The organism is Paenibacillus chitinolyticus (assembly GCF_045038035.1).
Taxonomy (GTDB): Bacteria; Bacillota; Bacilli; order Paenibacillales; family NBRC-103111; genus Paenibacillus_F; species Paenibacillus_F chitinolyticus_A.
The window spans coordinates 576,716-633,561 of sequence record NZ_CP173427.1; the positions used below are offsets into that span (position 1 = coordinate 576,716).

At 55.6% G+C, this 56,846-nt stretch carries 55 protein-coding genes and 1 pseudogene (1 of these 56 cut by a window edge); 37 read left to right on the forward strand and 19 right to left on the reverse strand.

Annotated features, from left to right (window positions below):
* Window positions 1–31 precede the first annotated feature (31 nt).
* Window positions 32–433 carry a hypothetical protein gene (locus ACI48J_RS02675; RefSeq protein ID WP_405081534.1) on the reverse strand — a complete coding sequence of 134 codons (402 nt, stop codon included), beginning with the start codon at window positions 431–433 and terminating at the stop codon, window positions 32–34.
* A 211-nt stretch (window positions 434–644) separates the two neighbouring features.
* On the opposite strand from ACI48J_RS02675, the gene ACI48J_RS02680 reads away from it, so the two are divergent.
* From ACI48J_RS02680 to thrC, 8 genes are all read left to right on the forward strand, one after another.
* Window positions 645–1,418: a hypothetical protein gene (locus tag ACI48J_RS02680; RefSeq protein WP_405081535.1), complete on the forward strand. Its 774-nt coding sequence runs from the start codon at window positions 645–647 to the stop codon at window positions 1,416–1,418.
* 4 nt (window positions 1,419–1,422) lie between these two features.
* Window positions 1,423–1,788, forward strand: a complete 366-nt coding sequence (locus ACI48J_RS02685) for a GntR family transcriptional regulator (RefSeq protein ID WP_405081536.1) — start codon at window positions 1,423–1,425, stop codon at window positions 1,786–1,788.
* A gap of 27 nt (window positions 1,789–1,815) precedes the next feature.
* Window positions 1,816–2,535, forward strand: coding sequence for an ABC transporter ATP-binding protein (locus tag ACI48J_RS02690; RefSeq protein WP_405081538.1), 720 nt, complete (start codon window positions 1,816–1,818; stop codon window positions 2,533–2,535).
* A 70-nt stretch (window positions 2,536–2,605) separates the two neighbouring features.
* Window positions 2,606–3,280 carry a GntR family transcriptional regulator gene (locus tag ACI48J_RS02695; RefSeq protein ID WP_326053133.1) on the forward strand — a complete coding sequence of 225 codons (675 nt, stop codon included), beginning with the start codon at window positions 2,606–2,608 and terminating at the stop codon, window positions 3,278–3,280.
* Between the two features lie 6 nt (window positions 3,281–3,286).
* Window positions 3,287–4,264 (forward strand): multidrug resistance efflux transporter family protein, encoded by a 978-nt coding sequence (locus ACI48J_RS02700; protein ID WP_405081539.1) that lies wholly within the window; start codon window positions 3,287–3,289, stop codon window positions 4,262–4,264.
* A 322-nt stretch (window positions 4,265–4,586) separates the two neighbouring features.
* Window positions 4,587–5,063, forward strand: a complete 477-nt coding sequence (locus tag ACI48J_RS02705) for a GNAT family N-acetyltransferase (RefSeq protein WP_405081541.1) — start codon at window positions 4,587–4,589, stop codon at window positions 5,061–5,063.
* Between the two features lies 1 nt (window position 5,064).
* Complete coding sequence (locus tag ACI48J_RS02710) at window positions 5,065–5,700, forward strand: histidine phosphatase family protein (protein WP_326053129.1); 636 nt, start codon at window positions 5,065–5,067, stop codon at window positions 5,698–5,700.
* 187 nt (window positions 5,701–5,887) lie between these two features.
* Complete coding sequence (thrC, locus tag ACI48J_RS02715) at window positions 5,888–7,141, forward strand: threonine synthase (protein ID WP_405081543.1); 1,254 nt, start codon at window positions 5,888–5,890, stop codon at window positions 7,139–7,141.
* A gap of 129 nt (window positions 7,142–7,270) precedes the next feature.
* Here thrC and ACI48J_RS02720 read toward each other — a convergent pair whose 3' ends face one another.
* The 5 genes from ACI48J_RS02720 to ACI48J_RS02740 all read right to left on the reverse strand — a co-directional run bounded on the left by ACI48J_RS02720 (window position 7,271) and on the right by ACI48J_RS02740 (window position 12,329).
* On the reverse strand, window positions 7,271–7,594 hold the full coding sequence (locus ACI48J_RS02720) for a potassium channel family protein (RefSeq protein ID WP_326053125.1): 324 nt from the start codon (window positions 7,592–7,594) through the stop codon (window positions 7,271–7,273).
* Between the two features lie 162 nt (window positions 7,595–7,756).
* Complete coding sequence (locus tag ACI48J_RS02725) at window positions 7,757–8,377, reverse strand: GTP pyrophosphokinase family protein (RefSeq protein WP_326053179.1); 621 nt, start codon at window positions 8,375–8,377, stop codon at window positions 7,757–7,759.
* A 249-nt stretch (window positions 8,378–8,626) separates the two neighbouring features.
* On the reverse strand, window positions 8,627–9,244 hold the full coding sequence (locus ACI48J_RS02730; protein ID WP_405081545.1) for a nucleotidyltransferase domain-containing protein: 618 nt from the start codon (window positions 9,242–9,244) through the stop codon (window positions 8,627–8,629).
* A 226-nt stretch (window positions 9,245–9,470) separates the two neighbouring features.
* Window positions 9,471–11,213 carry an ATP-binding protein gene (locus ACI48J_RS02735; protein ID WP_405081547.1) on the reverse strand — a complete coding sequence of 581 codons (1,743 nt, stop codon included), beginning with the start codon at window positions 11,211–11,213 and terminating at the stop codon, window positions 9,471–9,473.
* 33 nt (window positions 11,214–11,246) lie between these two features.
* Window positions 11,247–12,329 carry a B12-binding domain-containing protein gene (locus ACI48J_RS02740; protein WP_405081549.1) on the reverse strand — a complete coding sequence of 361 codons (1,083 nt, stop codon included), beginning with the start codon at window positions 12,327–12,329 and terminating at the stop codon, window positions 11,247–11,249.
* 219 nt (window positions 12,330–12,548) lie between these two features.
* Here ACI48J_RS02740 and ACI48J_RS02745 point away from each other — a divergent pair, with 219 nt between their 5' ends.
* The 5 genes from ACI48J_RS02745 (at window position 12,549) to ACI48J_RS02765 (ending at window position 19,745) form a co-directional block, all read left to right on the forward strand.
* Window positions 12,549–14,309, forward strand: a complete 1,761-nt coding sequence (locus ACI48J_RS02745) for a sensor histidine kinase (RefSeq protein ID WP_405081550.1) — start codon at window positions 12,549–12,551, stop codon at window positions 14,307–14,309.
* Entirely contained in the window at window positions 14,306–15,916 is a 1,611-nt protein-coding gene (locus ACI48J_RS02750) for a response regulator (RefSeq protein WP_405081551.1), read from the forward strand. Before ACI48J_RS02745 ends, ACI48J_RS02750 begins: the two co-directional genes overlap by 4 nt.
* Window positions 15,917–16,262: 346 nt before the next feature.
* Window positions 16,263–17,585, forward strand: coding sequence for an extracellular solute-binding protein (locus ACI48J_RS02755; RefSeq protein ID WP_405083170.1), 1,323 nt, complete (start codon window positions 16,263–16,265; stop codon window positions 17,583–17,585).
* A 368-nt stretch (window positions 17,586–17,953) separates the two neighbouring features.
* Window positions 17,954–18,832, forward strand: a complete 879-nt coding sequence (locus ACI48J_RS02760) for a carbohydrate ABC transporter permease (RefSeq protein WP_217561232.1) — start codon at window positions 17,954–17,956, stop codon at window positions 18,830–18,832.
* Window positions 18,833–18,851: 19 nt separating this feature from the next.
* Window positions 18,852–19,745: a carbohydrate ABC transporter permease gene (locus ACI48J_RS02765; RefSeq protein ID WP_405081552.1), complete on the forward strand. Its 894-nt coding sequence runs from the start codon at window positions 18,852–18,854 to the stop codon at window positions 19,743–19,745.
* Between the two features lie 71 nt (window positions 19,746–19,816).
* On the opposite strand, the gene ACI48J_RS02770 is transcribed toward ACI48J_RS02765, so the two are convergent.
* Entirely contained in the window at window positions 19,817–20,260 is a 444-nt protein-coding gene (locus tag ACI48J_RS02770) for a hypothetical protein (protein ID WP_405081553.1), read from the reverse strand.
* 972 nt (window positions 20,261–21,232) lie between these two features.
* Between ACI48J_RS02770 and ACI48J_RS02775 the strand changes: the two genes are divergently transcribed.
* The 10 genes from ACI48J_RS02775 to ACI48J_RS02820 all read left to right on the forward strand — a co-directional run bounded on the left by ACI48J_RS02775 (window position 21,233) and on the right by ACI48J_RS02820 (window position 31,936).
* Window positions 21,233–21,508 carry an acyl carrier protein gene (locus tag ACI48J_RS02775; protein ID WP_009671724.1) on the forward strand — a complete coding sequence of 92 codons (276 nt, stop codon included), beginning with the start codon at window positions 21,233–21,235 and terminating at the stop codon, window positions 21,506–21,508.
* On the forward strand, window positions 21,495–23,009 hold the full coding sequence (locus ACI48J_RS02780) for a hypothetical protein (RefSeq protein ID WP_405081554.1): 1,515 nt from the start codon (window positions 21,495–21,497) through the stop codon (window positions 23,007–23,009). The genes ACI48J_RS02775 and ACI48J_RS02780 overlap by 14 nt, the downstream gene beginning before the upstream one ends.
* 22 nt (window positions 23,010–23,031) lie before the next feature.
* Complete coding sequence (locus ACI48J_RS02785; protein WP_405081555.1) at window positions 23,032–24,138, forward strand: hypothetical protein; 1,107 nt, start codon at window positions 23,032–23,034, stop codon at window positions 24,136–24,138.
* Complete coding sequence (locus ACI48J_RS02790) at window positions 24,110–25,285, forward strand: radical SAM protein (RefSeq protein WP_326053109.1); 1,176 nt, start codon at window positions 24,110–24,112, stop codon at window positions 25,283–25,285. The genes ACI48J_RS02785 and ACI48J_RS02790 overlap by 29 nt, the downstream gene beginning before the upstream one ends.
* A 60-nt stretch (window positions 25,286–25,345) precedes the next feature.
* Window positions 25,346–26,329 carry an ATP-binding cassette domain-containing protein gene (locus ACI48J_RS02795; RefSeq protein ID WP_009671675.1) on the forward strand — a complete coding sequence of 328 codons (984 nt, stop codon included), beginning with the start codon at window positions 25,346–25,348 and terminating at the stop codon, window positions 26,327–26,329.
* A complete protein-coding gene (locus ACI48J_RS02800) occupies window positions 26,326–27,135 on the forward strand; it encodes an ABC transporter permease (RefSeq protein ID WP_405081557.1) in 810 nt (269 codons plus the stop codon). The genes ACI48J_RS02795 and ACI48J_RS02800 overlap by 4 nt, the downstream gene beginning before the upstream one ends.
* Before the next feature lie 12 nt (window positions 27,136–27,147).
* Window positions 27,148–27,951: an ABC-2 family transporter protein gene (locus tag ACI48J_RS02805; RefSeq protein WP_326053106.1), complete on the forward strand. Its 804-nt coding sequence runs from the start codon at window positions 27,148–27,150 to the stop codon at window positions 27,949–27,951.
* A 278-nt stretch (window positions 27,952–28,229) separates the two neighbouring features.
* Window positions 28,230–29,255: a zinc-binding alcohol dehydrogenase gene (locus tag ACI48J_RS02810; protein ID WP_405081559.1), complete on the forward strand. Its 1,026-nt coding sequence runs from the start codon at window positions 28,230–28,232 to the stop codon at window positions 29,253–29,255.
* Window positions 29,256–29,274: 19 nt separating this feature from the next.
* Window positions 29,275–30,933, forward strand: a complete 1,659-nt coding sequence (locus tag ACI48J_RS02815) for a glycoside hydrolase family 3 N-terminal domain-containing protein (RefSeq protein WP_405081561.1) — start codon at window positions 29,275–29,277, stop codon at window positions 30,931–30,933.
* The gene (locus ACI48J_RS02820) at window positions 30,893–31,936 is read left to right on the forward strand and encodes a hypothetical protein (RefSeq protein WP_405081562.1); all 1,044 of its coding nucleotides are present in this window, start codon (window positions 30,893–30,895) and stop codon (window positions 31,934–31,936) included. Before ACI48J_RS02815 ends, ACI48J_RS02820 begins: the two co-directional genes overlap by 41 nt.
* Window positions 31,937–32,104: 168 nt before the next feature.
* Here ACI48J_RS02820 and ACI48J_RS02825 read toward each other — a convergent pair whose 3' ends face one another.
* The 4 genes from ACI48J_RS02825 to ACI48J_RS02840 form a co-directional block, all read right to left on the reverse strand.
* A complete protein-coding gene (locus tag ACI48J_RS02825; protein WP_405081564.1) occupies window positions 32,105–32,662 on the reverse strand; it encodes a hypothetical protein in 558 nt (185 codons plus the stop codon).
* A gap of 375 nt (window positions 32,663–33,037) precedes the next feature.
* A complete protein-coding gene (locus ACI48J_RS02830) occupies window positions 33,038–34,075 on the reverse strand; it encodes a YwmB family TATA-box binding protein (protein WP_405081565.1) in 1,038 nt (345 codons plus the stop codon).
* A gap of 88 nt (window positions 34,076–34,163) precedes the next feature.
* Window positions 34,164–34,763 carry a general stress protein gene (locus tag ACI48J_RS02835; RefSeq protein WP_326056879.1) on the reverse strand — a complete coding sequence of 200 codons (600 nt, stop codon included), beginning with the start codon at window positions 34,761–34,763 and terminating at the stop codon, window positions 34,164–34,166.
* 84 nt (window positions 34,764–34,847) lie between these two features.
* Entirely contained in the window at window positions 34,848–37,577 is a 2,730-nt protein-coding gene (locus ACI48J_RS02840; protein WP_405081566.1) for a PAS domain S-box protein, read from the reverse strand.
* 205 nt (window positions 37,578–37,782) lie between these two features.
* On the opposite strand from ACI48J_RS02840, the gene ACI48J_RS02845 reads away from it, so the two are divergent.
* The 7 genes from ACI48J_RS02845 (at window position 37,783) to ACI48J_RS02875 (ending at window position 44,752) form a co-directional block, all read left to right on the forward strand.
* Entirely contained in the window at window positions 37,783–38,559 is a 777-nt protein-coding gene (locus tag ACI48J_RS02845; protein ID WP_405081567.1) for an ABC transporter permease, read from the forward strand.
* A complete protein-coding gene (locus ACI48J_RS02850) occupies window positions 38,556–39,350 on the forward strand; it encodes an ABC transporter permease (protein WP_405081569.1) in 795 nt (264 codons plus the stop codon). The genes ACI48J_RS02845 and ACI48J_RS02850 overlap by 4 nt, the downstream gene beginning before the upstream one ends.
* Before the next feature lie 215 nt (window positions 39,351–39,565).
* Window positions 39,566–40,486, forward strand: coding sequence for a D-alanyl-D-alanine carboxypeptidase family protein (locus tag ACI48J_RS02855; RefSeq protein WP_405081571.1), 921 nt, complete (start codon window positions 39,566–39,568; stop codon window positions 40,484–40,486).
* Window positions 40,487–40,517: 31 nt separating this feature from the next.
* The gene (locus ACI48J_RS02860; protein ID WP_326056869.1) at window positions 40,518–41,495 is read left to right on the forward strand and encodes an ATP-binding cassette domain-containing protein; all 978 of its coding nucleotides are present in this window, start codon (window positions 40,518–40,520) and stop codon (window positions 41,493–41,495) included.
* A gap of 119 nt (window positions 41,496–41,614) precedes the next feature.
* Window positions 41,615–42,355 (forward strand): VOC family protein, encoded by a 741-nt coding sequence (locus ACI48J_RS02865; protein WP_405081573.1) that lies wholly within the window; start codon window positions 41,615–41,617, stop codon window positions 42,353–42,355.
* Window positions 42,356–42,578: 223 nt separating this feature from the next.
* Window positions 42,579–44,057 (forward strand): HAMP domain-containing sensor histidine kinase, encoded by a 1,479-nt coding sequence (locus ACI48J_RS02870; protein WP_326056865.1) that lies wholly within the window; start codon window positions 42,579–42,581, stop codon window positions 44,055–44,057.
* A complete protein-coding gene (locus ACI48J_RS02875) occupies window positions 44,054–44,752 on the forward strand; it encodes a response regulator transcription factor (protein WP_326056863.1) in 699 nt (232 codons plus the stop codon). The genes ACI48J_RS02870 and ACI48J_RS02875 overlap by 4 nt, the downstream gene beginning before the upstream one ends.
* Here the strand turns inward: ACI48J_RS02875 and ACI48J_RS02880 are convergent.
* The 5 genes and pseudogenes from ACI48J_RS02880 to ACI48J_RS02900 form a co-directional block, all read right to left on the reverse strand.
* Window positions 44,734–45,219, reverse strand: a complete 486-nt coding sequence (locus ACI48J_RS02880) for a spore germination protein GerPE (RefSeq protein ID WP_405081575.1) — start codon at window positions 45,217–45,219, stop codon at window positions 44,734–44,736. The two genes, ACI48J_RS02875 and ACI48J_RS02880, sit on opposite strands and share 19 nt — an antisense overlap.
* A 3-nt stretch (window positions 45,220–45,222) precedes the next feature.
* A complete protein-coding gene (locus tag ACI48J_RS02885) occupies window positions 45,223–45,405 on the reverse strand; it encodes a spore gernimation protein GerPD (protein ID WP_405081577.1) in 183 nt (60 codons plus the stop codon).
* Window positions 45,402–46,100, reverse strand: coding sequence for a spore germination protein GerPC (gene gerPC, locus ACI48J_RS02890; protein ID WP_326056856.1), 699 nt, complete (start codon window positions 46,098–46,100; stop codon window positions 45,402–45,404). The genes ACI48J_RS02885 and gerPC overlap by 4 nt, the downstream gene beginning before the upstream one ends.
* 378 nt (window positions 46,101–46,478) lie before the next feature.
* Window positions 46,479–46,631: pseudogene (locus ACI48J_RS02895) on the reverse strand (spore germination protein GerPB); the annotation flags it as partial.
* Window positions 46,628–46,855 carry a spore germination protein gene (locus tag ACI48J_RS02900; RefSeq protein ID WP_326053744.1) on the reverse strand — a complete coding sequence of 76 codons (228 nt, stop codon included), beginning with the start codon at window positions 46,853–46,855 and terminating at the stop codon, window positions 46,628–46,630. The pseudogene ACI48J_RS02895 and the gene ACI48J_RS02900, both read right to left, overlap by 4 nt.
* A 156-nt stretch (window positions 46,856–47,011) precedes the next feature.
* Between ACI48J_RS02900 and ACI48J_RS02905 the strand changes: the two genes are divergently transcribed.
* Entirely contained in the window at window positions 47,012–47,515 is a 504-nt protein-coding gene (locus tag ACI48J_RS02905; RefSeq protein ID WP_326053747.1) for an Hsp20/alpha crystallin family protein, read from the forward strand.
* A gap of 230 nt (window positions 47,516–47,745) precedes the next feature.
* Here the strand turns inward: ACI48J_RS02905 and ACI48J_RS02910 are convergent, their stop codons facing one another.
* Window positions 47,746–49,113, reverse strand: coding sequence for a sensor histidine kinase (locus ACI48J_RS02910; RefSeq protein WP_405081579.1), 1,368 nt, complete (start codon window positions 49,111–49,113; stop codon window positions 47,746–47,748).
* The gene (locus ACI48J_RS02915) at window positions 49,103–49,804 is read right to left on the reverse strand and encodes a response regulator transcription factor (RefSeq protein ID WP_218231494.1); all 702 of its coding nucleotides are present in this window, start codon (window positions 49,802–49,804) and stop codon (window positions 49,103–49,105) included. Before ACI48J_RS02915 ends, ACI48J_RS02910 begins: the two co-directional genes overlap by 11 nt.
* A 232-nt stretch (window positions 49,805–50,036) precedes the next feature.
* On the opposite strand from ACI48J_RS02915, the gene ACI48J_RS02920 reads away from it, so the two are divergent.
* The 6 genes from ACI48J_RS02920 to ACI48J_RS02945 all read left to right on the forward strand — a co-directional run bounded on the left by ACI48J_RS02920 (window position 50,037) and on the right by ACI48J_RS02945 (window position 55,996).
* Window positions 50,037–50,606, forward strand: coding sequence for a TetR/AcrR family transcriptional regulator (locus tag ACI48J_RS02920; RefSeq protein ID WP_326053752.1), 570 nt, complete (start codon window positions 50,037–50,039; stop codon window positions 50,604–50,606).
* Window positions 50,607–50,672: 66 nt separating this feature from the next.
* Window positions 50,673–51,962 (forward strand): HlyD family efflux transporter periplasmic adaptor subunit, encoded by a 1,290-nt coding sequence (locus ACI48J_RS02925; protein WP_326053754.1) that lies wholly within the window; start codon window positions 50,673–50,675, stop codon window positions 51,960–51,962.
* Window positions 51,943–53,169, forward strand: coding sequence for an ABC transporter permease (locus ACI48J_RS02930; protein WP_405081580.1), 1,227 nt, complete (start codon window positions 51,943–51,945; stop codon window positions 53,167–53,169). The genes ACI48J_RS02925 and ACI48J_RS02930 overlap by 20 nt, the downstream gene beginning before the upstream one ends.
* Before the next feature lie 172 nt (window positions 53,170–53,341).
* The gene (locus ACI48J_RS02935) at window positions 53,342–54,715 is read left to right on the forward strand and encodes a TolC family protein (RefSeq protein WP_405081581.1); all 1,374 of its coding nucleotides are present in this window, start codon (window positions 53,342–53,344) and stop codon (window positions 54,713–54,715) included.
* 314 nt (window positions 54,716–55,029) lie between these two features.
* The gene (locus ACI48J_RS02940; RefSeq protein ID WP_326053758.1) at window positions 55,030–55,437 is read left to right on the forward strand and encodes a GNAT family N-acetyltransferase; all 408 of its coding nucleotides are present in this window, start codon (window positions 55,030–55,032) and stop codon (window positions 55,435–55,437) included.
* Window positions 55,438–55,540: 103 nt separating this feature from the next.
* Window positions 55,541–55,996 carry a hypothetical protein gene (locus ACI48J_RS02945; protein ID WP_405081583.1) on the forward strand — a complete coding sequence of 152 codons (456 nt, stop codon included), beginning with the start codon at window positions 55,541–55,543 and terminating at the stop codon, window positions 55,994–55,996.
* Here ACI48J_RS02945 and nrdF read toward each other — a convergent pair.
* A protein-coding gene (gene nrdF / locus ACI48J_RS02950) for a class 1b ribonucleoside-diphosphate reductase subunit beta (protein ID WP_016423626.1) crosses the window boundary here: on the reverse strand, window positions 55,933–56,846 show its 3' portion. It continues 46 nt past the right edge of the window; 914 of the gene's 960 nt are visible here — the last part of the coding sequence; the start codon falls outside the window, past its right edge; the stop codon is at window positions 55,933–55,935. The genes ACI48J_RS02945 and nrdF overlap by 64 nt on opposite strands.

Here is a 56,846-nt window from a genome sequence, read left to right on the forward strand (position 1 = left end):
CCTAAAAGCAGCCCGTTGCGGCTGCTTTTTGTTATTTCTTTTGACCCGAGAAACGGGCTGCCAGAACTATATCCACAACAAAAAACAAAGCGGCCGCCGCCAGACTGGCAGGGAAAAGAATCAGCCCGAACACTCCGTGCATGATTCCCGAAACGATAAGCCGCAGCTTACTGTAAGGCAGGACGCAAAAGCCAATAAAATCGCTCAGCAGAGACGTAACGGTGCCGTATGCATAAATAACGGGAGCGGAGTAGAGAAGGTAGATAAACCCCACGGACATAAACCGGGAAAAAGCTCCCGGGTCGGCTCCCGCAGGGTGATAAAAGAAAGGTTCGTACCGTGTGTACCAAGCGAAAAAAAAGGCAAACAAGAATGAAGAAATGGTTGCGCTCAACAGCTTTCTCTTCACAATTCTCGTCAGGTGGAGTGTCATTTCCGGGTAGTCTCCCCTCTGCTTAAAAAAATCCATTCATCCTACGGTTTATCGTAGCGGATCGGGCGTTCCGGTGTAAGTTCTATCTTTTATAGGTCCTTAAACAAGCCACAACTGCGAAAGGAAAAATACGGGTTGACACTTCTTCATGTACCAGTGTACTATTTAATTAATACAGTAATACAAGAAACTGACCGAGGAGGAATACACTTTGAACGCATGGTGGAATTTATTCAAGAAAGAAATCGGCCTCCGGACAGCCGTGACCGGCTCCCAAAAGACCTGGGCAGCTTTTTCCGTCGGTATGATCGCTTTGATGACGTTTATGGCATACCGTTACCAGTCGGGGGTTGTCACTCCCTTGTGGCTGGGCATCATTTATCTGCATGTTTTTCTTCCGTCCGTTTACCTGCTGATCAGTTTCGGTAAAGAACGGGAGCGGGCACCGCTCTGGTTCCAGCTGCCGCAGCCGGGCTGGAAGCTGATCGGGGCCAAGTATGCGGCCGCGCTTACGGAGATGATCGGCGGTCTGCTCGTCTCGATTACGATGTTCCTGTGGATGTACCAGGTGGAGAAAACGACGCTGATCGAACGTGCGGGAGACGATCCGTTTTATTTATCGGGACACGTCCGTTATTTCACGGGACTGTTTCACGGCTCGGGGCTTAAAGAAGCTTTTATCTTTTTCTTCATCGCATTGTCCCTCGCCGCCTTGGCGGTTCTGGTGTACTTCACGGCTTTGGCTCTAAGCAACCGGGTCGGCCGGCTGCGCTGGATGGCGGCGATTATCCTGATCGGGGCGGCCATGCTCGTGGAATATACGTTTGAAATGAGCCCGGTGTATCAATTTTTGTTCAAGTGGGGGTACGCCTTTGATTGGGACGGCGATCCTTTTTATTCGGGGGAAATGATTTGGACACTGGCCAATCTGGCCGTCATCGTGTATATACCGGCCTGGCTTTTGGATCGCAAAGTGGAGGTGTAAGTTCATGCCTGAACAGTTTTCGGGCTCGCAGCCGATTTACCTGCAGCTGGTCCAGCGGGTATGCCGGCAAATTATCCGCAAGGAATTTCCGGCGGGAGGCAAGCTGCCCTCGGTCCGGGAACTTGCCGTACAGTTCGGGGTTAATCCCAATACGGTCCAGAGAGTGAATATGGAGCTGGAGAGAATGGGCGTAGTCGAAAGCCGGAGGGGACAGGGCATGTTTGTTACGGAAGACGAGTCGTTGTTAACGCGGCTCCGGGATGAGCTGAAAGAAGGAGAGTTAAAAAGATTCGCGGAGGAAATGCGTGATTTGGGCTACTCCAACGAGCAGATTATAAAGAATGTACAGAAATTTCTCAAACTGAATTAAGGGTCTTTCAGAGGAGAGGAAATGAAAATGGCAGAAACCGGGTACGGTACGGAGCCTATCGTCGCGTTCGATGGGGTAAGCAAGAGCTTTATCGGCAAAAGAGTGCTGAAGGACGTCAGCTTCCGCATACCGAGGGGTCAGATCATCGGCATCATCGGCACGAACGGAAGCGGGAAATCGACGGTGCTGAAGCTGATGGCAGGTCTGCTGCAGCCTTCCAAAGGAAGGGTGGAGCTTGAAGGACAGCGGGTATCGCGGATCAGTTCGCGGCGGATCGCGTTCCTGCCGGAGCAGGACGTGTTCTATCCGGCTCATACCGTGGAGCGTACGCTGCGTTTTTACACCGCGATGTACCAAGACTTTGACATTGCAAAGGCGCTGGAGCTGGCCGAATCTTTCGGGCTGGATTTGAAGGAAAAGGTCGGCCGGTTGTCCAAAGGCAACCGCGCGCGTCTGAAAATCGTGCTCGTGCTGGCGAGACAAGTTCCGCTGATCGTGATGGACGAACCGCTGTCCGGTCTGGACCCGCTGGTGAGGGAGTCGATCATCCGGACCGTGATTTCGTTCGTGGACATGGAGGAACAGACGCTCGTCCTGTCCACCCACGAAGTCGACGAGATCGAGCCTCTGCTGGACCGCGTTATTCTGATCCGGGACGGTGAGGTCGCCGGCGACGAATCGGTCGAACAGATTCAAAGCCAACACGGAATCGGACTTGTGAACTGGATGAAGCAGGCGGGCGGATAACGCCCGGCTGCTTTTTTTGTGCCCGGAAAAGTGGTTGACAAACCCATCTATAAACCAATATATTGGTTTTATGAAAACGAAACCAACCATTCAACGAATTAAGCGCCAATCGTTCCGCGACGAGATTTACGAGGCGCTGCGGCAAGCGATCGTTTCGCTGGAGCTCGAGCCGGGCGCCAAGCTCAGCGACCAGGAGCTGGCCGAGCAATTCGGCGTAAGCCGCACGCCTGTCCGGGAGGCGCTCAAGCGCCTGGAGGACGAGGGGCTCGTCGAAGCGGTTCCCGGCTCCGCGACACGCGTCACGCCGCTGAAGCCCGAGGAAGGCAGGCACGCCTTCACCGTTGTGGCGGCGCTCCATGCCTTGGCCGCCCGTCTGGCCGTGCCCTCGTTAGGCCCGGAAGAGTACGAAGCGCTGGAACAGTCCAACCGGGCGCTGGAGGAGGCTCTCGGCCGGAACGACGTTCCGGCGGCGATCGAGGCGGACAGCGCTTTCCACGCCGTGTTTCTCCGGGCGGCAGGCAACCCGGAAATCTTGTCCGCGCTGAAAGGCATCCTGCCTAAAGTGCAGCGGCTGGAGATTTCCCGGTTCGCTTCCGTTCACGGGCTTCAATCCGTCGAGCAGCACCGCAGAATTGCGGATGCGTGCCGGAAGCGCGATGCGGCAGACGCCGCCCGTCTGGTCGAAGAGAACTGGCTCACCCTGGGGGAACGACTGGCCGGGAGCAATCAAGCGGAGAAAGGCTGAACCTTCATGAAACCGATACTGCTGGGCATTTTATCCGCCTTTTTCTTTGCCATTACGTTCGTGCTCAACCGTAAAATGGAGCTGGGAGGAGGAAGCTGGCTCTGGAGCGGCTCTCTGCGCTACCTGTTCATGGTTCCGTTCCTGCTCCTGATCGTTGCGGGCCGCCGCAACCTGCGGCCTCTCTTCCGGGCGATGCGGCTGCACCCGTGGAGATGGCTCCTGTGGAGCACGATAGGCTTCGGGCTGTTCTACGCGCCCATGTGCTTCGCCGCGGCCTATTCCCCCGGCTGGCTCACCGCCGGGACGTGGCAGCTCACCATCGTCTCGGGCTCCCTGCTCGCCCCGCTCTTCTGGGAGACAATCGCGACTCCGGCCGGTCCCGCGAAAGTCCGAAGCCGGATACCGCTGCGCGGGCTCGCGATGTCGCTCGTCATTCTCGCCGGCATCTTCCTGCTCCAGCTTGAGCAGGCCGGCTCGCTGACGGCGAAGGATCTGCTGCTCGGCGTCCTGCCGATCGTGGCCGCCTCCTTCGCTTACCCGCTCGGCAACCGCAAGATGATGGAGCTGTGCGGCGGCGGATTGGACGTATTCCAGCGCGTGCTCGGCATGACGCTGGCCAGCCTGCCGTTCTGGCTGCTCCTGGCGGGCTGGGCGTACGCAAGCGCCGGGCTGCCGAGCACGGAGCAGACGTTCCAGTCGCTTATCGTCGCGCTGTCTTCCGGCGTCATCGCCACGATACTCTTCTTCCGGGCCACGGACATGGTGCGGGAAGACGTGTCCAAGCTGGCCGCCGTGGAAGCTACGCAGTCGGGCGAGGTGCTTTTTGCTCTGGCGGGCGAGGTGCTGCTGCTGTCCGCCGATCTTCCTTCGGCGTTATCCTGGCTCGGCATCGGGATCATTGTGGCCGGAATGGTGCTTCACAGCCATGTGTCCCACCGGCGGTCCGTACCGCGGTCCAAGCCAGAACTTTCTATGGAAAAGTAACCGCGAATTTCCGGTTATCCCCAGAAACCGTACTCCCCCAAGCAAAGAATTCTTTTGCCAAGGAGGCGGTTTTTTTCGGTTATATCATAGTTATCAACAGAGTTATCCCCATAATCTACACCTTTAAAACCTCATTTGTGCATAGATCACACTTCTCTTGTTAACATATCCACAAGCTGGTTTATCCACAAGATTAATCTTTTTTAATGGACCGGGAAAAGGACTTCCAAAAGAAAAAAACGAATGTATGTAAAGAGATTCAATCGCTTATTAAGTTAAATCTTGCAGGGAACCCGGCGGAGAAGAAAAAGGAGTGCGCGAGATGGAGGACCTTACTTTAAATCACGTGGATGCCAAGCATCCGGATCTATGGTTGCTGATCGAAAAACTGGACGAGGAGCTGCTCCAACGTTATCCGGCCGAAGACATTTTCGGTCTTGACCGGGACGATCCCCGTCTGGATCAATCTGTTTTTGTGGTCGCCTACGAGGGGGAGCGGCCAGTCGGATGCGGGGGCATCCGTCCGCTGGATGCGGAAAGCACGGAACTAAAGCGTTTTTTTGTGGACCAGAATTATCGCAAAAGGGGTGTCGCGGGCCGCATGCTCGCGTTTCTGGAGGAACGGGCAAGGGAGCGGAATTTCGCATCGGTCAAACTGGAGACAGGTCCGGAACAGCCGGAATCTCTTTCTTTCTATAAGAAGCACGGCTATGTGGAAATCGAAAAATATGGCGAATATATCGGCAGTGAAGCGAGTATCTGTTTTGAGAAGCCTTTAGCGGCCAAGGGGAGGGAATAACATGGCGGTAACGACTTTATATTTGACCCGGCACGGGCAGACCGAATGGAACGTGGCCAAGAAAATGCAGGGCCATCAGGATTCTCCGCTGACCTCTCTGGGCGAAACGCAAGCGGCCTGGCTGGGCGAAGCGCTGGCGGACGTGCCCCTGGACGGCATCTGCTCCAGTTCGAGCCCGCGGGCCGTCCGGACAGCCGAGATTATACGGGGCGCGCGTAAGCTGGACATTGCGGAGCGGGACAGCCTCAGAGAGATGAATCTCGGGGAGTGGGAAGGGCAGCGCTTGGCGGATATCGAGCAGCGTGAGCCTGAACGGCATCATGCTTTCTGGAAAGCGCCCCATCAGTTCCGTGCGGGTACGGGCGAATCTTATGAGGAAGTGAAGGAGAGAGCGGTCGGAGAGGTTTTGAGAATGGTCGAAGAGAACCCGGGCAAAAGCATGCTGATCGTGACTCACACGGTTGCGCTCAAACTGATTATGGCGCACTTCGAAAACCGCGATCTCCGCGATCTGTGGGAGCTCCCTTATATCCATCCGACTTGTCTGTGCAAGGTGGAGCTGACGGACGGCGTTCCGCGGATCGTTCTGCACGCCGATATCTCTCATTACAAAAATGAAATCGAAGGCGCGTTCTGAGCGGAAGTTATTGATTTTTTTCATAGAGTATGCAAAAATACCACAAAAGATCGCATTGGTTAATTATTCCGGTCTAGATCTGACGCAGAAATAAAAGCTGACCCGTTCTGGTACGTCCCGCCACTCTTATGAGGCGATAAATCTGATCTTGTGAGGAGGAAGATAGGCGTTAGTCTATCGAACCGCGATGAAATTTGTTTGCGTTGAGTGCAGCAAGGTGTTTGCCGAATTCCGCTATACCTGTACGTGTAACGGAATGCTCGATATTTCCCAGGACTTTAAAGGTCTGGACGCCGAGGAACTGAAACAGCTTTTCCAGAGCCGGCTTTCGGACAGGCTTTCCCCTTATGCGAGCGGGGTGTGGCGCTACAAAGAACTGATTTTTCCGGACGTGGAAGATTCGGCGATTGTGACCAAATACGAAGGAAACACGGGGCTGTACCGGAGCGATGCGGTTGCCTCTTATGCGGGGACGAGAAGCGTTTGGCTTAAGGCTCAGAGCGAGAATCCGAGCGGCTCTTTCAAGGACAACGGCATGACCGTTGCGGTTACGCACGGCCGTTCGCTGGGTTACGACCGGTTTACCTGCACCTCTACCGGCAACACGTCTTCCTCTCTTGCGATGTACGCCTCTCTGGCGGGACGCAAATCGTACGTATTCGTGCCAAACAAAAATATCTCCTTGAACAAAGTGCTGCAGACACTAGCTTACGGAGCTAATATTTTCTCCATCGAAGGAACTTACGACCATGGAATCAAGTTTCTGGAGGAGAACAGCGAGAAGCTTGGTTTATATATTTGCAACTCTATCAACCCGTTCCGGATCGAAGGCCAGAAAAGCATTGTGTACGAGCTGGCTCAAGTGATGAGCTGGAAGCTGCCGGATTGGATCTTCGTACCCGGAGGCGCTTTGAGCAACGTGTCCGCGCTCGGCAAAGGGCTTTCCGATCTATATGCGCTCGGTCTGATCGACAAGCTGCCGCGCGTGGCGCTCGTACAGGCGGAGGGAGCGAGTCCCTTCTACAAGATGGTCGCAGAGGGCAGAACGGAGCTCGAAGCGGAGCCGAATCCGTACACGAGAGCGTCGGCTCTCAACATCGGCGATCCGCCGAGCTGGCGCAAAGCGCAGCGCACCCTCCAGGAGACGAACGGCGTTGCCGTTTCCGTCACGGACGAGGAGATTCTGAATGCGAAGGCCGTAATCGACGCGTCCGGCATCGGCTGCGAGCCGGCTTCCGCGGCTACGGTGGCGGGTCTGCGCAAGCTCGTATCCCAGCAGATTGTGGACAAGGACGAGACCGTGGCCTGCATTCTGACGGGGAATATGCTGAAAGACACCGATGCGCTCCGCGAGTACCATCTGGAGGACAACAAACCGTTCTCCAACAAGATCATTCCGTCCAGCCTGACTTACGACGATATCTTTGCCGTGATTAAATAAATGACAGGTTCCGCCCCGTTTTTCCCGGAAGGGAGGACGGGGTTTTGCTTACGTCCGTACGCCGAAAAGCCGCCTTCTCCCGAAAGCGGCTTTTCGTTAACAGGATTCCTCCGGAAGAAGGAATCCTGTTTATTTTTTGCTCGTCATGATACCGTAGGCGACCCGCAGGATCAGCCCCAGGAAAAGTCCGGTACCGGCTATGATGTAAATGATCGTGAAAATTTTGCCCAGCTCGGTGTGGGGAACAAAATCCGGGTGTCCGACCGTGCTCAGCGTCGCCACGCAGAAGTACAGCGAATCCAGGACGGAGAGTCCCTCCACCTGCGTGTAGAATATCGTGCCCGACAGAAGAATCAGGAGAATCAGGACGAACAGCACCTGAAAATCCTTTTCTTTAAAAGCGTGCCAGAGGCCGCCGACGAGTCTTTTAAGTGTGAGTATAAACGATACCATGGTTCACTCCTGCTTCAGATGAGGGTACGGGGCTGTCGTTACAGGCAAAGTGTCCGGTGTTCGCGCTCTGGGTTCCGCGTTCCGAAAGCGGCGGCCGCCGTATACAGGTCCCGGATCGCCCTAAGGCGCCGGCTTAGACAAACCAGAAAACGGGACCGGCGGTCAGGCTTCCGGTTTGACGAGGGCTTTCTGGTTCTGCACCTCGTTGTTCAGCGCGAGCATCCGGGCGTCCAGCGAGGCAATCAGATCGGCGGTATCCTTAAGCTCCTGACGGATCTCGACCGGAACGCCTTCGTTGTATTTGTAGTAGATTTTGTGCTCCAGGCTTGCCCAGAAATCCATGGCTACCGTGCGGATTTGAATTTCCACGGGCACATGCTCGATCCGGTTGGTCAGAAAGACCGGAATTTCGATAATGAGATGAAGGCTCTGATAGCCGTTCGGCTTTGGATGCTTGATATAATCCTTAGTCTGGACGACGCGCACATCGTCATGGCTGCAGATCATATCGTGAATCCGGTAAATGTCGGTCGAGAACGAGCAGATAATGCGGATTCCGGCAATGTCCCGGATATAGGCGCGGGTGTTGTCCATCGTGATCTCGAGATTTTTACGTTTGAGCTTGGCGGCGATACTCTCGGCCGATTTGATTCTCGTTTTCATATGCTCGATGGGGTTGTAGTCGTGAATAAACTGGAACTCTTCGTTCAGGATTTGCAGCTTCGTGCCGACTTCATCCAGGGCAAATTTGTAGGTGAGCAGAAAATGCGCCCAGCTTTTCATATTTTTTATATCCAAAATCAAAATGAATCCTCCTAACCGGCCGGCCAGCCGGCCGGATTTTCGAAAGGTACGTTATAAATTTTACAGGCTGCGGACCGGGAACACAAATTCCTCCATATTCCGGTTTAAACGCAGCCGTTTCCGAATGCTTATCCTTGCCCTGAAAAGCGGAGACCTATCCCCGCTTCTTACGCCGGCCGGACGTCCGAAAAAAGGGCGCTCTTTCGAACGCCCTTACCGGACCGGAGGTCAGCTCTTGGTAATATGCCCGATCAACTCCGAGACATCCTCCTGTCCGGCGAGCGGGGAGAAGGCTTTTCTGAACAGCCGGTAAGTTCCGGGCTCATGCTGTTCCAGCCATCTCAAAGATTTTTTCGGTCCCTCATACCAGCGGCCTTTAAGCCTGAAGTAAATCTCCAGACTGTCCTTAAGCAGCCAGTGATACCTGAAATCGCCCTCGGCGTCACCTTTTCCTGCCCGTTTCAGCATTTTTTGAAGCCATGCCTTCTGAAAATCGGCCTCTTCCGGACCTGATTTTTCCGGCCCTTCCGCGAATATGGATTGAATCTTCTTCAGAAAAGGAGCGGCCAGTCCGCGGCTGTCGGTCACAATTACACCGTCATGAATATGCAGAAAACGGACCGGATCGTCCATGGACGATGTGGGATGAATCCAGGCATCGAGCAGCAGGCCGTCTATGCGGGAGGTGTCGTTTCTCTTGAAATTCCGATCCGAGAAGATCATCAGATCCAGATCGCTTTCGTCTGTATAATCCCCGTTCGCATAGGAGCCGTAGAGGATAACCGAATGGCCTTCATACTTGTCTGCCAAATCGTCGGCCGCTTTTTTGATTATCTCGTTCTTCATTGATATCCCCCGCTATCTATAATGTGGAGTGATTCCTGTACCTGTTAATGAAGCGGGGAGAGAATCAAATCGGTGTTATTCCGTGTACCATGGACAATCCTCCTTCGGCCAAATGAAAATGACGTTCAAACTTGAGGAAGTTTAAACGTCATTCAGGGTAAGTCCATTCGTTTTCGACTTTTCATATCGTTCTCCGCCAGCCTTTAGATAGCTATTTTAGGAAATGTTACAGAAATGCTTTGAGTTCCCGGCAAGCTTTATCGTATGCCTGCCACAGCTCTTTAAAGATGGTGCCCGATAGATGAACGGTTCCGTTCTTGGCCTGATTTTCGATTTTCTCGATCAGCTTCGAAAATTGATCGATCCCCAGGCTAAGACTTGTCGATTTAAGGTCATGGGCGATATATTGGACGGCGGTCAAATCACCAGCCCGCATTTTCTCTTCCAGCTGATTCAGCTTGGAAGGCGTCTGTTCCTGGTACATGCCGAGCAGCATGGCCAGTACGCCGGGTGAGCCGGGTTCATCCAGCCCGATGAGCTCCTGGATAACCTCCGGTATGAGCACATGCTCGTTCACGGGCTCGGGCGGACCGGCGGGAAGCCATCTGCGGATGACGGACTGGAGCTTCGAGAGCTGGATCGGCTTCGTCAAGAAGTCGTCCATCCCGGCTTCCAGGCAGCGTAAGCGGTCGCTTTGCATGGCGCTTGCCGTCAGCGCGACGATGGCGCTCCGCGGATGCCGGCGGGCATTCTCCCATTCGCGGATAAGCTGAGTCGCCTGAAGTCCGTCCATGACGGGCATCTGCGAATCCATCAGCACGAGCGAATAATCTTTGCGGGAGCGCGCTTCCAGAGCTTCCTCGCCATTGCTGGCCGTGTCGATATGCATGAAGCCCAGCTTCTGGAGCTGGAGGAGGGCGACCTGGCGGTTGATGGCGTTGTCTTCGACGAGGAGGAGAGGCTGACTCCGCTCTTCGTCCGTGAAGGCGGGGCCGATGCCGCTTCCGGTAGTCTGCAGCGCGGCCGCGGCCTCCTGACGGTACTCGGCTTCCGACGGAATCGCGAGCTGCAGCTCGAACCAGAAGGAGGAGCCTATGCCGACCTTGCTCGTCACGTCGATGCGGCCTTCCATCCACTCGACAAGCCGTTTGCAGATCGATAAACCGAGGCCGGTACTCTTCTGGGCGTCTTCCCGCTGGGTATGAGCCTGGTAAAACGGCTCGAACACCCGATTGACATGTTCTTCCGGGATGCCCACTCCCGTATCCGTCACTTCAAAGCGCAGAGTCTGGAAGGTGGCCGAGCTTTGCAGCAGGCGGATCCGGATATGAACCTCGCCGTCGTCGGTAAATTTGATGGCATTTCCCGCTAAATTAATCAGAATTTGTCGGATTCTTCCTGCATCTCCGGTCAAAAATTGGCCGACGGATTCGTCAACGGTCCCCCTCAGCTTATTTCTCTTGCGGGAAGCGTTCGGTTCCAGGAGTCTCAGGGCGTGATGAAGGAGTTTCCGGACCTCGAAGGTTTCCGGTTCCGGCTGCATGTGGCCGGCTTCGATTTTGGAAAGATCGAGAATATCGTTGATGATCGTCAGGAGAAGCGAAGCGGATTCTTCTATAATGGCGATGGACTGTTTCTGTTCTTCGGTCTGCAGCGTGTCGGCGAGGAGCTCGGCCATACCGAGAATGCCGTTCATAGGCGTGCGGATTTCATGGCTCATGGTGGCAAGAAACATGCTTTTCGCCTCGTTGGCTCTTTCGGCCTCCGCCTTGGACTGTACCAGTTCTACATTTGTTTTGGAAAGCTGCCTCTGCAGCGTGATCAGCTCGTTGTTCAGGGAACTGAACTGGGTAAGGACTTGCTCTTCGCGCTGTCTCGCCTGAATGATCTGCTGGGAAAGCTTCTCGATCGTTTGGCGGTAATGAGTGATTTCCAGGCGTTCGTCCTCTGTTTTCATATTGGGATCCACGTAGAATCCTCCTTCCTCGGTAAACGAGCGGTCTCAATTGGACCGGGCTAATTCGTTTCCGATACGGTGGTGTTTCCAGTGGTCCGCCAGCCGAATGGCCTCCTGCGCGTCGTTCGCGTAACCGTCGGCTCCGACTTTGCGCCAGAGGTCGCGGTCAATATTGAACGGCAGTCCGCCCACCAGAATGTGCACATACTGTCCTGCTTCACTGCTGCGGATTTCGGCAATTAGCTCTTCCACCAGATGCACGTGAAACGTCATCGTCGCCGAGATGGCGACTAACTGTGCTTTCTTCTCGACAAGGGTGCGGATCAAACTGCGCGTCGGGACATTGGCGCCCAGATAGTAGGTGTCCCATCCGTTCAGTTCAAAGAGATCGGCGACCATCCGTAATCCGATTTCATGCAGCTCCTGTCCCACGCAGGCCGCCACCATCGTGTTGCCGCTGCGCTCGGCTGCAAACAAGTGCGGATACAAGTGCGACATAATCATCTGGGTGGCAGCCGTGCACAAATGCTCCTGCGCGACGGTAATCTGATTGGTCTGCCACAGCCGGCCTATTTCACGTTGAGACGGTTGAAAAACATGGAGGTACAGGTCGGCTATCGCCATGCCTTCCTCCAGCTTCGTTAAAATGAGCTTTAACGCCTCGCGGCGGTCCGCCCGCAGGATAGCCTCGGTATATGCGATTGCCGTTTCCGAGAAAGGCCGTTCTTCGGATAAGAATGTCTCCGAATTCTGGGCGGATTGGATCTGATGAAGTCCGATTTCGAGGTACTCGCCGATCAATGCGCGATCCGCTTCCCCGAAATGAGCGTTAATCGCTTGTTCGATCATCTGGAAGTTCAGCGCCAAATCTTCCCTGGATACTTGGTAGCCGGAAAGCAGCTCCGTCATCCAGGATGTATAGTGATTGAACAAGTCGGGACTTTGCATATATACGCTCTCGGCAAGATATTTAATGCTGTATCCGGAGTCCTGAATCGTCAGCAAACGTCCGCGTTCGCCGAACCGTTCCGCCAGATCCGGCTGATGCTTATATTGAAGCTGAGTCACATACTCCGCTAAATTCTCCGCCATCTGAAAAAGGCGTCTGCCCGTTTCCTCATGATTCATGATTGGGTGACCTCCTTTGATAGGCATCGTTGATGCCACATTTTAGTAGACGGGAAACTCGGACGTTTCTACTATTATACCCTTTTTCGGCATAATTGGAAATTGTCTGGCTCGGGTAAAGACTTAAAAAGTTCGGATAACGGACCGAAATGTATGTTAGGATGGTGCTATCTACCTATTTCGACATGATCTGAACAATTATCAAGCGGGGGATAGAAAATGAGGCGCTGGCTGGATCGTTCGCTGAAGCGGAAACTATCATTTCTGATGCTGGTATCCATAGGGATTCCGTTGTTGTCTTTCGGAATATTTTCCTATCAAATCGCTTCGTCGGTTACGGAAGAAAAGGCGAAGCAGTCCGGTTTCGGGCTTCTGACCCAGATGAGAACCAACATGGAGCTTATGGTCCAGGACGTAGAGAATATGTCGATTTTCCTGATCGGGCAGAGGGATGTGCAGCAGTATTTGTCCGATACCCAGTGGGATGCGCTAAAGCCTACTATTATTATAGGGTTTCTGACCAACCTGGCGTTCTCGAAACCTTATATTGCCGAAATCACTATAGATTCGGCGAGAGATCTTCCCTCCTTATCCAATACCAGCATTGTCAGCTCGGGCATGCCCGCCTGGCCGGGTCCCAAAGAGACCGAGCCCGGAAACCGTCCGAAATGGTGGACGCCGCTCTATAAGAATCAGACCACTATAGGCGAGAAAAATGTGATTTCCCTGCTGCGGCCCATCCGCAGCGTGAACACATTCGCCCATCTGGGCAGCTTGACGATCAGTCTGGACCAGAAAGTGATTGCCGATACCTTGCGGAAATCGAATATCAGCGAAGGCGGCAGCGTCCTGCTCGTGAACGAACAGGGCAACATCATCGCCGGTCCCGGAGTGGAATGGCTGAACCGTCCTCTGTCCGAATGGATGCCGGGTATGCCCGGTATAACGGGGACCTCGGGGTCTTTTAACGTAGGGCAGGGCGCCGACAGAAATACGGTTTTGTACGATACGGTGCCCGGCGTGGACTGGAAGCTGGTCGGCATTATGCCGTACAAAAACTTCCGCGAGCAGAACCGTTACGTGCTGCTCTTAACCGCCGCGGCGGTCGCTATTGCGGTGGTTTTGGTCGCCTCGCTCGTGATTTTCTTCGTCCAGCGCGTGACGAAGCCGCTGCTCATGCTGACCCGGTTCCTCAAGGACACCGATCCGGAGGAACCTATGAAAGCCCTTCCGGTCACATCGGCCGACGAGGTCGGGCAGCTAATGCGCAGCTACAACCGGTTAAGCGACCGGATAGAACGGCTGACCGAGCAGGTGAAGCTGAATGAAGCGCGGAAGAAGGAGACCGACATGCTCGCTCTTCAAGCGCAGATTCATCCGCATTTTCTGTACAATACGCTCTCTTCCGTCCACTGGATGGCTCTGATGAGCCAGGATATGAAGATCGCCGAGATGGTCGGCCATCTCAGTGATTTTCTGCGGTTCAGCCTGAACAAGGGGGCGGAGTACTGCGAGGTGCAGCAGGAAGTCGCTCACGCGGAGCACTATGCCGCCATCCAGGCCGTCCGCTATCCCGACAAATTCGATATCGAGTTCGTCGTGGACCCGGATATCCGGCAGAAGCCTGTTTTGAAGCTTCTTCTTCAGCCCCTCATCGAGAATGCGCTCATTCACGGTATCCAGAAGCAGCGCGAAAAAGGCAGCATCCGCGTCTACGCGCAGCGGATGGGTACGGAGCTGACTTTCATGGTGGAAGATACCGGGATAGGAATCGAACCCGATAAATTGAATGAAATCCGGGCGGCCTTGTCGGCGGCGGACGAGCCTGTCGTGCCGGGCAGCTACGGCTTGCGCAACGTCCACCGGAGGCTGCAGCTTCATTACGGCAGCGAGGCGGGGCTGCATATCCGCAGCATCGTCGGAGAAGGCACGGTGGTTACATTTATGATACCGATTGTAGAGGGGGCGGGGACAGCGTGAATATTCTGATTGTCGATGACGAAGTCATTATTCGCACCGGCTTAAGCACGGTTATTCAGTGGGAGGAGCTGGGCTTCCGCCTTCTTCCGGCCGCGGAGTCGGCGGAAGAAGCGCTGGAACGCGCCTCCGCCGAGCATCCCCATATCGTGCTGACGGACATTCGCATGGGCGGAATGGACGGAATCACGATGGCCGAGAAGGTGAAGCAGATGCTTCCGGACAGCGAAATTATCGTGCTGACGGGCTACGATGATTTTGCTTACGTCCAGCAGGCTATCCGCGGCGGCATCGGCGATTATTTGCTGAAATCGAGCCGGCCGGAAGAAATTATCCGGGCCGTGATGAAAGCGAAGCAGCGCATTGTGAGCAAGTGGGATGCCCGCAAAGCGGACAATATGCAACGCCGCGCCTTCCGCAGCGGACTGCTGGAGCGTCTTGTGACCGAAGGCATCGACGACGCCGACTCGCTGGAGCAGGTGCCCCAGGTGCTGACCAAGCTCGGCCTGCCTCACCTACCGGAAGCGGCCGCGGGCGTGTGCCTGCAGGTGCTTCTGATCAGCGTGCAGGGCTGGGGCGACAGTCGCGCCGCGGGAAACCTGCTCCAGTTCGCCGTCGATAACATGCTCGGCGAGCTGCTGCCCTGCGAGACCCTGCGGCGCAGAGACGACATCGTCGTCCTGCTCCGGGTGGAAGGCAGGGACGCGGATGCACTGCGCAGCAGGCTCGGCCGCGTCTCGGACAAGCTTAAGTGCGTACTGTTCACCGCGGCAGGCTCGCGGGTAAGCGGGCTGGGGCAGGTGCCGCGCTCCTACCGGGAGGCGGTCTATGCCGCCTCGTTCCGCGGCTTCGCGGGGGCGCAGACGCTGCTTGTCTACGAAGCGGTGGAGGGCCGCAAGGGCGGGCGCACGGTCTGCTCGAAGGAGGAAGAATCGGAACTGGCGATTCTGCTCAAGAACGGCAACCCGATCGAACTGCGCCACTTCGTGCAGAAGGCGCTGGACGGCGAGATCGCCGATGCCGAAGCGACGCCCGCTTCGCTGAAGGCCTACTCGGATTCGCTCGTCGTTGCGGCCCACCGATGGCTGGAACGGACCGCGGCGGCGCTCGGCATGCCCCAGCTTCCCCGTCTGCCCGAACCGGACCCGGCCAAACTTGCTCAGGGAGACAAGCTTCCGGGAGACGGCAAGGGCGCCGAAGGGCAGGGCGATCTCCAGGAGAACCTGTATCTGCGGCTGCGCGTCATTATGGAAACCTACTATCAATACGTGTCGGAAGACGGCGTTCTCTATATCAAGCGGGCGATAGCCTACATTCAGGATAATCTCGACCGGACCTTGACTCTCCAGCAGGTGGCGGGACACGTGCATGTTCATCCGAATCATTTCAGTGAAGTTTTCAAACGGGAAACGGGCGTAAACTACATTGAATTCGTTATGAGGGAGCGAATCCGCCGGGCCGCCGAAATTTTAAGCGAAACCCCCGTCAAGGTCAGCGAGGTGGCCAAGAAGGTCGGCTACGAGGATATTAAATATTTCAGCCAGCTGTTCAAAAAATACACGGGACAGACGCCGACGGAATTCCGTGCGGGACGTGAGGGCAAGCAGTAAAAGATTGAATCCGGAGCCCGGCCGGTTGGCCGGATACGTGCTTTTGAACGCGGATAGCGTCTTAAAGCCCGAGGATTCCCGTCTCCCTAAATTCAGTAGATTCAGGGCTCACGGAGTCCGGCGGACAGCGGGGGACCCGGATGCAGCGTCCCTATGGGTGTTTAAAATAAAGGCTCCGCGATGCTTGCCGGCATCGCCGGGGCTTTCTTATTTTCCACGTATTGGAGGTGGAGACGTATAAAAGGACTGAATTTACCCCACCCTATCCCCGAAATCACTCCCCTTTTGACAATGGCAGTCCCCTTTTATACTAAAAAAGAATAGAGATAAGGAGGGGTTACACATGATGAAAAAAACGGCAAAAACAGGTATTGCGTTGATTCTGTCACTCTCATTGTTATCCGCATGCAGCAAAGAGCCGGCAACAACGGGCACGGGCGACGCCGGTAAAGGGACCGAGAAAGTCAAGCTTTCCCTGTGGCACAACTTTACGGGTGAAGACGCGCGCGCCAAAACGATGCGGGCTATCATCGAAGAATACAAAAAAGCAAACCCGAATGTAGAGCTAGAAGTACAAGCGATTCCGCCGGACGGTTACAAAACACGTTTGAAAACGGTTGCAGCGGCAAACGAAATGCCGGACCTGTTCCAGATGTGGCCGGGCGCTATGACCAAAGAATTTGTAAGCGGTAACTTGCTTCAGCCTGTGGGCGAACTGCTCGACAAAAATGCGGAGTGGAAGAACGGTTTCCTCCCGAACTCCTTCGACGATTTTACGGTAGACGGCAAAGTGTACAGCATTCCGATGTCGTTGTCCCCGACCTCTATCCTTTACTACAACAAGAAAATTTTTGACGATAACGGCGTAACGGTACCAAAAACTTGGGATGAAATGATGAAAGCGATTGAAACGTTCAAATCCAAGAAAATTACCCCGATCGCCCTCGGCAATAAAGCGGCATGGCTTGCGCAGTCCAGTATCCTCAGCTCTCTGGCCGACCGTTTCACCGGTACGGAATGGTTTATGAAAGCGGCGGCGCAAGACGGCGCGAAGTTCACGGATCCCGAATTCGTATCCGCTCTGAAAGCGCTGCAGGATCTCGGCAAGGCGGGAGCTTTCCAGGAAGGCTTCAACTCCATCGACAACACGCAAATGGAGCAAATGTTTGCACAAGGCAAAGCGGCTATGATGATCGACGGCGGATGGGCGCTGACCAACCTGACCAACGGCGCGCAGCCGGAAGCGTTGAACAACATCGAAGTCACGGTGCTGCCTTCCGTTCCTAACGGCAAAGGCGATCCGAAATCCCTCTCCGGCGTTGTAGGCATAGGCCTGGGCCTCAACAAGAAAGTGGAGGGCGCGAAGAAAGAAGCGGCTCACAAGCTGATTCAGGCGTTGGCCGGACCGGAAGCGCAGAAGCGCACGCTGGAGTCCAACCAGTTGGTCTCCTATAAAGTCGAGCTCGATAAGAGCAAGGTTTCCACTCTGTTCGCGAAAGTGAACGACCTGGTCGGTCAAGTAAAACGTACGCCGGTTTATGATTCCCAGCTTTCCTCGGCGGCTTCCGAAGTGATCAACAACGGCATTCAGGAGCTTCTGATGGGCGGCAAACCGGAAGATGTAGCGAAGAAACTGCAGGACGCACAAGCGAAATCCCTCGGCAAATAACAAGATTCCGATTGTAGAAGAAGCGGGGCGCTGGTCGCCCCGTTTTTAACAAAGACAGACGGAGAGAACCGGAACGGCGGAGAAGACCTGCCGGAACAACGGACGGCCGGACATCGGCGCGGCCGGGAAGCCGGAACATTTTCGCGATTGAACTCATAAAAAGAACGATCCCGGTAAGAAGCCGGGCACAACGGAATTCCCGGTAGGAAAGCACGGCGGAAATACGCCCCGCAGTCTGCTCGCGTTATGCAGTCTGAAGCTGTTTTCGCACGCTGCTTCGCCGGCGAATAACCATGCTTCCTGATAGGTTTAGTAGATATTTTATGAACTGCCTTGAAGGTATACACCAACAGGAGGGGAGAGACGCCATGACTTCCTCGTCAAGAAGGACCAACTTTATCGTGCTTGGTCTCCTGCCTGCGCTGCTTATTTACAGCGTATTTGTCATTATCCCGATTTTCTGGTCGGCGTATTACGGGTTTTTCGACTGGAAAGGGATTGGAGAAGCCAAGTTCAACGGATTTGATAACTATGTCGAAGCCCTGAAGGATCCGATCTTCTGGCTCGCGTTAAAAAATAACCTGATCGTGGTAGCGGCTTCGGTCTTCGGACAGGTGCCGATCGCCCTCGTGCTGGCCCTGGTGCTGCGCAAGAGCAACTTCTTCCAGCGTTTCATCCGTTCGGCGGTATTTATGCCGATGGTGCTTTCGTCGGTCGTCGTCGGGATTATCTGGAGCTACATTTATCACCCGCAAATCGGGATTCTGAACTTCCTGCTGGATGCGGTGGGGCTGGAATCGTGGAAGAAAGCATGGCTTTCCGACAAATCGGTCTCCATGCTCGCGCTGACCGTTCCGATTATCTGGAACTATATCGGGCCTTATCTCATCATGTTTATCGCGGCGCTTCAAAATATACCTTCGGATATTGACGATGCCGCCATGATCGACGGGGCGACGGGAAGCCGCAAGCTGTTCTCCGTTACGCTGCCGATGATCTGGGATACCGTGAAGGTCACGATCGTGCTTTGTATTTCGGGAAGTTTGAAAGCTTTCGACCTGATCTATGTCATGACCGGGGGCGGTCCTGCGCATTCAACGGAACTGCTCGCCTCCTATATGTACAACAACACGTTCTCCGTCTACCGCTTCGGTTACGGCAGCGCCATTTCCACGCTGATCATTATTATCAGCCTGGTGCTGATCGCCGGAAGCCAGCGTCTCATGAGACGGAATCAGGCTGTATGACGAAAGGAGGAGGGCTAGTATGCCACAGATGACCGGAACCGCCGTTCCTCCCGTGAAAGGGACGGAACCCGCCCGCAGAGAGAGCGCTTTTGGCAGGCTCGCCAAAAGCTCGATTTTAAATATTTTGCTCGCCGTGTACGCGCTCGTTACGCTGTACCCGCTGATCTGGCTGTTTATCAGCGCATTCAAGACCAACGACGAATTTTTCGGCAAGCCGTTCGGCCTTCCGGCGGAATGGAAATGGGACAACTTCGTGCAGGCCTGGAAAGTGGCCGACATCGAGACGGCCGTTGTCAACTCGGCGATCGTTACGCTGGTTGCGCTGGTGCTTACTCTGGCCATCGGCGCGCTGACCGCGTTTGTGCTCTCCCGCTTCTCGTTCCGCATGCGCGGACCGCTGATGGGCTACTTCCTGCTCGGCATGCTCATTCCCGTGCACAGTACGCTCGTGCCGCTGTTCATCATGCTGAAAAAAATCGGCATGCTCGACACGTACGGCGCGCTGATTCTGCCGTACGTCGCCTTTGAGCTGCCGGTAGCCATCTTCATCATCGCGGCCTACATGACGTCGGTGCCGAAGGAAATCGAGGAAGCCGCGCTGATCGACGGTACGGGTTACTGGGGCATTTTCACCAAAATGCTGCTGCCCCTGTCCGTTCCCGCGCTGTCTACCGTCGGAATTCTCGCGTTCCTGCGTTACTGGAACGATTTCGCGTTCGCGCTCGTGTTTATCAACAAGCCGTCCCTCAAGACGCTTCCGCTCAGCTTGTCGCAGTTCGCTACCGGCTTCGGCACGGACTACAGGCTGACGATGGCGGCCATGGCCATCTCGGTCATCCCGACCATTCTGATCTACCTGGCGTTCCAGGAGCAGATCATGAAGGGCATGGTTGCCGGCGCGGTTAAAGGGTAAGGAAAGGGCACATTAAAAACAAGGTCAAGAGCTGTACTCCAGCTCTTGACCTTGTTTTTTTCAAATTCTGCTTATTCTAAATCGGAAAACTCACGGGCACTCTTTAGATCCGGCTCATGGATTTTTCCCAGTATGACCTTTCCATCCTTACTGTCTATCCACAAATCGGTGATCGCGCCCTTAGGATCTGAATGATTCCAATATACGATGTGATAAAAATAACGATGGCGTTTATTAACTTTTTCAAAAAAATAAGACTCCCTTTCAGTAGGATCAAATTGAGTTGTTTTTCTGTCAATTAGTGTATTTTCCACAAGCTGTGATTCAGTCCACTGTAGCTTTCCTTTTGCAATAGATACAGCTTCGTCTTTAGTCAGAACAGGTTTTTCAAGAGAATTATTGACGTACCAGGCAACAAATAATCCGACACAAATTAAAATAAGGATTATTATAATTATTCGTCGAAGTTTAACTTTAATCAACTCCTGAAAAAAGAAATGAAATAGAAAGAGCAACTGGTAAGGGCCTCACAGACTCGTCGCTATGTACGCGAAAATCACGATAAAAATCAAGTAGGTTATGCTGACGTTTTTCATGTAAGAGTTAAAGCCTTTGTTTCTTTTGTAATCCAGGTACGCACATACAAAGGCGGCTGCGATAAGTAAGCACGCCGTAGTAAGTGTAATCGCGGGCCTGATGTTCAGGAATTTTACGGCCAATAATGCGGCAATGCTTAAAAAAGAATAGAGAAGAGCAATCAAACCATCGCCTCCGGGTGAAGAAAATACACCAAAATTACGATCATATTTGTATATTTTACCATATTTTTATGCTGGGACAGTACTTCATCCGCACTTGGGAAAACATCGAAAAATCCCTTCCAAGCAAACCATTGTTTACTCGATAAGGGATTTTTCCACTTCATTCTATGAAAACGTTCCGGCCTTGTGCAGCGCGCCTGACAGGCATGAACGGTGTGAGGGAATCAGCTGCCCGGAGGCAGTCGGGGCCGTTGTCCGTTTTACTGGACGCGGCTCTGTTTTTTGCTTCTCATTTTTTCGAAGGCCATGTCAACGAGTTTCGGGAGCACCGCCACTAAAACTCCTGTCGCAACCTTTTGCATCAAGGAAGATTTCATGACTCATTCTCCTCTCTTGTTCTGTTGTATTTCTTCTTAACCGGAGGGGAAAAGGATGAAACGGGAACGGGCCCGGACAGCACGATTTTCCAACCGTGACGATTCCTCTGCTCTTTTAAAAAAGGGTGGGAAAAGCCTGAATAAGCGCCTTATTTTAGATTTTTGTAAACAAAACTTAATATTTATACAGGATTGTAAACATTGACAGCTTTTAACAGCAGGAGGATAATAATTGTAACTTATGGAAAAAGGAGGGGAGACAGCGAGCAGGTTATCGTTTGTACTGGAGTTTGTGAACGCAAGAACTCGGTTGCACCCTCACACATTAACCCTTTAAAGGAGTGTAGTCATGTACGATAAAATCGTAGACATTTTGTGCGCTATCAAAGAAGATCAACCGGAACTCCGGCAATCCCTGTCCCCCGCAACGGACCTTAACAACGATATAGGCCTCGATTCACTGCAAATGATCCAGTTTATGCTGAAAGTCGAGGATCAGTTGAACGTCGCCATCGACTACGACCAGTTCGATTACGAACATCTCGAGTCGATCGAAACGTTTATTTCTTTTTTGAAAAGCTGCCAGTCCCAAGCGCAGCCGCTGTACGAAGATGTCAAACAGTGAAGCCGGCATGATTCCGAAAACCGTTATGGGAACCTTCGATCCCGAAACGCGCTGGAGGGATCCGGATCTGGCCAAGCTGCCGGCTATGCCCGATAAGGACCGAGAGTCAATTGTTCTCTGTATGGACGACCTGTTGTTTCCGTTCTGCGGGCCGGAAGATATCCTTTACAGCCGCTGCAAAATCGATCCGGTGCTGCACGAGTACCTGGAGGGGTTAGGGTTTTCCTTTCGGAACCGTTATCTCTATGATTTGAACGACGAACGGGCCGCCTTGCCCGGACCGGACGATTTCAAGCGGTGTGTGTTCCGGCTTGCGGCCGACAAGGCCAAGCTTGCCGATCCGGAACACAGGGTGCTGCAGGCCGCCGGTTCCGGTTATTCCGCCGGTGCGGGGCGGCCGCAATCCATCGCTCCGGTGAAGGCCGACGGAGCCTTACGGCAGGCGCAATCGGCGGAAGAAGCCGCAATCGCCGGTGCAGCCGGCATTTTGTCTCCGTACGCCATTACGGCGGAGACGGGAGCGTACCTGCAGGCGGCCGGTCCGCTGGAGCCTCTGCCGGACCTGGAGACGGTTGTGCGCGTCAACTCGAAGATGTACTCCAACCGTCTCCTGGCCAGAATCGGCGAGAAGTGCTACGGCACGGAGGCGGGCAGTGCGGCGGAAGTGGAGGCAGCGGGGAATGCGCTTCTGAAGCAGGGGCCTTACCTGCTGAAAGATCCCTTCGGCGTTTCGGGCAAGGGAAATCTGCTCATCGACAGCGAAGCGATGCAGCGGAGGATAGCGGAGCACTTGCATAAGCAGGAGGGAAGCGGACTGCGCTCTCATTTCCTGCTGGAGCCTCTATTGAAGAAAGAAACGGATTTCAGTTCCCACTGGCTTATCCGGGAGAGCGGAGAGACGGAATTCATCTCCGTTCAGCGGATGATCAACCACCAGCAAAATTACGGCGGGTCGATCAAGGCGGATGAGGCTTTTATCCGCCTGCTGGAGAACGCCGGCTATTTCGGTGTGATGGAGAAAGCGCTCCGGCTTCTGGCGGAGGACGGCTACCACGGCTTTGTCTGCTTCGACTCCATGATCCTGGAGGACGGGGAAGTGGTATCCATCGTGGAGATTAACGCCCGCAAGTCCATGGGCCTCATTAACGCTTATCTCGATAAATGCTGGGAGAAGCACGGCCGTACGGGCTGGCTTACGTTCCTCTCCCTCGGGCTTCCGGAAGGCTTCGCCTTCGGCAGACTGCTGCATGCTCTGCGTGAGTCCGGTCTGCTGCTGACGGCCCCCGGCGGGTACGGGATCGTTCCTCTCTCATCCAATACCGTGATGGTCAACGAGATTCTGACCCGCCGACGTATGGCTGAGGGAACACTGAACAAACGCGGTATGCCGAAAGGACGGCTGTATGTATCGGTGGTCGGCCGTGACGACGAACATCGCAGCGAACTGGTCGAAAGTTTGAGGCACGTTCTCGCCGGCTTGTCCGTTAAGGTGTACAACTAAATCTGCAACTCGGGAGCTGCGAATGAATTCATCTTCGGTTACTTTGCTGGCGTCGGGGAATTCGCTCGGCGCATACATTCCGGCTATGCATCTGCACACGTACCTGCAGGGCAGGGGAGTCGGCTCGGACGTTCACGTTCTGGAGAACGTGTATCACGAAGAAGTCCGGCACAAGATCCGGGCCACCAAAAAAGCGTTCCATGCGGACTTCTCCGTTGCCCGTATGGGGCACAAGCTGGCGAAGCCCGTCGACACTTCCCTGAACGAGGAAGCGGTCCTGAGGCTGCTGGAAGACTGGAAGCGGTCCGGCGTCACCCGGTTTGCGGTGTTCACCGGCTTCTGGCTGCCGATCCTGGAACGCTATAAGGCGGCTGCCGGCCGGCCCCTGGATATCCGGTTGATCCGGCTGGACGCGTGGGATACGCCGTCGTTTAAAGTACACAAGCAGCTGTATCCCCGCTACGACAACGTCTGGCTCTACGAGCCATCGGAGCTGTCGCCGGGCGGCTACATCGCTTCGGATGAAGCGGAGCCCCTGCCCTACGGGCAGCGTGCCGGACGGATTCTGATCCACGGCGGCGGCTGGGGGATCGGCACTTACGCCGAGACGATCCGCGAACTCCGCGCGCTCGGCCGCCGGCTCGACGTGATCGTCTACGACCCTTCCGAAGTGGAGGAGGACGACGGGGTTACGCGCTACTTCGGAACGGAGGCCTCCTGGGATCCGTGGAGCCGGGACGCGCAGGGGCGGCATACGTTTCCGCCGATGGTCCGTTATGTCCGTGAGGACGGCGTTCTCCGGGAGTACCCGCTCGGGAATTACTCCATTTACACGGACTTGATGCGCAATTGCGCAGCGATCATCAGCAAGCCGGGGGGAGCTACCCTGAACGACTCGCTGTCGTTCGGAATCCCTTTTGTCATGCTGGAGCCGTTCGGCGACCACGAACTTCATAATTCAACCTACTGGGAAACCTGCGGTTTCGGTATCCGGTTTGCGGAGTGGCAAGCCCGGGATTTTTCCGAACATCTGCTGGAGGGGATTTGCGCACGATTGCTGGAGCAGCGGTCAAAAATCAACCATTTTGGGAGGAATACTTATGCAGCCGAAAACAGCAGTTACGTTTGACCAACTTACGTTCCGTAATATGAAAAGAACCCTGGTTCCGCTGGCGGAAACGGGAAGGAAACGCAGGGAAGATCCGGCTTATGCGGCCCCCGTGCCTTACGAGATCGGAATCAAGCTCAATAACGGCTGTAACCTGCGCTGCAAACACTGCTTTGAATGGAACCCGGACGGCTTCCATCACGGCTTTGCCAAAGAAGTGAAGAACGATGAAATCGAGATTCCCGTCGTGGAGAAGCTTCTGGCCGAAACGAGAGAACGCAAATCGCGCGTGTTCCTGTGGGGCGGGGAGCCTCTGTTCTACTCCAAGTTCGATGAACTGGCGGAACTTCTGGCCAAAGAAGACCGGTACACGACCATTTGCACGAATGCGATTCTCATTGAGCAGAAGCTGGATTCCATTCTGAAAATGTCCGAAAATCTCGTCATGCTGGTCAGCCTGGAAGGCTTCGAGAAGGAGAATGACGCGATCCGGGGAAAAGGCACGTTCAAGAAAGTGATTCACGCCGTCCAGCTCCTTCTGGATCTGCAAAAGCAGGGCATCTACAAAGGCAAGGTGTCCGTAGCCTTAACCGTAAACGACCAGATGGTCAGTCAGCTTTACAGCTTTATGGAATACTTCGAGGAAATGGGCGTCGATTCCGTCTATTTCTGCTTCCCTTGGTACATCCCCACCGATACGGCCGAGAAAATGGACACTTATTTCGATGCCCATTTCCCGCACCTGGCCGCCCGTTTCGAAGAAGGCCACAAGAACAGCTGGCATTCGTTCACGTTCCACATCTCGCCCGACAATTACGATACGCTGATTGATGAACTGAACCGCGTCAATTCCCGGGTATGGAATGTTCGTGTCCGCTACCAGCCCGCTCTGGAGCCCGAGGAAGTGGAAGACTTTATCCGGGGCAGCGAGAAGCCGGCCATGAAACGGACGAAGTGCTTTTCGATCTCCAACCGGATGGACGTTATGCCGGACGGCAAAGTGAATCCGTGCAAATTTTTCCCGGAATTCAGCGTCGGCAACTTGAATGAAGAAAGCGTGGCGGACATTTTCCACGGCGATGATCTCCGCAAGCAGCGCGAAGTTCTGGCCTGCGGCCTGATGCCGATTTGCTCCAAATGCGTGCTGCTTTATAACAACGGGATTTAAGCGTTTAAACTTTATGCCGCCCAATCAGGCAAAACAGGCAATCGTTCAGGAGGGGCAGGGATGGACTTCATCCGTGTGCGGGAGCTGCACAAATCGTTCGTGTATTACCGAAAAGAAGCCGGGCTTAAAAATTCGCTGAAAAATTTATTCGCCCGCAAGTCGCTGGTGAAGGAAGCGGTCAAATCCGTTTCCTTCGACATCGGCCCCGGCGAGTGCGTCGGATTTCTCGGGCCCAACGGGGCGGGTAAAACCACGACGCTCAAAATGCTGTCGGGCATTCTGTATCCTACCGGCGGGGAAGCCGACGTGCTCGGCTATGTGCCGTGGGAGAGGAAAAACGAGTTCAAACGGCTTTTTTCCATAGTGATGGGCCAGAAAAACCAGCTTTGGTGGGACCTTCCCGCAAGCGAGTCGATTTATCTGAACAAATGTATCTATGACGTGGACGACGATCTTTACCGCCGGAGCCTCGCCGAGTTATCGGAAATGTTGGATGTTCAGGAGCTTCTGAACGTACAGGTGCGCCGGCTGTCCCTGGGCGAACGGATGAAAATGGAGCTGATCGCCGCTCTTATCCACCGGCCCCGGCTGCTTTACCTCGACGAGCCGACGATCGGCCTCGATTTTCCTTCCCAGAAGAAGGTCAGGGAGTTTCTGAAATATTACAATGAGCAGTTCGGCGCGACGATTCTGCTGACGAGCCACTACATGAAGGATGTGGAGGATCTGTGCAAGCGGACGATCATCATTAACGAAGGAAGTCTGCTGTATGACGGGGACCTCCATAAGATCAACGATCTGTTCGGCGAGCAGAAAATTATCCGGCTGCAGTTCTCCGAGCCCGTTGCCGAGCATCGGTTGGCCAAGTTCGGCAAAATCGTCAGCGGAGACGGCTACAATGCCGTTCTGGAGTTGCCGAAGCACCGCTTGAAGGAAGTGTCGCGCGCCGTGCTCGATGCGTTTCCGATCGTCGACTGGACAATCGAAGACGTGCCGATCGAGGAAAGCATTTCGATGCTCTACCGCAAGGAATCCGCCGGATGAACAGACGCAAATTGTATATGGCGGTTTTTTCGATGGGCGTCCAGCATTCGATGGAATACCGGTTTCACTTTTTTCTCGGTCTGCTGGGAGCCGCTTTTCCGATCCTTGTCCAGTATTTCATCTGGACGGCGGTGTACCGGCATTCCGGCCAGGCGGCGCTGTTCTCCTACTCGTACGGCCAAATTATTTTGTACACCATTTTGGCGGGACTGGTGTCCAAGCTGATCGCTACCCAGTTCGAGCACCAGATTGCCGACGATATCAAAAACGGCGGCCTGAACAAATATTTGATCAAACCGGTGAGCTACTTCGGTTACCGGCTGGTGTCCTTCTTCGGGCAGAAGGCGATTTACTACGGAATTACGGCGATTCTGCTTATCGGGATTATCTGGATTTCGGCGGCAAGGGAAGTGCTGGATGTGGAGGCCATACGGCTGATCTTGTTTGCCTTCACGCTGTCGGGAGCGCTTCTGCTCAACTTCCTGATCGCTTATTGCATCTGCGCGAGCGCGTTTTACTTGCATGAAATCTCGTATTTTTTCGTCATTACAAGTCTGCTTGTCAATATTTTGAGCGGGGGCATGTTTCCTTTGGAGATTTTCGGGGAAACGGTTGTGAAGGCACTTCAATACACGCCGTTCCCGTATACGATTTATTTTCCGGTCAATGTCCTCAGCGGAAAGACGGAAGCGGCGGCCATGTACCAGGGGCTGCTGATCCAGTGCGGATGGATTCTGCTGTTCTTCTGGCTTTCCCGCCTGACGTGGCGCGTATCCATGAAGAAATATTCGGCGGTTGGGGGGTAGCGGACATTCCATATGTTTAGAATCGCGAGAAAATACGCGCTCCTGTACGGCATGTTCATCAAAAACTGCCTCATCGCCCAGATGGAGTTCCGGGGCAATTTTGTCATGAGCCTGCTGGTCGAATCCGTCTACCTGCTCGCCAAGCTGTTGTATGTGCTCGTCGTGTTCCGCACCGATCTGCACGTGGACGGGATACCGCCCGAAGGGCTGCTGCTATTTATTGGCATGCATACTGTGGCGACCGGAATTTATGTCGGCCTGTTTTTTACAAATTTCACGAAAATCCCCGAGTATATCAAAGACGGCTCGCTCGATCTCATGCTGACGAAGCCGGTTTCCCTCCAGTTCATGGCTTCCCTGCGCTATGTGGATCTGGCGCTTCCGATCCCCGACATTCTGGTCGGGTTCGTCATGGTCGGTATCGGCTGGCATGCCATGGATATTCCGCTGACGTTCGTGCAGCTTGCTGGATTCGCCCTGCTGCTTGTCGTCTCCGTCGTCATCACGTACTGCCTGATGATTATTCCGGCGCTGCTCTCCTTCTGGTTCGTCCAGACGGGCTCCGTATCGGAAATCGCCCATTCCGTCTGGGACGCCAACAATTTTCCGATGGCCATTTACCCGGCCTGGGTCCGCCGGATTGGCACCTTCGTTATTCCTCTGTTCCTTATTACCAATTTCGGCCCGATGTTCCTGCTCGGGCAGCTCAGCTGGCTGTATGCGGGACTGGCGCTGGTTGGATCGCTGCTGCTTTTCGCTGCCGTACGGCTGCTCTGGAAACAGGCCGTAAGGGGGTACAGCAGCGCGAGCAGCTAAGACGGCCTGCGGCCGGTTAACGGCGGGGCGGGCAGTACGCGCAAAAGGATGCTGCTGAAACGGCTGCCCCGGTGCCTGAAGCTTCCGCTATGTACTGGAGCTGGCGTCCGGTGTCCGGTTCCGCTTCGTGTCGGAGCGTCTGCCCTTGCCGTTTTGCGGCTGGTTCGTGCTTGCCGTGATACCCACAAGCATGTCAGTTTGCAGGAAGCTCCCATCGGCGGCGTCTTCATGTTTTTCCCGATTCCCATCCTATACTTTAGAAAAGGAAGTGCCAAAGCATGCCGGATGTTGCGACAAGAGAGGGATACACCTCGTTAAACTGCGTATTTCAGGAGCCGGGCCGGATAGAGCTCGTAGAGGAAAAAGTATCCGAGCCGGGACCGGGACAAATTTTATGTGCGGCCAAAAAGTCGCTGATCAGTACGGGAACGGAACTAGCCTGCCTGAAGGGGCGCTTCGACGAGGGGACGGTCTGGTCATCGTGGGTCCGCTACCCGTTCTATCCGGGATACTCCATGGCGGCGGAAGTGCTGCAGACGGGCAGCGGGGTAGAAGGAATCCGGCCCGGCGACAGGATCATCTGCCCCGCCGGACACCGCCAGTACTTCCTGGCCGATTACCGGGAAGCGGCGCTTATTCCCGATACGGTCCGTGATGAAGAGGCGGTTTTTACGCAGATTGCCAAGGTCGCTCTGCTGGGTATCCTGCGCGCCGAGCCCGCATTCGGCGAAAGAGTGGGCGTCGTCGGGCTCGGTCTTATCGGCCAGCTCGTGGTCCAGTATCTGAATTCGAGCGGTGCGCGCCAAATTATCGCGATTGCGCCGGAGAGCTCACGTCTGGATCAAGCCCGCCGGAACGGGGCGACGGATCTGCTGGACCTTCCGGTGGCTGAAGCGTTCGAGTCCGTGGAAGAGCTCACCGGCGGCAAAATGCTGGACACGGTGTACGACGTCACGGGCTCCTACGCCGTACTGCCGCACTGTACGCAGCTGACCCGGGACCTCGGCAAAGTGATCCTGCTGGGCGATTCGACGGAGCCTTCGAAACAGACCATCGGGCCGAAAGTCGTCTTTAATTCGGTCAGCATACTGGGGATTCACGGGCGGATGATGGAAGGTTTTAAAGGGTGGACGGAAGCGGACATGAACGGATTCATCTTCGAATCCATCCGTCGCGAAAAACTGGACGTCGCAAGTCTCATTAGCGAGAAAGTAAGCCCGCTCGAAGCCGTATCGGTGTATTCCCGGCTCGCCGGGCGGAAGTCCGATTCCATGGGAGTTATATTTGATTGGACGCAAATGTAACGGCAAAGGGGGCAACCGAATGAGAGCGTACAGCGAGCTTACGTTGAAGGAGAAAATAGGCCAACTGATAATGGCCGGCTTCGAGGGCTTTACGCCCGATATGAATATCCGGGACCTTTTGCAGAACCATTTCGTCGGTGGTGTCGTGTTCTTTTCCCGCAACCTGGACAACCCCGGGCAGGCATTCGCTTTAACGGAGGAACTTCAGCGGATGGCTGCGGCTGCGACCGGCATCCCGCTGTGGATCGGGACGGACCAGGAGGGTGGCATGGTGGTCCGGGTAAGGCACGGGATCGCGCAGCTGCCCGCGGCGATGGGGCTTGGAGCGGCGCGCAATCCCGGGCTGCTTTACGAAGCCGCCAAGGGGACGGCGGAAGAGATGAAGGCGCTGGGCATCAATATGAATTTCGCGCCGGTGGTGGACATCAACGTCAATCCGCGGAATCCGATCATTGACGTCCGCTCGTTCGGAGACGACGCCGAACTGGTCTCCGAGCTGGGGATCGCCGCCATGCTCGGCTTTCAGGACGGAGGGATCGCCTCCGTCATCAAGCATTTTCCCGGGCACGGCGATACGGAGACGGATTCCCATGCGGAGCTGCCGGTCGTGAGGCATTCCCTCGAACGGCTTCGGTCGGTGGAGCTTGTGCCGTTCCGGCGGGCAGCCCTGACCGGAGCCGAAGCCGTTATGACGGCCCACGTCGGAATTCCGCTGCTCAGCGGCGGGGAGCCTGTTCCTGCCACTCTCTCCCGGGAAGTCCTGACGGGGCTGCTGCGGGAGGAGCTGGGCTTCGACGGGCTCATCGTGACCGACTGCATGGAGATGGACGCGGTGACGCAGGGAATCGGCGTAGGCGAGGCCGTCGTCCGGGCCATGCTGGCCGGAGCGGATCTGCTGCTCGTCAGCCACACGTACGCAAGCCAGCTGGAGGCGGTGGCGGCTCTTGAGCGCGCCGTGGCGGACGGGCGGCTGCCGGAAGAGCGGATCGACGCTTCCGTGGAGCGTATTCTTCGCCTGAAGGAGCGCCGCATCGGAGAGTGGCGAGAGCGCAGTTGGGAAGAAGCGCGGCTGCTGCTGGAGAATCCGCAGACGCTGCGGACGATAGAGCGGCTCCGTGAGGAAAGCATCACGGCCGTCAACCGTGAACCGGATTTCTGCAGGCTGTCCCCGGGCGTCGACACGCTGGTGCTCTGGCCGCAAATCTCGGCCGCCTGCAAATCCGAAGACGAGCCGGTACACGATGCTACCCTGGCGGGCTTCCTGCGCCCTTTTATCGGGGCGAAGCTCACGGAGCGCGTGTACGGGACCAGCCCGGGTCCGGATGAGATTGAGGCCTTGGCTGCCGAAGCGCAGCGATACGGGCAGATCGTCGCCGGTATTTTCCATACGGCTTCTAATCCGGGACAGCCCGCATTGGTCCGCAAACTGCTGGAGGGAGGTGCCAAAGTCATCCCGGTCTCCCTGCGCAATCCCGTCGATCTTGCGGCATTCCCGGAGGCCAAAGGCTTCCTGGCCTGCTACGAGCACCATCCGCACACCCTGCAGGCCCTGGCCCGTGTTCTGACGGGCATGGCGGCGCCTGCCGGAACTCTGCCGGTCGCCATTCCGGTTTACATCTCAGAAAGGGGAGAATCAGATGAACGCCGTTCAGCTTCCGTTATCGAATCCGCCACTTAAAGGTTTTTTGCGGTGGGGCTACACACTTTCCATTACCAGCGGACACGAAGAAACGACTCCCTGGTTCTACAGCAATTTTGTCCAGTTATCCTGCACAAAGAAATTTTTGGAGGACGGCAGGCAGTGCTATGTCGACTTTTTCCGGGGAGAGCCCAATGAGCTGAATTTCAACAACCCGTTTCTGCTCACATGCGTTGTCAATTATATGATTCTGGAAAATCTGGCGCTGGATGACTGGCCGAAATTTTTTGCGGATCAGATCCGTAACGGGTATTACTGTATCGTTTTTTTGGACGAGTCCAGGCTGTCGCCTGCGGCCTGCTATCAGCAGGAGTCGTTTCCCCATCACCTTTTTCTGTACGGCTTTAATTGGGAAGAACGTGTCTTTTATGCCTCTATGTTCGACCATACGGGGGTATACCGCAATCTGGAGATCTCTTTCGAAGAGTTTCTCAATGCCGTAAACTCCATGAAAAAGCTGCTGAAGGAGGAGCAAACAGCCGATCACCACACGTATTTTTACAAATACGAGCCGGAATTCCACTATCCTTTCGACAAAACGGCCGTGATCGACCAATTGCGCGATTATATTAACGGGGAGACCCGTTTAAACCGGATCAATTACAATCCGGACGAGGATGAAGCTTTCGGAATCAGGGTATACGATTATTTGCAGATGTATTATGACGCCGTAGAGCAAAACGATCCCCGACTGGGAATGCGCAACGATGTAAGGCACCTTCATCTCCTGTGGGAACATAAAAAAATGATGAGCGACCGGATCGAATATCTGGTGAATGAGGGGATCATTCCGTATGACGAGGAACTTGCGGAAGGTTATAAAGATTTGGCTAAGAGAGCGATGAAGCTGAGGGACCAGTACATTCGACATGAAATCCGCGAAGATAAGGGAATGTTTGAACGGTTAAGACTCCGATTCAATCAATTCCGGGACGAAGAGCCTGCACTTCTGCAAAAGCTGATTACACTGCTCGAAGGTTGAAAAAAGCCCCGGGGAGAAAACCATCGGAACCGGATGCGGCGCATACCGGAAAGCCGGGTTTCTTCAAGGGGCCGGGATAGTTGCGCGCTGGGAAAAAAGCAGCGGCAAAGAAGGGCTTGGGCGAGGAGCGAAGGACAACGTTCTTCGGCAGGGCATGATGCTGACGGCTCAGCCCGCCGCTTCTAATGCCGGAGCCGAACTTTTGATCTGCTCGGCCAGCCGGGCGATAGCCGCGTCAGGCTCGGTTACGTAATACAGGTACGACGAGCGGCCCGTATCCAGCTTCCACCAGAGCCAGTGCAGCCTGGACTCATTGCGGAGCTCCGCTTTGGATACCGGCGTATAAATCCGGCCGTCCGCGTCGACGAGAATAACCCGGCCTTTGGAATTATCATAAGAAAGCCGGAGAGGTTCCTTGCCGGGAATAAAGGCGGAGGCGGCTTCTTCTTTCCGCAAAGCTTGTTTGGTAAGGGCCAGGCGGGTAAACGATTCAATGACACCCTGGTCACGGTAAGTAAAATTTTCATCAGGCAGATAAAAAGAGGCGGGCTGCGAGCGGGTCATCAGGTCGCCGTAAGTCATGGAACCCGGCACGAGCCTGTTTAGCAGCGCGCTTAACACGAGGGAGACAAGAACGGCCGTGATGATCAGGCCTGCCGTTAATCTACGTCCGAAACCTTCCGGAAAACTCCATTTACCGAACCATTGAAAAAAACGCAGTGTCATTATACCGCCTCCCGGATTATAATTGTAAGCGATTTCAATAAAGGTTGGAATTAAACCGTGAACGATCAATTGCCCGAGCAAGCGCGATTGATGAGAATGTGACTGCGATCCGTTCGTGCATAAATTGCGCTTATAATTTTTGGGCAGCCGCCACGCACTTACTGCTTGCCATTTACTTCTTAAGACTTGCCGGTAAGTTTATTTAAACGGATTTAGCTGGTTAGACGCCGATTTTCGAAAAAAGTTTCTTCCGGTATTGGATTTAAAGAATCGGTGTGTAAAAGGAGCCGCAGGCTGCACATACCGTGCGGTTCGGTAAAAGGCAAGCCGCATTTTATGCAGCTTGCCCGGTTTTGCGTAGAGCAGGAAAGAAGTTCAATATTCGGTTGTAATGACCGGCGTGCCGATTGTGATACGCTGCCGTCCGCTTTCGGTTACCGTGTGAACCGCGGCCTGCAGGTTGACGCGTTTGCCGCCGCTGATTACCGAAGCGTGAAGCTTGGGCGCGCTCATCGTTATGCTGACGGTCTCTCCGTCGGCATAACGCTCCAGCGGAGCGGCGCCGAGCCGCTTCGCGAGCAGCGCCTGAAGCCCGTCGGCCTGAGCCGCGGCCCCTGCCGAAGACCCGGCTGCGGCTCCCTGCAGGACGACGTTGCCGTCCGCCTGCACGCCCGCCGATAGCAGAGCGGCTTCCAGGCTTTCACGGCGCGCTTCCAGCGCCGGGAGGCCGTCGGCTGTGCGCGCTTCCAGCCGGGCGATGACGAACGCGCTGCCGTCGTCAAGGCGGGCGAGCCGCAGCGACAGCCCGCCGCCCGCCGCAGAGCCGCCGCCCGCCGTGTAGACGGCGTGGCCGGAAGCGCGGCTGACGGCGCCTGCCGGCAGCGACAGCCGCGCCGCCAGCGCATCGCCCGCTGCGGCGAGCGCGTCGTCGCCTGCCGCGGCAGGCAGCGGAGCCGCGTAGCGCAGCGTGACGGCGGCGTCCGGCGCGAGCAAGCCGTCCGCGGCGGCCAGCAGCGCGGCGAGGTCGGAGCGGCCCGCATCCGCGGCCGTCGGCTTCGCGGCGGCGGACCAGCCGGCCAGCAGCAGCGCGGCCAGCAGCGCGATGCCCCAGAGCAGCCCGCGAGCCGGGGCGCCGCGCCGCGGCTCCGCTTCAGCGGCCTGTCCCGCTGCGGCGCTGTCTGGCGTCCGGCCACTACGTACCTGCGTCAGCGGGCTCTTCTGCCGGGAGCTCTTCATCATCGCGTTTCTCATCATCTTTATCGCTCCGTTCCCGTTCGAATCTAGCAATCTAGTAACAGCCTTGCCGGAGCGGATCGCTTTTATACGTCCTCCTAAGTAAATGCTATAAATCCTTATTTCCTCGGTCAGCTCTTCTTCATACGCAAAAAAGCAGGGCAGGCCCCCAAGCGGCAAAACACGCTTGAGAACCAGCCCTGCTCGCCCGCGGAATTAACGCCGCAGGCTGCCGGTGTATATCCGGTGAAGACTCGCGGGTCCTCTTCTACCGGCGGAAATTCACATCTTCTCGGTTGCTCAGAAGATCGGGGTTGTCGTGGACGGCATGAGGAGTGGCCTCATACACGCCGCTCTTCGATCGTTCATCGGCGGTGACGTTGTCGTCCCGGTTTTCCCGGAGAATCTCGTTGACAAGCTCCCACTTGTCTTCCGGCGTATCGACGACGATGAGAATATCCCCGCGGTCTACACGGCTGTGGTAATTCTCGATTTCTTCCTCCGGTATGCCCGCACCGACAAGCGCGCCCGTTACACCGCCCGCTCCGGCTCCGATCGCCGCACCGGATAAAGCGGCGGCCAGCGGTCCTGCGGCCAGAATAGGGCCTATGCCGGGTACGGCCATCAGGCCGATTCCCGCGATCAGTCCAGCGGCGCTGCCGATGGCGGCTCCGCCGATGGCGCCTTTTTCCGCCTTCGTGTCTTCTTTACCCGCAATTTCCTGTCTTTCCGTGTAAGGTCCGAATTCTTCTCTATGTTTGGCGAGAACGGAGATATCTTCGTCTCTGTAGCCATGTTCTTTTAACGCCTCGATAGCGCGAAGGGCATCCCCGCTCGATTGAAAAACACCTCTTGCTTTTCGTGTCATTACAGGCAGCCTCCCTTAAAAGTGGATTACTCATCGTTACCCGGCAGAGCCCCGAGTGAATCGGAATATCGGACCGGAGGAGGATTATTGATCCCGATTTTCCCGGTCGTTTTTACGGCCCCAACGGCTGAATACCCGTTTCACTTCATCGAAAAGAATCGGCTTGGAGATAAAATCCTGCATGCCGCTCTCCAGGCATTTTTCTTTATCGGCCGGACGCACGGAAGCGGTGACGGCGATAATGACGGGATACTGGCTCGAGGGCAGCAGCCGGCGGATCAGCCGGGTGGCCTGCAGCCCGTCCATGACCGGCATCTGCATGTCCATAAAAACAAGGTCGTACTCCGTCCTCGTGACGGCTTCGACGGCTTCCATCCCGTTCTCCGCGATATCCGCCCCGTACCCGAGCTTTTCAAGGAACTTGATGAACAGCTGACGGTTTACGGGGTGATCCTCCACCACGAGAATTTTGAGCGGAGCGGGACGGGAATTCAGCCTGGAGATCATCCAATCCTGCTGTTCTACCCCAAGTGCCTGTTCTTCTCCGCTTTCTTCCTTTTTGATCTGTGCGTTCGGAAGGGTGAAGCGGAAAACGGAACCCGCGCCTTCCGTGCTTTCCACGGAAATCGTGCCGCCCATGAGTTCGACAAGCCGTTTGCAGATCGACAGGCCGAGTCCCGTGCCGCCGTATTTTCGGTTCAGTACCGGGTGCAGCTGGGAGAAAGACTGGAACAAGTGGTCCAGCTTACCGGCGGGGATGCCAACGCCCGTATCGGCAACGGAAAACCCGAGCAGAACGGGGTTGAAGTTCACGGCGGCCAGACTTTCCACGGAGACAACGACCGATCCGGTTTCCGTAAATTTCAGCGCGTTCCCGACGAGATTAACGAGCACCTGCCGTACCCTGGAGGCATCTCCCATGTACAGATGCGGAACATCGGGCTCGATCCTGGAGATAAGCTCCAGCTTTTTCTCGGCGGCCTTCGGAGCGAAGAGCTCCAGCGTACTCTCCACGACAGCGTGAAGATCGAACGGCTCCGTAATGAGCGTCATTTTGCCGGCGTCGATTTTGCTGAAATCCAGAATGTCATTCAAAATCTGCAGCAGGGCCTCGCTGCTTTCGCGGATGATGTCGGCATAATCCCGCTGCTCTTCGTCTAACCTCGTATCCAGAAGGAGATCGGTCATTCCCATGATGCCGTTCATCGGCGTACGGATCTCATGACTCATCATCGCGAGAAATTCGGATTTCGCCCGGGCGGCCTGCTCGGCGATTTCTTTGGCGCGGATAATTTCTCTTTCATCGGTGATATCCGTAAAAACGACGACCGCTCCCATAATCACCCCTTTGTCGTAGAGGGGATTGACCCGGTATTCGACCAGGAAGCTCGATCCGTCCTTCCTCCAGAAAATCTCTTCTTGAACAAGCCGGGAAAGACCGTCCAGCATCGTGGCGTGAATCGGGCAATCCTCGTGGGGATAATCGCTTCCGTCCGCTTTCGTATGATGGATGCTGTCGTGGATATTGACCCCGATCAGCTCTTCCTGCGAGTAAGCGAGCATGGACGCTCCCGCCGGATTGACGAACATGACGCTGCCGTCCCGGTCCAGGCCGTAAATGCCTTCCGACACCGAACTGAGAATCAGGGAGTGCTGATAACTCAGATGCTCGATTTCTTTGACATACTTTTTGCTGTCCGTAATATCGCTGGCAATTCCGTGTACGCCTACGATTTCATCGTCGACGACGATGGGAACGTTCGTGACGCTGATATCAATGAGCGATCCGTCCTTGCGGATCAGCGTCGTTTCGTAGTTTTGGGGGATGCCCCGTTTCGCATTATGGAAATGGGTTAAGGTTTTCTCGAGCAGAGACGGCTCGATCAAGGAAGTAAACGAGTGATGAAGCAGCTCTTGGCGGCTGAATCCGGTCATCTTCTCCAAATTGGCGTTTAAAGAAACGTAGTTGCCTTCGAGGTCGAACGAGTAGACGCTGGACGGATTGTAATCGAAGAGAGATTTGTATCTCTGTTCGCTTACTTTCAGCTTATTTTCCGCCATTTTGCGTTCGGTAACATCGCGCCCGATGCCGAGAATTTTCTCCACTTGTCCTTCGGCGTTGCGGACGGCTTTCACGGTCGTTTCAAACCAGAGGTAATGCCCCTCTTTATGCCGGAAGCGCCCTGTGAGCAGGTCGGCGTCCTCGCTCGGATTTTCGGAGCAGCCGGGTTTGATTTCTTCGGGAATGTAATAATCTCCGATAGAGGTGTTTACGATTTCCTCGGGTTCGTACCCCAGCAGTTTATAAATAGAGGGGGACACATATTCGCAAATCCCCTGAGGATTCGTGAACGTAATAATGTCGCCCGCGTTTTCGGAGATCAGGTTGTACAGGGTTTCGCATTCCTCCAGCTGGCTGCGGACGGCCTTCTGCTCCGTGATATCCCGGCCCATTCCGTACACGCCCACTATTTCCCCGTCTACGACGATCGGAATATAGGTCGTTTCCACATGGAAAACGGCACCGTCTTCCCGGCAAAATTCCACCTCGAAATGTGGCGTTTCGCCCCGCAGCGCCCGCTCGAAATGGACTCTGCCTTGTTCGGCATGCGCGCTAAAAAGAGTTTCCCGGCCGAGCTGTATGAATTCTTCTTTGGAATAACCGCTGATCCGCTCCGCGGCAGGGTTGGCGTCCAAATAGCGCCCGTGTGTATCCATGACATAGATAGCATCGGGATGATGCTGAAATAACGATTTATAAATGCCGCCTTCCGAGATCGCCTTTTTAAGTTTAGCGGTTTTGGTTATTTCCACGGTGACAGCTTCCTTTCTTACCTTCAAAATCTTTCAGCCACGGAATCCGGCTTCCTGTTTATCATCCTATATTTCTTTACTGTCGGAAAGAGCAAATTGAATCTCATTCGGGGTTGATTTTTATTGGCGGCTTTTGGTAAGATGAAATCCCTCTACACGCATTTCACGCTGAAACGATCGTCTACCGATGAACCGGAGGTGTTGGATGCTTTTTTCTGTCTTGGCGCGTAAAGCTTACGCGCGGAATTTGCAGTACCGGGGCGCGCATATGATCCATAACGTGTCCAGTTTTATGTTCGGATTTGTGTACGTGTCCTTGTGGGCAGGTATAGGCGAGAGTCATTCGCTGGGAGAATACGGGGTCCAAGGAATGACCGCGTATATCGCCTTCAATCAGGCCTCTTTATGGCTGGTGCTCTTTATCACGAACGGTCTCGGCATGGAGCAGTCCGTACGCACCGGACAAATCGCTCTGGATCTGATGCGTCCCGTCCCCCTGTTTCTGCATAAGATGTACCGGGAATGGGGACAGATCGCCTATCAGTTCGTGTACAAATTTCTTCCGATCTACATCCTCTATTTTTTCCTGTTTTCGATCCCGGTTCCCGGGAAGCTCTCCGTTTACGGCTGGACCGCTCTATCGCTTCTGCTCGCCGCTTATATTTCCATTTGCATGAATTACCTGATCGGCGCCGCCGCCATGTGGACGACCGAATCCCGCTGGCTTTACTGGGTGAACTATGCGTTCTCCATGCTTCTTTCCGGCTTCTTTATCCCGCTGGATTGGCTTCCCGCCTGGCTTCGCCAGCTTAGCTGGCTGACTCCGTATCCCTATTTGCTGTACGTTCCGGTGTCGCTGTTCACGGAAAGAACGACGCCTGCCGCTCTGCCGGCAGCGCTGTTTTGGTGCGTTCTTTTTACGGGCTTATGCATGCTGGCGACAGGCGCGATGCGCAAGAAGCTGGAGGTGCAGGGAGGATGAGAAACGGACTGCGGATGTACGTGCTGCTGATCCGGGCATCTTTGCGAAGCCGGATGCAGTACAAGTTTAATTTTATTTTCTCTTCATTGATGGCGGCTCTCGTGAATGTGGCGGAGTTTCTGATGGTGGCGCTCGTGCTGGACCGCTTCGGAAGCGTAAAGGGCTGGTCGCTGCATGAGGTGGCTTATTTGTACGCGGTGATCCTGCTGTCCAAAGCGATCTACCGGTCTTTGGCCTCCGATGTGCATCATCTGGAAAAATATTTGGTGAGCGGAGATATGGACGCTCTGCTGATCCGGCCCCTGCCGGTGCTTCTCGTCCTGATGACGCAAAATTTCCGCCTGCTCGTCGGAGAATTCGGACAGGGCCTGCTCGTTCTCGCGTATGCGATGACTCACATGCTGCGTGTCGGCCAGATCGGCTGGGAAGCTATCCCGCTGACCGTGATCGCAATCGGCTCGGGAGCGCTTATCCTGTTCGCGATCGGACTGGCTACGGCTTCGGCCGGTTTCTGGCTGACCCGGATCGAGGAACTTCAGAACGTGACGGAGGACGCGGCAAGATCCGCCGCCCAGTATCCGCTGGACGTATATCCCGGCTGGCTCCGTTACATCCTGTTGACGTTCCTTCCGGTCGGGCTGGCCAACTATGTGCCGGCTTCCGTCATCATCCGGCATGAGTATGGCGGATGGGCCTTGGCCGCGGTATCTGTCATGGCCTTCGTCTTCGTCCTGCTGGCCGGAAGGCTGTGGAAGCTGGGCATTTCACGTTACCAGAGTACGGGAACGTAGGGAGGCGCTCTTGCGGAGCCCTTGGTCATCCGTTCCCGGCGGACTCATACGGATCCGGCGACGCGGCTGCTGCCGGGTGCCTGCATGAGATTCGCCCTTCCGCCCAAAGATATCGAGGAGCCGTCTTAACGAAGGAGGCGAGTCTTTCGAGGGGCTTGGCTCGTCTTTCTATATAGAGAGATACAGACAAGAACCGAAGGAGCGGAGTGACGAACGTGAAAAGGATCAAACGGAAAGTCCTGCTGTTGGCCGTTCTTGCGGCCGCCGGTATCTGGTTGTGGAATGAAAGAAAGCATGCGGAGCCGGATATCGAAGCCAGGTCCGCCTTGCTGATGGAAGCGGGGAGCGGCCGTGTCATTTACGAGCGGAACGCGGAGGAGAGCGTTCCCCCGGCTTCCATGTCCAAGATGATGACGGAACTGATCGTTTACGAGGAAGTGAAGGCGGGCCGCGCTTCCTGGGAGGACCGGGTGACGACGAGTCCGTATGCGAGCGAGGTGACCGGCGCCCAGATCGGGCTCGAGACCGGAGAGAAGCTCGCCCTTAAAGATATGCTGGCCGCGATGGCTATCGTGTCCGCCAACGATGCCGCCGTAGCGGCAGCCGAACACCTCGGCGGTACCGAGGATGAATTCGTGGTGAAAATGAACGCGAAAGCGAAAGAGATCGGCCTTTCCGATAAAACGGTATTCGCCAACGCAACCGGGCTGACGCGCGCCGATCTGGGGCCCTTCGCTCCCAAGAAAAATACGGGAGAAACGCTCATGACGGCTAAAGACGCGGCCAAGCTTGCGGTTTATCTCATCCGGGAGCATCCCGGTATTCTGGAGCTGACCGCTAAGGCGGACTATACCCTGCCGGGCAGGTTCGGGACGCTGAAAACGACCAACCGCATGCTGCCGTTTACGAAAGACTCCTTTTCCTATGCGGGTGTCGACGGGCTGAAGACCGGGTTTACGGATCAGGCCGGGTACTGCTTTACGGGCACGGCGGTCCGGGACGGCAAAAGGCTGGTCTCTGTCGTGATGGGAACGGAAACCGCGGAGAAACGGTTCGAAGAAACGCGCAAGCTTTTTAATTACGGCTACGGCACAAACCGGAGTCTGACGGAATGGATCAAAGACAGGATGCGCTGAGTGAGAGCGTGAACAGAAGGAGGGGAAATTTTTGATTACCGCGACGAATTTAAACAAAACGTTCCGTACGCCGGTGGTCCCTCAAGGCCGGATGGCGGGTCTGCGGACCCTGCTGTCCAGAGAATACAGGTCCAAAACGGCGGTGAACGACGTTAATTTCACAATCGGCCGGGGAGACTTCGTGGGCTTTATCGGTCCTAACGGGGCCGGGAAATCCACGACGATCAAAATGCTCACGGGCATTCTGCATCCGACTTCGGGAGAAGTGCGGATCTCCGGCCTGAGCCCGCAGCGCGACCGCAGACGGGTGGTCGCCAAGCTGGGCGTCGTGTTCGGCCAGCGGAGCCAGCTCTGGTGGGACCTGCCGGTCCGGGATTCCTACGAGATCCTGGCGGCTATGTACCGGGTCCGTGAGGAGGACCTGAAACGCAAGCTCGCGGAGCTCGGAGAACTTCTCGGCCTCGGCGAATTTATGGATACGCCGGTCCGCAAGCTCTCGCTCGGTCAGAGGATGAGAGCGGATCTGGCGGCCGCCATGCTGCACGATCCGGACATCCTCTTCCTCGACGAGCCCACCATCGGCCTGGATGTGGCGGCCAAGCAGAGCATCCGCGGATTTCTGCATACGCTGAACAAGGAAGCGGGCAAAACGATCCTGCTCACCACGCACGATATGGACGATATCGAGCAGCTTTGCGAGCGTGTGATCGTCATCAACGGCGGGACGATCGGCTACGACGGCACCGTGGAAGGCATGCGGCAGCGGATCGGGCTGCCGACGATCATGACGATCCGGTACCGGGGAGCGTGCGGGTTTGCGAGCGGGCAGGCGGACAAGGGGTGTCCGTTCCGCGTCACTGCCGCGGAGAAAGAAAAGCTTGTGCTGGCATTCAACCGCACGGACATCGGCCCGATGGAGGTTCTGCAGCTTGCCGGAGGATGGGGCGAAATTGCCGACGTACATATGCAGGAGCCGGATTTCGAAGATATTGTACATCGTGTGTATTGATACAAAACAAGGTACAATAGATGAAGGAATCTAGAGAAATTCCGGGCGTTCGGGACAGGTTGGAGGGCGCAGCGAGACAAGGGCGCCCGGAGTTCCATCAACGCTCAGGAGGAATTACAATGACTTTTACCAAACTGGTGGATGTATTCGTGCCCGTCACCGATTTGAAGCGGTCGGCGCCCTGGTACGAGCAGGTGCTGGGCCTTCGTTTACTGGGCCGGGACGATCGGCATGCCAGGCTCTCCTTCCATGAAGGAACCTGCCTCACCTTAGTTCAGCAGGCAGAGCTTAACCGGTACGACGAGGCTCCCTTCAACGTGAACGTTTACGATGCGGAGAAGGCCTACCGGAGCATGATCGGAAGCGGAGTGGAGATCGCGGAAGAACCCGCTCCTTTTCATCATATGCAGTGCTTCAAAATCAGCGATCCGGACGGCAATCCCATCGGCATCGCAGGCTGGGGAGAAGAAGCTTACGCCGGGACCGAAGGAGCTATCCGGCTTGGCGGGGCGTTCCTGCCCGTCCGTGATCTGCAGCGCTCCGTAGAGTGGTACGAGAGTAAACTGGGCGCCGTTGTTCTTGACCGGTTCGCTTACAAGCTGCCTGCCCTGAATAAGGAAGTGGAAGCGGTTTCCTTTGAAAACATAAACGTATGCCTGTTTGAGACTCCGCGTTTCTCCGCTCTGGCTCATATGGCGTTTACGATCGGATCGACGGACCCCCGGAACGACTTCGAGACGCTGCGGTCCGGCGGGATCAAGCTGTCCGCGCTTACCAGAGAGTTCAACCGGGACCGGTTCGGTCTGCTGGATCCGGATGAGAACGAAATAGGCGTCATCGGCATTTTGCAGGTAAACTGAACTAATCTTGGATGTATTACAAAAGACCGGCTGTTCGGTGTAAGGGTCTGTTCCGGGTGAGCCCGGCGGACCCTTTTTTCTTTGCCGAGTGTGTTATCGACCTTCCCGCACGGCCTGCGGCGTAGTATATTGAGGACATACGCTTTTTCCGCGGCGTCCCGGGTCATACGGTTAAACGGGCGGCCGCTTCACAATTGTAAATCAAAGCAAGGGAGATACGTTCATGTCCATCCGTACCCGGCTGCTGCTTTCCTACATAGCCATGCTGGTCATCCCGCTTATTCTGGTCGGACTGACTGTCACCGGGCTGTATTTTATGCTCATTCAGGATCTCAAGAGGGAATACCACATCGACCTTACCCACGGCAATCCGCTCAAGGAAGTCGCCCAGATGGAAGATGACAATTACAATAAAATCCGCAGTGTTATCGCGATGGACCCCGGAAGCGCCGGCGATCCGGGGCAGTGGAAGCAGTGGGAGGCTCTTGTGGAACGCGTGAATATGGGCCTCATTATCCGCAAGGACGAGCAGATCCTGTATATTTCCCCCACCATGAACCACCCGGATGTACTGAATTCGCTGCCGGCTTTCAGTTATTATTCGGGCCTTACGGATTCCCAGCTGGAGAACAATTATTACCTGCTGAGGCATCACGATTTTACATTTCCCGATGGGGGAAAAGGCAGTATTTTTATCGGGACGCACGATACGATCGGCAAAAAATATTTTCTTAAATACGGACTGATCTTCCTCGCTGTCCTGATCGCCGTGCTCGTGCTGACGAACGGAATGATGACGTACCTGATGTCGAGAAGTCTGATTACGCCGATCCGCGCCCTGCAGCGTTCCGCGGAGCACATCAAGGAAGGGCGGCTGGATATTGAAGTGCGTCCGGCTTCCAGCGACGAGATCGGGGAGCTTGCCGTTTCCTTCGAAGAAATGCGCCGGAGGCTCAAACAGTCCATCGAGCTTCAGATGCAGTACGAGGAAAACCGGAAGCAGCTGATCTCGAACATTTCCCATGATCTGAAAACGCCGGTGACGGCCATCAAGGGATACGTAGAGGGAATTATGGACGGCGTTACGAACTCCCAGGCCAAATTTGACCGCTATCTCCAGACGGTCTATTCCAAAACGGTCGACATCGACCGGATGATCGACGAGCTTTTTCTGTACTCCAAGCTGGATTTGCGGAAGCTGCCTTTTCAGTTCGAGGAGGCGGATTTAACGGCCTATCTGAAGGATTGCGTCGAAGACATGCAGTTCGATATGGAGAAAAAGGGAATCCGGCTTACGCTTGAGCTCTCCTCGGAGGAGCCCCTTCCGGTCGTAATCGACCGGGAGAAGCTGAGGAGAGTACTCACGAATATCACGGAAAATGCGCAGAAGTACCGGGATAAGCCGGAGGGGCATATCCGTATCTTCGTTCTGGAGCGGCCGGAATTCGTGGTGATCGGCGTTCACGACAACGGGCAGGGCATCCCGTCCGATGTGCTGCCGCATATTTTCGACCGGTTTTACCGGGGGGACCCGTCCCGGAGCTCGCAAACCGGAGGGAGCGGGCTGGGGCTCGCCATCGCGAAACAGATCGTCGAAGAGCACGGAGGCACGATCTGGGCCAACAGCCGGTTCGGGGAAGGGACGACCATTCAATTTACCGTGTGCAAAAACCGGGACGAGAAAGGGAGGATGGCAACATGAAAGAAGGCGGACGCATTCTGATCGTCGAGGACGATGTGAGCATTGCCGAACTGGAGCGCGATTATTTGGAGCTGGACGGATTTGCGGTCGATATGGAGCATCACGGCGAAACGGGCCTTCAGCGGGCTCTTGTAGAGCGCTACGACCTGATTTTGCTGGATGTGATGCTGCCGGGTACCGACGGCTTTGCCATCTGCGAGCGGATTCGCGTGGAGCGGGATATTCCGATTCTGATGGTTTCCGCCAAAAAGGAGGACTTGGATAAAATCCGCGGCTTTAGCCTCGGAGCCGACGATTATATCATCAAGCCGTTCAGCCCGGGAGAACTCGTGGCGCGCGTCAAGGCGCATTTGTCCCGGTATGAGAGACTGAAAGGGCAGCAAGACCAGGATAAGGACGAAATCCGCATCCGCGGACTCGTCATTAACCGTGCTTCCAGAAGGGTATACGTAAACGGCAAAGAAATTCCTTTCACGACCAAGGAATTCGATTTGCTGACTCATCTTGCCATGAATCCCAACCGCGTGTTCAGCAAAGATCAGCTCTTCGACCATCTGTGGGGTATGGACGCGATCGGCGATATTTCGACCGTGACGGTTCATATCCGCAAACTCCGGGAGAAGATCGAGCCGAACCCGTCGGACCCCGCCTATATCGAGACGATCTGGGGAGCGGGCTACCGGTTCAAGCCGTAAGGGTTCGAAGGGGAAGACCCGGGTTCCGGCGGACCGCTTTCGGCCGCGAGGTTTTCGCCGGAACCGGTATAGGCGATCGTGCCCGTCGGGTTGGTGTAGGGACCGATCGGACGGAACTGGCGGATATGCTTGATCCGCGACTGCTGGATGACGGGACCGCTCCCGCCGACCTGCATCACCGATGACGCGGACACCCCCAGCACCTTGACAGGGCCTACCTGGATGTTGCCGAGGTTGCGGGTCGTTTTCTCCGCTTCAGGCGGAAAGAGCACTTCCGGATGCGGACGGGCGAAAATGGAATACGCTTCGAACGAGCCTTCTTCCTTCAGGAAGGTGGGAATCTCACGCTGTAGAGCGAGAGCTCTGAAGCGGGTGTGAATCCCGCAGTTGTCGCCGATCTGGAAAACGGCGGAGCTGGAGACCGAAAGTACCTTCGCCTGGGTGAGCCAAACCATTCGTCTGGCCATGGCTCAAGTATGGGGCAGCGGAACGAGCGGTCCCACAATGACGGATTCCGGCGGAGTATCGAACATCGACGAGTTGGTGATGGAGTCGGTGTCCCCGATCAGGAAGGTCGAAGAACTGGATACCCCGATGATATAAACGGAGCCAACCTGCAGACATTTATTTTCCACATAAAAATCTACCTTCACGGATGCTCATCTCCTTTTCCTTCCCCATATTGAGCCAAATAATTACGGATGCCGGCGCGTATGTCGGCTTTTGTTTTTTCGATAAGTTTCCACGTTGCGTTCCCCGGCGGCTCCTGTCCGCCCGTATGCAAGAGATCGGGAGAGGATGCATACTGCCGGACTCTGGCTTCGATCTGCTGCCGCAAATCGTCCATGACCCGTCTGCTTTCGTCCGCTCCGATGTTCAAGTGCCGCTTGGCCGCAAGCTCGATCAGCTCTTCCATGGCTTCGCGGTCGAGAAAATCGTGAAGGTGCCGGTTGGCGGCTCCTTCGTCTGCGGCCGGGCGGCCTTCGCCGGCTTGTTCGGGCGTCCGGCTTTCATTCGGAGAGAAGCCGTCGGAAGACGGAGTCCCGTTACCCGGGAAGGAGGCGTCCATTCCGTTTACGGAGAAATCCTCGATTTCGTCCACGGTAGAGGGAGAGACGCCGATCGTCAGTGTGCCGTCCAGCTGTTCGACTTTCAGCTGATCGAATTTGTATTCGATGCGGTCGATATGTATCCCGCGCTGCCGCTTCAGCTCTTCGATTTCGCCGCGCATGGCTGCGGTCGTCTCTTCGAGCTTGGCAATGCGGGCTTCCTGCCGCTGAATGTGCGTCCACATCTGTTGAAGCTGATAGGTGTACAAATTGGGATCGCCCGGCCCGTAGCCGTACATAAGCTCACCTCTCTTTCGCTTTCGCAAAAATGCCGCCGGGGCTGATCCCCGGCGGGAAGTATGAGGCCGCCTGCACCGGCAGGGCGCAGCGCGCTGTCAGCTGCCGCGGGAGGGCCCCCGGCAAGCCGGCGGCCGCCACGGCATCCACGGCGGGAACGGCGGCTGGAGGTGGGGACCCGGCCCGAGCAGGCCGCCCGCTCCGGGAGCCGCCTCCGCAGCGCCGGTGGAGCCGGGACCCGCCGCCGGCTTGCCGGACGCGCCGGGCCCGGCTGAACCGGCTGCCGTACCGGCCTTGCCGGGAGGCCCGCCGCCTGCCGCAGCGCCGGGCAGGCCCCCGCCTGCGGCTCCGCCGAAGCCTGCGAGGGAGCCTTTGCCCACTTCCGGGACGGGTCCGGTGAAGCCGCCCGTGTTGTACTGGTTCGAGAGCGCACGGATGCTGCCCGCGCTCCCGACCTGCAGGACGGAGGAGTTGGACACGGCATCGACCCTGAGCTGATGGATCGTAATCGTCTGATGGATCGTCCAGCTCATGCCGTTGCCGTTTTATTCGCTTCAGCTTCGACGGCATCACTGTCATTCGTATTCGTGGCGCTGATGGCGTTATATACATGCGGCAAATCACCGGTATTAAAAGAACCTGCTCCCGCGTAGCTTTTTGAACTGCTGTTTGGCGATATGACCAGGCAGTCCCCGAATTGAACGACAGAGCTGGGGCCTACGGTCAGTATTTTTACGTTTCCGACGATGGCCGGCATAGGCGTTCTCCTTTGCTGCGTCTTCTTTTATAGCTTATGTACGGGAGCGCCCAGATGTTCATACTCCTTTCCCCGATTTAACGGATTCCGCAAAGAATGTTCACCACCGGGCGGTCTCCGTTCATATAATGCAGGAGAAGCGAGGGGGGAGCTGCGATGAATCAGCCGGACACGAATAAATGGCTTAAATGGGAGCATGTCGAAAAATTTCTCGATCAGCCCCAGAAATACATTGAGAATATCAAATGGATCGAAGGGTTCGTGCGCGACGTCTTCGACCGTACACTGCCGCCGCCCCAGATGAGTGCGGATGTTCAGCAGACGCAGACGCAGCCCAAGTCTCAGCAGAAGGGCAAGGAGCGAACGCCGTCCCAGGAGCCGAGGGAGACTGTGAACGGCGATACGTTCGAAACGCATACGGACGTATTCGTCCGGTTAAAAATTCCGAAACGCGAAGATCCGCGTTCGCTGCAGGTACTGGTGAAAACCAGTCACGTCAAAATTCTCGGGCTGACGGACGAACCGAGAAAACTCATTAAACTGCCCAGCCCGGTTCTTCCCAAAACGGCGAAGGCCACTTACAAGGAGGGTGTTCTGCAAATACAGGTGCGCAGGCGCAAGTATAAAGACAGCTACCATGAAGCGTATATCGAGTACTGATACGAAAAGAACCGGCCATCGGAGGCCGGTTCTTTTTTTTGCTGCGTTGGAGGGAGGGCTCGAGGTCCGGGTTCTCTTTGCTTTCAGCGTGCAGCGGTGCCGAAAGAAGACCGGAGCGTCCCGATCCTAAAAGTATGGTCCGAACTCGCAGCGCGTGCGGCTCCCGGCAACCGGTTTTTGGCGTTCTCATGGCGATGGCCCGAAAGCGGCTGGCCCGGACCCGGCCTTCCTCAATCCTTCGGGAGCCTGACATGAACTTCGGTGCCGATATGCGGCTCGCTTTGGATTTCGAGAGTCCCGGCATGGAGCTTGACGATGTTCTCGGCGATGGCGAGCCCCAGTCCGACGCCTCCGTTCTTGCGGCTGCGCGCTTTATCGACGCGGTAAAACCGGTTGAACAGCTGCGGAATGTCCTCCTTCTCGATGCCGATCCCTTTGTCCACGACGGAGATCTGGAGGTGACGGGGCTGCTCCCGGACGATGATGTCGATCGGCAGCTGACTGTACTTGATCGCGTTGTCGAGCAGAATGATCAGCAGCTGGCGGATTTTCTCGGGGTCGCCTTTCATCTTCAGAGGAGTGTCCTCTTCGGGAAGATCCAGACGTACCTCGCGGTCGAACGTCAGCTGAATGGACGCGGCCGTGGCCTGGACCAGGGGACGCAGCTCGAAATCCTGCCATTCGGTCCGCTGTCTTTCGTCGGAATCCGCAAGAGTGAGCAGGCTCTTCGTCATTTCCCGCAGCCGGACGGATTCGCTCAGAATCGCTTCGATCGCTTCTTCGCGGATCTGGGGATCGTTGCTGGCCCAGCGCTTGAGCAGTCTCGCATAGCTCTCGATAATCGTGAGCGGGGTGCGCAGTTCATGGGAAGCGTCCGCCAGGAACTGCTTCTGCTGCTCGAAATGCTGCTCCAGCCGGCCGATCATTTCATTAAACGTCTGGCCGAGCTGGGCGATTTCGTCTTTTTTTCGTGTGGATTTGATTTCCAGCCGTCTGAATGTCCCGCTCCGTTCAATGCTTTCCATCGTCTGGGCCAGCCTGTGAATGGGGTTGAACACCAGACTGGCGTAGATATACCCGATGATAACGGATAAGACAAGCGCACCGAGCGTCGTATAAAAAAGAGCGAGAAACAGCACCTGCACGTTATCGTTCAGGGTAACCAGCTTGCGGGCGATTTCCAGCGAAGCGATCTGGCGCTCGTTTTCCATGACCGGTACCTGTACATACAGACAAAAGCCGTTGTCCGTGGAGACCAGCTTGGAGACGGTGCCTGTCGCGGGTATGAATTTGGCGGGACGCTGGAGGAGTGTTTCGTCCGTGTAGATTTCTTTTTGCACCATGGAGTCCGGTCCGATGAGCCGGATCAGTTCGTTGGCTACGAGAAAGTCTTTGAGCAGAAAAGGATTTTCCCAATATTCAGGATGCTGAACCACATTTTCTTGAAGCAGCAGCTTGGCCGCTTTGCGTTCGATATTTTGAGTTTCATTGCGCGAATTGTTTTCGATAAAAAGATAGTAAATGAAGAAGTTGACGCCCAGAAGAATCAGAAAGAGCAGGGAAGTCTGAAGCAAAGCGAACCGCAGCTTAAGACTCATCGGGGCCACTTCCTTTTATGAGGTAACCGACACCGCGGATCGTATGGATCAGCTTGCCGGGGAAATTTTTTTCGAGCTTCTGCCGCAAATAACGGATGTAGACGTCCACAATGTTCGTATCGCCTACAAAATCGTAGCCCCAAACATCCGAAATGATATCTTCCCGGGATTTCACTTCCCCCTTGTGCTGGAGCAGGTACTGCAGCAGGTCGAATTCCTTGGGCGTAAGCTCGACGGATTTCCCCATGCGGGTAACCTCCCGGCTCTTCAAGTTCATGAGAATATCTTCCGCCTGGAGAATCTGTTCGTTCTCCGCCTGGCTCTGCTGAGTCGTCAGCCGGAGCAGATTGCGGATGCGGGCGAGCAGCTCTTCGATGGCGAACGGCTTCGTCACGTAGTCGTTCGCCCCTTGGTCCAGGCCGCTTACCCGGTCCGGCACCGCGTCCCTTGCGGTCAGGAGGATGACGGGGACCGCGGACTGCTGCCGCAGGCGGCGCAGCACTTCCAGCCCGCTCAGCTCCGGGAGCATGATGTCGAGCAGGATGAGGTCCCACGGCTCCGCCAGAGCCATGTCGAGACCCTCGCGCCCGTCCTCGGCCAGACTGACCTCGTAGCCCTCATGCTGCAGCTCCAGCTGCAGGACGCGTGCAATTTTACTCTCGTCTTCCACTAACAAAATTTTGCTGCTCATCCCGCACCTCCGCTTTTACAGATAGTGTTTGTGGAGGGGGCGGTTTCCATACGGAACAGATGAAAATTGAACGGCAATCCGGCAAAATTTGAAAAAAGAGGCCCGTTTTTAGACAAAAGGGCTAAAATGTAAGGCTGTTTGGCTGACCGGACCCGTTGATTTTGCCCCCCAAAGATGATATTGTTTTGACTACAGAACTAAACTAGGATTTTGGTCAAAACGGAGGTGCCGAATGGATCAGCGGCGCGATAACATTCTCGATGCGGCGAAAAAATCGTTTGCTTTGTTCGGATACAAAGGAACGACGGTCGATCAGATCGCCAAAATCGCCAGTGTAGGGAAGGGAACGCTGTACCTGTATTTTGAGACAAAAGAAGATTTATTAAACGAGATCGTCAAATCTCTGATCGCCGAGATGAGAAAACTGGCCGATGCCAGCATTTCCAAGGGCGGCACGATCATGGAGAAGCTGCATTCCGCTACATACAGTATTCTGGTTTACCGGAAGGAGCACGAGCTGCTGCTTAAATTGTCGCAGGAGGTGGCCCAATTCGGTACTCCGGCGGCTCAGCACGCACTTCGCGAGATCGAGGAAGGCGTCATCGGCTACATCAAGCAGCATCTGGAGATCGCTGTCGCGAACGGAAGCATCAAGCCGTGCGACCCCGAGATTACCGCCTTCGTGCTGGTGCGTATGTACCTGGTGCTGCTCGTCGATTGGGAAAGAAAGCATCCGCCTCTTACCAATGAGCAGATTTCGGATTTAATCCAGCTTTATATGATGGACGGAATCGCCCTCTAAGGGCGGTTTGTCCGTTTACACCCTAAATTATGAACTAGAGAAAGTATCCTGGGAGGGAAATGTTAGATGAAGTTTGTTAGACCTGTTGTATACGTAGTGATGGCCGGATTGATCGGCGGGGGAACTTTCCTGTTGTCTTCCAAAGAAGCCTTGAGCAGCACCCAGAACCGTCCGGCGAATCTGCCGACCGCTTATATCGAAGCGAATCAGGTGGCCGCAAGTTTTAAAGCCGGTGGCCGCGTGACCGAAATTCTCGTCAAAGAAGGGGACACCGTGAAGAAAGGCCAGGTGCTGGCCCGGATTCAAAGCCAGGAAATCGAGGCGAAAGTAGCGCAGGCCAAGGCGGCCGTATCGCTCTCCCAAGGGAAAATCGCCGAAGCGAAGGGCGCGGAAGCGACAGCCCAGGCGAAAAAACAGCAGGGTCAGGAAGCGGTGACGCTTACCGCGGAAACGGCCGAGAAACAAGTGAAGCAGGCCGAAGCGGTCGTGAAAGCCGCGCAGACGAAGGTGGACGCCCTCAAGAACGGGGCGAGACCGGAAGAGAAAAAGCAGGCGGAAATTCAGCTGAATGCGACTAAAGAGGTTTTCCAGACAGCGGAAGAAAGCTACAACCGGGTTAAAAAAATGAAGGAAGAGGGTCTCGTCGCCCAGACGGACGTGGATAAAGCGAAGGTCAGTTACGAAGAGGCCAAAGCCAAATACGAAGTGGCGCAACAGCAGTACGCGCTTGCCCAGCAAGGACCGCGCGTGGAGGAAATCCAGGCCGCGGAAGCGCAGCTGGAACAGGCCAAAGCGGCCGTCGAGCTGGCTAAGGCGAACATGGATCAGGTGAAAATCCGCCAGGGTGACGTAAATGCGGCTCAGGCGTCGATCCAGCAGGCGCAGGGTGCCGTCAAATCCGCCCAGTCCGGACAGCAGCAGGCCCAGGCGGCCCAAAGCGAAGCCGAGACGTACCTGAGCTACACCGAACTGCTTGCTCCGTCCGACGGCATCATCATTTCCCAATCCGCTCAACTGGGTGAAATGGTAGGCTCCGGCTTCCCGGTGTTTACGATGGAAACGTCCGCCGAGACGAAATGGGCGCGTTTCTATCTGAAAGAAACGGACGCGGCCGGCCTGAAAGCGGGCGATACCGTGACCGTAAAAGTGACGGCTAACGGCGCCGCCGTGACCGGCAAAGTAAGCACGGTCGCTCCGGCAGCGGACTTCGCCGTCAAGAAAGCGACGCAGAACGCGTCCGATACCGATATCCGTTCGTTCGGCGTGAAAGTTGAGCTGCCTCAGCTGCCGGAATCGGTTCTGACGGGAATGACCGTACAATGGGAAGGAAAAGCGGGTGATACCGTTGCCCCTTAAAGTCGGAAGCGTGATCGCCGAGGAATGGCGGCAAATTTTCAAGGACCGCCGGTTGATGGCGATTCTGTTCCTCGTGCCGATCCTTTACACAACCTTATTCGGATCGATTTATATGCAGCATAAAGTAACCGAAATGCAGACCGTTGTCTTCGACGAGGACAACAGTCAGCTCAGCCGCCAGATCGTGCAGGCGTTCGACCAGAGCGAAACGTTCCAGGTCGTGAACGCTTACCATTCGGAAGCTGAGGTGACGGAAGCCATCTCCCGCGGAGAAGCGAAGGTCGGGGTCATTATCCCGAAAGAATTCGAAGCCCGCATTAAACACGGCGATGTGCAGCCGGTCATGACGCTGATCGACGGCGCGAACATGATGATCTCCAACTCCGCGACGCGCGCGGCCAATGAGATCGTGACCACGTACAGCTACGGCGTCAGCGGCAAGAAGCTCCAGCAGCAGGGTCTTCAGGATGAACAGGTCAGCTCGACGTTCTCCGCGGTCCCTTTCCGCTACCGGGTGCTTTACAACCCGACGTTCAACTACAGCGATTTTATGATTTTCGGCCTGGCGGGCGCGATTTTACAGCAGGTGCTTCTGCTAGGCATCGCCTTGACCATCACCCGCGATAAGGAAAGAGGGATCTGGAGCCGTTTTGCGGAGTGGAAAAAGATGCCGTGGCGCCTCGCTTACGCGAAATCGGTCCCCTATTTTATCGTCGGCATGCTGAATGCGGTCGTGGTGTTCACGATCATGCTGTTCGGCTTTGATCTCCCGATGCGGGGACAAATTCTGATGGCCATGCTGCTCTCGGCCTGCTTCAACTTTGCGGTGCTCGGTATCGGGTATTTCATCTCCCTGTTTTCGAGCGCGCAGCTCGGCTCCACTCAGATTGCGATGCTGATTGCGGTGCCGTCGTTCATGCTGTCCGGCTATACATGGCCCTTTGAAGCGATGCCGAAGGCACTGAGCATTCTCGGCCATATGCTGCCGCTGACCTACTTCCTGGAAGGCGTCCGCCATGTGTTCGTCAAAGGCAACGGCTACGACGTCATCGTCAAGGACTGCATCGCGCTTGTTCTGACGGGTCTTATCACTTACTTTGCGGCATTCCTGCTCACCCGGTTCGCCATGTTCCGCAAGCAGAAGGATGAGCCGGCTTCGGCGGGGCTGCCTGCGGTTCAGCCGGAGAACAGCTCACTTACAGTGTAGGAGCCCTATTCCGGCCTAAACTATGCCAAACGACGTTTCACCGGCGCGCGAAAGCCTTGCTTTAACAGTGCAAGCGCGCCGTTTACATAATTTCAGTCATCCGCGCTTTTGTTCCCATGTCCCTCAGCCTGCGTTTAGTTCTTATCATACCTTGGAAAAGAAGGGATTTTCGATGAAAAAAATCATAGCTACGCTGACCGCGTCCGCTTTTGTATTCGGCATGATGCCGGCCGCATGGGCGGCGGACACCCATTCGCCCTACTACGAAATCAAAGACGGCAACCTGGTTCAACTTCACGCGACAACCGATAAGCCTCTCGATAAGGACGAGGTGCGCCTGCCCGCGCTGGAGAAAGTCAGCAAGCTGACCCTCGATAACGTGCTGGAACGGACCTTGAACAACTCCTACAACATGAAGCTGCTCTACCTGAAAACGGCTGCGCTCGGCAGCAAAAGCAGCGACCTGAAGGATCAGAGCGCCAACCTGTACGGCGGCGCCTTCGAAGGCTATAAACTTCCGGCTTCCCCGCAGGACTACATGACGCCCGAGGCGATGAAGAAGTACCAGATCGACCCGACCAAAGCGACTCCGGACAGCTTCTTCTGGATCGGCCCGGTTGTCGAAACCAACACGGTGCTGAACAAAGTCATTGAAGGCCAGGGTCAGATGGTTAACGGCATTAACCAGATTTTGCAGGCCCAGCGCGAACAGATGAAAACAACCTCGCATCAGCTCGACACGGACATGTGGAACAACCTGCTCCAGACCGACGAAGCGATTGAAGGCATCAAGCTCCAGGTGACGGCGCAGTACGTGCAGCTTCTCGGCTCCAAGAAGCAAATCGCCCTCATGCACGATTACAAAGGCGTGGCCGAGAAAGAAATGAAGCGCGCTCAGGTGCTGAGCGACGCAGGTCTCGCTTCTCCCGAGGACGTGGAAACCGCCCGCAAAGCGGTGAACAAAATCGGCGACGATATTCAGACGCTCGAGAACAATTACCGCCTGGGTCTCGTACAGCTGTGCTTCGATATCGGCGTGGAATATTCCCCGGATCTGCTGCTTGAAGAGCCGGCCGCCGTATCCGGAAACGTGGAGCCGGTCGTGAAGAAAGATACCGCAACGCTGCTCGCCAACTCTTTTAAGCTGAAAATGGATCACAACGGCATCGACGAAGCCATCTGGCAGCAGCAGAATACCGTGACCAAGAATACGTATGGCGGCCAGTATCAGAGCGTCAATACGGGAATCGCTTACCAGAAACAGGAACAGACGAAAGCCGAGCTGGTCAAAAAGATCTACGCGACCTACAGCGATGCCGAGAACGCTTATCAGACCGTGCTGAACGAACAGCGCAACCTGAAAGACGCGCAGGCCGATGTCGCCAAAATGAAAATCCGTTACGAGAACGGGTTTGTCTCCAAGCACGACTTCGATAAATTTTCCTTTAAACTTCAGCAGGCTCAAACCACCCTGGAGGGAGCCAGACTGAAATACTTCGCGCTGGTACGCAAAGCCGAAGCGATGGATAGAGGATTTATCTCGTAAACGGCCCGTATTTTGAAAGTTTATGCAGCTGAATGTATATGGACTTTATTAGTATGCGAATGAATAAGAGGGACCGATCCTTGGGATCGGTCTCTTTTCATATCCATTGAAACGATATTGGCCGAAAATCGGATATGAAAAGTCCTTAGTCTCCCGCGTGCTAGTACCGAGGCCGGTTGTATTCGGCGGTCAACCGCTTGCCGACAGAAGGTCGTGTTAAAAATTACGGAAACAGGAAATTATCGGTTGCATAAATATACAGTTTTATGGATAATTAATCTGTTGTGTATATACACATACCGGAGGCGAGAGCGATGACCTTTAAGATCCGCACGGATCTGCCGGCGAAAACCGATTATTATGAGCTGTTCCAATCGACAGGATGGAACGGGGACGGAATCTGGACGGAAGACATGCTGCACGAAGCGCTCCGGAACAGCTGGCACGTCGTTACGGTTTATAAGGGCGACAGGCTGGTAGCGTCGGGCCGCATGGTTTCGGACGGGGTTATTCAGTGTATCCTATGCGAAATGATGGTGCTGCCGGATTATCGGAATCAGGGCCTCGGCAGTAAAATCATGGACCGTCTTCTGGACTACTGCAAGTCACAAGGAATCCGCTGGGTTCAGCTTGCCTGTGCCACAGGGAAGCAAGGCTTCTATGAACGCTACGGATTTCGCGAGCGGCCGGCCGATGCTCCGGGGATGGGCCTGTTCCTCTAACCGGCGAGGAATGGCCGGCCTTGATGCGAGCAGAAGCAGGTAGCGTGGTGGAGCATGGCCACGGGCGAAAGCACGCCTGGAGCGGGGGTGCTTCTGCCGGAGTATGAGCAGACGGATGCTCGAAGTGATCTGCCGGAGTGGAGCAGCCGCACGCCTGGAGCGAGGGGCGCTTCTGCCGGAGCAGGAGCAGACGGATGCTCGAAGTGACCTGACGGAGCGAGCTAGCCGCACGCCTGAAGCGGGGGCGCTTCTGCCGGAGTATGAGCAGACGGATGCTCAAAGGGACCCGGCGAAGCATCACCCCCGCGCGCCAGGAGCCCGGGGCAAGGCCACCCGCACGCCGGGAACGGCGAGCGCACGCATCCGGCGGCCCCGCAGCCGAACGCAAAAAGACGTACAAAATTGTCGCCAATTTTGTACGTCTTTTTCGTGTCCCCGGCCGCTTGCGTATCCGTCCCGCCGGCACGCGAAGAAAGCGGGCACCGCCGGAGCGGCTTACAGCCCTTCGAAGCTGAAATCGTCGTCGCTAAGCGGTTCGACACGGAGTGCGCGGACGTAGCCGTTGCCTTTTTTCGAGAAAAAGTCATGCTGCTTCGTCTGTGTCCGGATTCCGTTCAGAACGACCGGATGAACCGGCTCTTCCGGGAAGTAAGGATCGCGTCCGAGATTCATCAGCGCTTTGTTGGCGTTGTAACGCACGTAACGCAGCACATCGTCCTGCAGGCCGAGCGGAGTGTACAGCTCTTCCGTGTAGAGCTTCTCGATCTCGTACAGCTCCAAAAGCAGCTTGATCTGCTCCTCGGCGGCTTCTTGCTGATCGGCTTCGCTCAGAGAAGCGAACAGCTCCTGCGCCAGCGTACCGACGTACAGGCCGTGGATGCTTTCATCGCGCAGAATGAGGTCGATGATTTCGCCGCTGTTCGTCATTTTGCCTTGTCCCGCCAAATAGAGCGGGTAGAAGAACCCGCTGTAGAACAGGTAGCTTTCGAGATAAACGGAAGCCGTCATCGCCAGATACAGGTCTTTGTCGGACTGGATGCTGTTGTAGTAGCGGTTGATGAGATCCGCTTTCTGCTGCAGGCGTCCGTTCTCTTCGACCCAGCGGAAAATGCCGTCGATCTCCTCGTTGCTCGCCAGCGTCGTGAAAATGCTGCTGTAGGACTTCGCATGGATCTGCTCCATCATGCCCATGAACGACAGCACGGCTTTGCGCTGGAGGCCGTCCATGTGCTCGACGAGTCTCGGCATGCCGACTCCGCCTTGAAGGGTATCCAGCAGCGTCAGGCCGCCCAGAACCTTCTTGTAGACGTCCTGCTCGTCCGGACTCATCTCGATCCAGACCATTTTATCGTCGGAAAGGGGAATTTCTTCTTCGGTCCAGAACTGCATCACGTTCTGCTGCCAAAACG

Bases quoted from the DNA above. Each gene is read 5' to 3' on its own strand.
- ACI48J_RS02685 (WP_405081536.1), top strand. From the start codon at position 1,423: ATGCCTGAACAGTTTTCGGGCTCGCAGCCGATTTACCTGCAGCTGGTC.
- ACI48J_RS02915 (WP_218231494.1), bottom strand. From the start codon at position 49,804: ATGAGCAGCAAAATTTTGTTAGTGGAAGACGAGAGTAAAATTGCACGC.
- ACI48J_RS02745 (WP_405081550.1), top strand. From the start codon at position 12,549: ATGAGGCGCTGGCTGGATCGTTCGCTGAAGCGGAAACTATCATTTCTG.
- ACI48J_RS02720 (WP_326053125.1), bottom strand. From the start codon at position 7,594: ATGGTATCGTTTATACTCACACTTAAAAGACTCGTCGGCGGCCTCTGG.
- ACI48J_RS02765 (WP_405081552.1), top strand. From the start codon at position 18,852: ATGCCACAGATGACCGGAACCGCCGTTCCTCCCGTGAAAGGGACGGAA.
- ACI48J_RS02850 (WP_405081569.1), top strand. From the start codon at position 38,556: ATGAGAAACGGACTGCGGATGTACGTGCTGCTGATCCGGGCATCTTTG.
- ACI48J_RS02695 (WP_326053133.1), top strand. From the start codon at position 2,606: ATGAAAACGAAACCAACCATTCAACGAATTAAGCGCCAATCGTTCCGC.
- ACI48J_RS02820 (WP_405081562.1), top strand. From the start codon at position 30,893: ATGAACGCCGTTCAGCTTCCGTTATCGAATCCGCCACTTAAAGGTTTT.
- ACI48J_RS02780 (WP_405081554.1), top strand. From the start codon at position 21,495: ATGTCAAACAGTGAAGCCGGCATGATTCCGAAAACCGTTATGGGAACC.
- ACI48J_RS02825 (WP_405081564.1), bottom strand. From the start codon at position 32,662: ATGACACTGCGTTTTTTTCAATGGTTCGGTAAATGGAGTTTTCCGGAA.
- ACI48J_RS02725 (WP_326053179.1), bottom strand. From the start codon at position 8,377: ATGAAAAGCTGGGCGCATTTTCTGCTCACCTACAAATTTGCCCTGGAT.
- ACI48J_RS02935 (WP_405081581.1), top strand. From the start codon at position 53,342: ATGAAAAAAATCATAGCTACGCTGACCGCGTCCGCTTTTGTATTCGGC.
- ACI48J_RS02760 (WP_217561232.1), top strand. From the start codon at position 17,954: ATGACTTCCTCGTCAAGAAGGACCAACTTTATCGTGCTTGGTCTCCTG.
- ACI48J_RS02700 (WP_405081539.1), top strand. From the start codon at position 3,287: ATGAAACCGATACTGCTGGGCATTTTATCCGCCTTTTTCTTTGCCATT.
- ACI48J_RS02710 (WP_326053129.1), top strand. From the start codon at position 5,065: ATGGCGGTAACGACTTTATATTTGACCCGGCACGGGCAGACCGAATGG.
- ACI48J_RS02835 (WP_326056879.1), bottom strand. From the start codon at position 34,763: ATGACACGAAAAGCAAGAGGTGTTTTTCAATCGAGCGGGGATGCCCTT.
- ACI48J_RS02795 (WP_009671675.1), top strand. From the start codon at position 25,346: ATGGACTTCATCCGTGTGCGGGAGCTGCACAAATCGTTCGTGTATTAC.
- ACI48J_RS02865 (WP_405081573.1), top strand. From the start codon at position 41,615: ATGACTTTTACCAAACTGGTGGATGTATTCGTGCCCGTCACCGATTTG.
- ACI48J_RS02705 (WP_405081541.1), top strand. From the start codon at position 4,587: ATGGAGGACCTTACTTTAAATCACGTGGATGCCAAGCATCCGGATCTA.
- ACI48J_RS02810 (WP_405081559.1), top strand. From the start codon at position 28,230: ATGCCGGATGTTGCGACAAGAGAGGGATACACCTCGTTAAACTGCGTA.
- ACI48J_RS02880 (WP_405081575.1), bottom strand. From the start codon at position 45,219: ATGGCCAGACGAATGGTTTGGCTCACCCAGGCGAAGGTACTTTCGGTC.
- ACI48J_RS02940 (WP_326053758.1), top strand. From the start codon at position 55,030: ATGACCTTTAAGATCCGCACGGATCTGCCGGCGAAAACCGATTATTAT.
- ACI48J_RS02905 (WP_326053747.1), top strand. From the start codon at position 47,012: ATGAATCAGCCGGACACGAATAAATGGCTTAAATGGGAGCATGTCGAA.
- ACI48J_RS02775 (WP_009671724.1), top strand. From the start codon at position 21,233: ATGTACGATAAAATCGTAGACATTTTGTGCGCTATCAAAGAAGATCAA.
- ACI48J_RS02910 (WP_405081579.1), bottom strand. From the start codon at position 49,113: ATGAGTCTTAAGCTGCGGTTCGCTTTGCTTCAGACTTCCCTGCTCTTT.
- ACI48J_RS02805 (WP_326053106.1), top strand. From the start codon at position 27,148: ATGTTTAGAATCGCGAGAAAATACGCGCTCCTGTACGGCATGTTCATC.
- ACI48J_RS02740 (WP_405081549.1), bottom strand. From the start codon at position 12,329: ATGAATCATGAGGAAACGGGCAGACGCCTTTTTCAGATGGCGGAGAAT.
- ACI48J_RS02730 (WP_405081545.1), bottom strand. From the start codon at position 9,244: ATGAAGAACGAGATAATCAAAAAAGCGGCCGACGATTTGGCAGACAAG.
- ACI48J_RS02790 (WP_326053109.1), top strand. From the start codon at position 24,110: ATGCAGCCGAAAACAGCAGTTACGTTTGACCAACTTACGTTCCGTAAT.
- ACI48J_RS02925 (WP_326053754.1), top strand. From the start codon at position 50,673: ATGAAGTTTGTTAGACCTGTTGTATACGTAGTGATGGCCGGATTGATC.
- ACI48J_RS02900 (WP_326053744.1), bottom strand. From the start codon at position 46,855: ATGCCGGCCATCGTCGGAAACGTAAAAATACTGACCGTAGGCCCCAGC.
- ACI48J_RS02815 (WP_405081561.1), top strand. From the start codon at position 29,275: ATGAGAGCGTACAGCGAGCTTACGTTGAAGGAGAAAATAGGCCAACTG.
- ACI48J_RS02870 (WP_326056865.1), top strand. From the start codon at position 42,579: ATGTCCATCCGTACCCGGCTGCTGCTTTCCTACATAGCCATGCTGGTC.
- ACI48J_RS02845 (WP_405081567.1), top strand. From the start codon at position 37,783: ATGCTTTTTTCTGTCTTGGCGCGTAAAGCTTACGCGCGGAATTTGCAG.
- ACI48J_RS02875 (WP_326056863.1), top strand. From the start codon at position 44,054: ATGAAAGAAGGCGGACGCATTCTGATCGTCGAGGACGATGTGAGCATT.
- ACI48J_RS02785 (WP_405081555.1), top strand. From the start codon at position 23,032: ATGAATTCATCTTCGGTTACTTTGCTGGCGTCGGGGAATTCGCTCGGC.
- ACI48J_RS02675 (WP_405081534.1), bottom strand. From the start codon at position 433: ATGACACTCCACCTGACGAGAATTGTGAAGAGAAAGCTGTTGAGCGCA.
- ACI48J_RS02690 (WP_405081538.1), top strand. From the start codon at position 1,816: ATGGCAGAAACCGGGTACGGTACGGAGCCTATCGTCGCGTTCGATGGG.
- ACI48J_RS02800 (WP_405081557.1), top strand. From the start codon at position 26,326: ATGAACAGACGCAAATTGTATATGGCGGTTTTTTCGATGGGCGTCCAG.
- ACI48J_RS02755 (WP_405083170.1), top strand. From the start codon at position 16,263: ATGAAAAAAACGGCAAAAACAGGTATTGCGTTGATTCTGTCACTCTCA.
- ACI48J_RS02920 (WP_326053752.1), top strand. From the start codon at position 50,037: ATGGATCAGCGGCGCGATAACATTCTCGATGCGGCGAAAAAATCGTTT.
- ACI48J_RS02945 (WP_405081583.1), top strand. From the start codon at position 55,541: ATGAGCAGACGGATGCTCGAAGTGATCTGCCGGAGTGGAGCAGCCGCA.
- gerPC (WP_326056856.1), bottom strand. From the start codon at position 46,100: ATGTACGGCTACGGGCCGGGCGATCCCAATTTGTACACCTATCAGCTT.
- thrC (WP_405081543.1), top strand. From the start codon at position 5,888: ATGAAATTTGTTTGCGTTGAGTGCAGCAAGGTGTTTGCCGAATTCCGC.